At 67.3% G+C, this 57,671-nt stretch carries 48 protein-coding genes, 3 tRNA genes and 2 pseudogenes (1 of these 53 running past the window's edge); 25 read left to right on the top strand and 28 right to left on the bottom strand.

Annotation, left to right across the window (positions count from 1 at the left end; genetic code table 11):
• From D6682_03590 to rpoC, 11 genes are all read left to right on the top strand, one after another.
• Positions 1–13, top strand: part of the annotated coding region (locus tag D6682_03590) for a hypothetical protein (protein ID RMH51812.1) (this coding region is incomplete at its 5' end). 90 nt of the annotated region lie to the left of the window's left edge; 13 of its 103 annotated nt are in view.
• 112 nt (positions 14–125) lie between these two features.
• Positions 126–278, top strand: a complete 153-nt coding sequence (rpmG, locus tag D6682_03585; GenBank protein RMH51803.1) for a 50S ribosomal protein L33 — start codon at positions 126–128, stop codon at positions 276–278.
• Between the two features lie 51 nt (positions 279–329).
• A tRNA-Trp gene (locus D6682_03580) sits at positions 330–405 on the top strand.
• Positions 406–678: 273 nt separating this feature from the next.
• A complete protein-coding gene (gene secE / locus D6682_03575) occupies positions 679–867 on the top strand; it encodes a preprotein translocase subunit SecE (GenBank protein RMH51802.1) in 189 nt (62 codons plus the stop codon).
• Positions 868–890: 23 nt separating this feature from the next.
• The gene (gene nusG, locus D6682_03570) at positions 891–1,415 is read left to right on the top strand and encodes a transcription termination/antitermination protein NusG (GenBank protein RMH51811.1); all 525 of its coding nucleotides are present in this window, start codon (positions 891–893) and stop codon (positions 1,413–1,415) included.
• A 134-nt stretch (positions 1,416–1,549) separates the two neighbouring features.
• Positions 1,550–1,987, top strand: a complete 438-nt coding sequence (gene rplK / locus D6682_03565) for a 50S ribosomal protein L11 (GenBank protein ID RMH51801.1) — start codon at positions 1,550–1,552, stop codon at positions 1,985–1,987.
• Positions 1,988–1,989: 2 nt separating this feature from the next.
• On the top strand, positions 1,990–2,679 hold the full coding sequence (locus tag D6682_03560; protein RMH51800.1) for a 50S ribosomal protein L1: 690 nt from the start codon (positions 1,990–1,992) through the stop codon (positions 2,677–2,679).
• Between the two features lie 412 nt (positions 2,680–3,091).
• Positions 3,092–3,619 carry a 50S ribosomal protein L10 gene (locus D6682_03555; GenBank protein RMH51799.1) on the top strand — a complete coding sequence of 176 codons (528 nt, stop codon included), beginning with the start codon at positions 3,092–3,094 and terminating at the stop codon, positions 3,617–3,619.
• 80 nt (positions 3,620–3,699) lie between these two features.
• Positions 3,700–4,074 carry a 50S ribosomal protein L7/L12 gene (locus D6682_03550; protein RMH51810.1) on the top strand — a complete coding sequence of 125 codons (375 nt, stop codon included), beginning with the start codon at positions 3,700–3,702 and terminating at the stop codon, positions 4,072–4,074.
• A gap of 260 nt (positions 4,075–4,334) precedes the next feature.
• On the top strand, positions 4,335–8,432 hold the full coding sequence (gene rpoB / locus D6682_03545) for a DNA-directed RNA polymerase subunit beta (protein ID RMH51798.1): 4,098 nt from the start codon (positions 4,335–4,337) through the stop codon (positions 8,430–8,432).
• A gap of 3 nt (positions 8,433–8,435) precedes the next feature.
• Complete coding sequence (rpoC, locus tag D6682_03540) at positions 8,436–12,602, top strand: DNA-directed RNA polymerase subunit beta' (GenBank protein ID RMH51797.1); 4,167 nt, start codon at positions 8,436–8,438, stop codon at positions 12,600–12,602.
• On the opposite strand, the gene D6682_03535 is transcribed toward rpoC, so the two are convergent.
• The 7 genes from D6682_03535 to D6682_03505 form a co-directional block, all read right to left on the bottom strand.
• Positions 12,599–14,356 carry a long-chain fatty acid--CoA ligase gene (locus D6682_03535; protein RMH51796.1) on the bottom strand — a complete coding sequence of 586 codons (1,758 nt, stop codon included), beginning with the start codon at positions 14,354–14,356 and terminating at the stop codon, positions 12,599–12,601. The genes rpoC and D6682_03535 overlap by 4 nt on opposite strands.
• 83 nt (positions 14,357–14,439) lie before the next feature.
• On the bottom strand, positions 14,440–15,600 hold the full coding sequence (locus tag D6682_03530; GenBank protein RMH51809.1) for a gfo/Idh/MocA family oxidoreductase: 1,161 nt from the start codon (positions 15,598–15,600) through the stop codon (positions 14,440–14,442).
• Positions 15,483–16,559, bottom strand: coding sequence for an NAD-dependent epimerase/dehydratase family protein (locus tag D6682_03525; GenBank protein ID RMH51795.1), 1,077 nt, complete (start codon positions 16,557–16,559; stop codon positions 15,483–15,485). Before D6682_03525 ends, D6682_03530 begins: the two co-directional genes overlap by 118 nt.
• 2 nt (positions 16,560–16,561) lie before the next feature.
• Positions 16,562–17,800: a class I SAM-dependent methyltransferase gene (locus D6682_03520; protein ID RMH51794.1), complete on the bottom strand. Its 1,239-nt coding sequence runs from the start codon at positions 17,798–17,800 to the stop codon at positions 16,562–16,564.
• A complete protein-coding gene (locus tag D6682_03515) occupies positions 17,797–18,249 on the bottom strand; it encodes a hypothetical protein (GenBank protein RMH51793.1) in 453 nt (150 codons plus the stop codon). The genes D6682_03520 and D6682_03515 overlap by 4 nt, the downstream gene beginning before the upstream one ends.
• Entirely contained in the window at positions 18,224–18,964 is a 741-nt protein-coding gene (locus D6682_03510; protein ID RMH51808.1) for a glycosyltransferase family 2 protein, read from the bottom strand. Before D6682_03510 ends, D6682_03515 begins: the two co-directional genes overlap by 26 nt.
• Positions 18,965–18,977: 13 nt before the next feature.
• Positions 18,978–20,480: a phospholipid carrier-dependent glycosyltransferase gene (locus D6682_03505; GenBank protein RMH51792.1), complete on the bottom strand. Its 1,503-nt coding sequence runs from the start codon at positions 20,478–20,480 to the stop codon at positions 18,978–18,980.
• An 83-nt stretch (positions 20,481–20,563) separates the two neighbouring features.
• On the opposite strand from D6682_03505, the gene D6682_03500 reads away from it, so the two are divergent.
• Genes D6682_03500 through D6682_03490 form a run of 3 tightly spaced genes read left to right on the top strand, consistent with a single transcriptional unit; the run spans position 20,564 to position 24,451 of the window.
• Positions 20,564–21,967 (top strand): glycosyltransferase, encoded by a 1,404-nt coding sequence (locus D6682_03500; protein RMH51791.1) that lies wholly within the window; start codon positions 20,564–20,566, stop codon positions 21,965–21,967.
• A 43-nt stretch (positions 21,968–22,010) separates the two neighbouring features.
• Positions 22,011–22,817: an FkbM family methyltransferase gene (locus D6682_03495; GenBank protein ID RMH51790.1), complete on the top strand. Its 807-nt coding sequence runs from the start codon at positions 22,011–22,013 to the stop codon at positions 22,815–22,817.
• A complete protein-coding gene (locus tag D6682_03490; protein ID RMH51789.1) occupies positions 22,622–24,451 on the top strand; it encodes a hypothetical protein in 1,830 nt (609 codons plus the stop codon). Before D6682_03495 ends, D6682_03490 begins: the two co-directional genes overlap by 196 nt.
• Before the next feature lie 195 nt (positions 24,452–24,646).
• On the opposite strand, the gene D6682_03485 is transcribed toward D6682_03490, so the two are convergent.
• The 18 genes and pseudogenes from D6682_03485 to D6682_03400 form a co-directional block, all read right to left on the bottom strand.
• Positions 24,647–25,642 (bottom strand): hypothetical protein, encoded by a 996-nt coding sequence (locus D6682_03485; GenBank protein ID RMH51788.1) that lies wholly within the window; start codon positions 25,640–25,642, stop codon positions 24,647–24,649.
• Entirely contained in the window at positions 25,639–26,517 is an 879-nt protein-coding gene (locus tag D6682_03480) for a glycosyltransferase family 2 protein (GenBank protein RMH51787.1), read from the bottom strand. The genes D6682_03485 and D6682_03480 overlap by 4 nt, the downstream gene beginning before the upstream one ends.
• Positions 26,514–27,608, bottom strand: a complete 1,095-nt coding sequence (locus D6682_03475; GenBank protein ID RMH51786.1) for a DegT/DnrJ/EryC1/StrS family aminotransferase — start codon at positions 27,606–27,608, stop codon at positions 26,514–26,516. Before D6682_03475 ends, D6682_03480 begins: the two co-directional genes overlap by 4 nt.
• Positions 27,605–28,036, bottom strand: a complete 432-nt coding sequence (locus D6682_03470; protein ID RMH51807.1) for a WxcM-like domain-containing protein — start codon at positions 28,034–28,036, stop codon at positions 27,605–27,607. The genes D6682_03475 and D6682_03470 overlap by 4 nt, the downstream gene beginning before the upstream one ends.
• Before the next feature lie 2 nt (positions 28,037–28,038).
• A complete protein-coding gene (locus D6682_03465) occupies positions 28,039–28,578 on the bottom strand; it encodes a glycosyltransferase family 1 protein (protein RMH51806.1) in 540 nt (179 codons plus the stop codon).
• Positions 28,579–28,674: 96 nt separating this feature from the next.
• A pseudogene (locus D6682_03460) lies at positions 28,675–29,718 on the bottom strand (hypothetical protein).
• Entirely contained in the window at positions 29,268–30,749 is a 1,482-nt protein-coding gene (locus D6682_03455) for a DUF2029 domain-containing protein (protein ID RMH51785.1), read from the bottom strand. Before D6682_03455 ends, D6682_03460 begins: the two are co-directional and overlap by 451 nt.
• Entirely contained in the window at positions 30,736–31,371 is a 636-nt protein-coding gene (locus tag D6682_03450) for a hypothetical protein (GenBank protein RMH51784.1), read from the bottom strand. Before D6682_03450 ends, D6682_03455 begins: the two co-directional genes overlap by 14 nt.
• A 5-nt stretch (positions 31,372–31,376) precedes the next feature.
• Positions 31,377–32,147, bottom strand: coding sequence for a hypothetical protein (locus D6682_03445; protein RMH51783.1), 771 nt, complete (start codon positions 32,145–32,147; stop codon positions 31,377–31,379).
• Complete coding sequence (locus D6682_03440; GenBank protein ID RMH51782.1) at positions 32,137–33,309, bottom strand: ABC transporter ATP-binding protein; 1,173 nt, start codon at positions 33,307–33,309, stop codon at positions 32,137–32,139. The genes D6682_03445 and D6682_03440 overlap by 11 nt, the downstream gene beginning before the upstream one ends.
• A 607-nt stretch (positions 33,310–33,916) precedes the next feature.
• A complete protein-coding gene (locus D6682_03435; GenBank protein ID RMH51781.1) occupies positions 33,917–35,941 on the bottom strand; it encodes a DUF2723 domain-containing protein in 2,025 nt (674 codons plus the stop codon).
• A gap of 229 nt (positions 35,942–36,170) precedes the next feature.
• Complete coding sequence (locus tag D6682_03430; GenBank protein ID RMH51780.1) at positions 36,171–38,324, bottom strand: DUF2723 domain-containing protein; 2,154 nt, start codon at positions 38,322–38,324, stop codon at positions 36,171–36,173.
• Complete coding sequence (locus D6682_03425; GenBank protein RMH51779.1) at positions 38,321–38,710, bottom strand: prepilin-type N-terminal cleavage/methylation domain-containing protein; 390 nt, start codon at positions 38,708–38,710, stop codon at positions 38,321–38,323. Before D6682_03425 ends, D6682_03430 begins: the two co-directional genes overlap by 4 nt.
• A 143-nt stretch (positions 38,711–38,853) precedes the next feature.
• Positions 38,854–39,240, bottom strand: a complete 387-nt coding sequence (locus D6682_03420; GenBank protein RMH51778.1) for a prepilin-type N-terminal cleavage/methylation domain-containing protein — start codon at positions 39,238–39,240, stop codon at positions 38,854–38,856.
• A gap of 570 nt (positions 39,241–39,810) precedes the next feature.
• A complete protein-coding gene (locus D6682_03415) occupies positions 39,811–41,424 on the bottom strand; it encodes a peptide chain release factor 3 (GenBank protein ID RMH51777.1) in 1,614 nt (537 codons plus the stop codon).
• Positions 41,421–42,617, bottom strand: a complete 1,197-nt coding sequence (locus D6682_03410) for a tyrosine--tRNA ligase (GenBank protein ID RMH51776.1) — start codon at positions 42,615–42,617, stop codon at positions 41,421–41,423. Before D6682_03410 ends, D6682_03415 begins: the two co-directional genes overlap by 4 nt.
• Positions 42,618–42,800: 183 nt before the next feature.
• On the bottom strand, positions 42,801–43,151 hold the full coding sequence (locus D6682_03405) for a hypothetical protein (protein ID RMH51805.1): 351 nt from the start codon (positions 43,149–43,151) through the stop codon (positions 42,801–42,803).
• Positions 43,152–43,250: 99 nt separating this feature from the next.
• Positions 43,251–43,544: pseudogene (locus D6682_03400) on the bottom strand (TetR/AcrR family transcriptional regulator).
• On the opposite strand from D6682_03400, the gene ubiE reads away from it, so the two are divergent.
• From ubiE to D6682_03380, 4 genes are all read left to right on the top strand, one after another.
• A complete protein-coding gene (gene ubiE / locus D6682_03395) occupies positions 43,527–44,273 on the top strand; it encodes a bifunctional demethylmenaquinone methyltransferase/2-methoxy-6-polyprenyl-1,4-benzoquinol methylase UbiE (protein RMH51775.1) in 747 nt (248 codons plus the stop codon). The pseudogene D6682_03400 and the gene ubiE sit on opposite strands and share 18 nt — an antisense overlap.
• A 21-nt stretch (positions 44,274–44,294) precedes the next feature.
• Positions 44,295–44,975 (top strand): hypothetical protein, encoded by a 681-nt coding sequence (locus D6682_03390; GenBank protein RMH51774.1) that lies wholly within the window; start codon positions 44,295–44,297, stop codon positions 44,973–44,975.
• Positions 44,972–46,594, top strand: coding sequence for a 2-polyprenylphenol 6-hydroxylase (gene ubiB / locus D6682_03385; protein RMH51773.1), 1,623 nt, complete (start codon positions 44,972–44,974; stop codon positions 46,592–46,594). Before D6682_03390 ends, ubiB begins: the two co-directional genes overlap by 4 nt.
• 63 nt (positions 46,595–46,657) lie before the next feature.
• Positions 46,658–49,444 (top strand): 2-oxoglutarate dehydrogenase E1 component, encoded by a 2,787-nt coding sequence (locus D6682_03380; protein RMH51772.1) that lies wholly within the window; start codon positions 46,658–46,660, stop codon positions 49,442–49,444.
• A gap of 94 nt (positions 49,445–49,538) precedes the next feature.
• On the opposite strand, the gene D6682_03375 is transcribed toward D6682_03380, so the two are convergent.
• The 3 genes from D6682_03375 to D6682_03365 all read right to left on the bottom strand — a co-directional run bounded on the left by D6682_03375 (position 49,539) and on the right by D6682_03365 (position 50,838).
• A complete protein-coding gene (locus D6682_03375; GenBank protein ID RMH51771.1) occupies positions 49,539–50,585 on the bottom strand; it encodes a GDP-L-fucose synthase in 1,047 nt (348 codons plus the stop codon).
• Between the two features lie 29 nt (positions 50,586–50,614).
• Positions 50,615–50,691: transfer RNA gene (locus tag D6682_03370), tRNA-Arg, on the bottom strand.
• A gap of 70 nt (positions 50,692–50,761) precedes the next feature.
• Positions 50,762–50,838 (bottom strand) — tRNA-Pro (locus tag D6682_03365).
• A gap of 92 nt (positions 50,839–50,930) precedes the next feature.
• Here D6682_03365 and D6682_03360 point away from each other — a divergent pair.
• The 7 genes from D6682_03360 to D6682_03330 all read left to right on the top strand — a co-directional run.
• The gene (locus tag D6682_03360; protein RMH51770.1) at positions 50,931–52,478 is read left to right on the top strand and encodes a hypothetical protein; all 1,548 of its coding nucleotides are present in this window, start codon (positions 50,931–50,933) and stop codon (positions 52,476–52,478) included.
• 26 nt (positions 52,479–52,504) lie between these two features.
• Positions 52,505–53,428 carry a glycosyltransferase gene (locus tag D6682_03355; protein RMH51769.1) on the top strand — a complete coding sequence of 308 codons (924 nt, stop codon included), beginning with the start codon at positions 52,505–52,507 and terminating at the stop codon, positions 53,426–53,428.
• A 40-nt stretch (positions 53,429–53,468) separates the two neighbouring features.
• A complete protein-coding gene (locus tag D6682_03350; GenBank protein ID RMH51768.1) occupies positions 53,469–54,032 on the top strand; it encodes a class I SAM-dependent methyltransferase in 564 nt (187 codons plus the stop codon).
• Positions 54,033–54,301: 269 nt separating this feature from the next.
• Positions 54,302–54,700 carry an acyltransferase gene (locus tag D6682_03345; GenBank protein ID RMH51804.1) on the top strand — a complete coding sequence of 133 codons (399 nt, stop codon included), beginning with the start codon at positions 54,302–54,304 and terminating at the stop codon, positions 54,698–54,700.
• Positions 54,700–55,857, top strand: coding sequence for a glycosyltransferase family 1 protein (locus tag D6682_03340; GenBank protein ID RMH51767.1), 1,158 nt, complete (start codon positions 54,700–54,702; stop codon positions 55,855–55,857). Before D6682_03345 ends, D6682_03340 begins: the two co-directional genes overlap by 1 nt.
• A complete protein-coding gene (locus tag D6682_03335; protein RMH51766.1) occupies positions 55,821–56,954 on the top strand; it encodes a lipopolysaccharide heptosyltransferase family protein in 1,134 nt (377 codons plus the stop codon). Before D6682_03340 ends, D6682_03335 begins: the two co-directional genes overlap by 37 nt.
• Positions 56,947–57,671: glycosyltransferase (locus D6682_03330; protein RMH51765.1), on the top strand; the 725-nt coding region annotated here is incomplete at its 3' end. The genes D6682_03335 and D6682_03330, both read left to right, overlap by 8 nt.

Here is a 57,671-nt window from a genome sequence, read left to right as displayed (position 1 = left end):
GATCATCGAGTAGCACCTGGCGCGCGGTTGGGGAGGCCGGCGACGCCTGGCGGGCGCCGGCCTCTTTCGTGCGGCCATGGACGATTCCGCCGCCTCCGGGTCGGGGCGGCAGCGGAGAAGGGAAGATGCGGGATTTGCTGGCATTGGCATGTACGTCGTGCAAACGGCGCAACTACACCACCGACAAGAACAAGCGCACCATGAGCGACAAGCTGGTGTTGCGCAAGTATTGCCCATGGTGCCGGAAGCATACCGAGCACAAAGAGACCAAGGTATGATCGAATCGCAAAAAGTCCGTTCATGGACTTTTTGCGATTCGATCATGGGATAGGCCAGTAGTTCAACTGGTAGAGCACCGGTCTCCAAAACCGGCGGTTGGGGGTTCGAGTCCCTCCTGGCCTGCCACTTTCGGGGGCGGTTTCGCAAGAGGCGGATTTCGTAGGGGAATCGAGGGTACGCACCTCGATTCCCGTCGGGCGAAACGTCCATGGAGGGACGTGTTGCGATTCAATCATCCATGACGGCTTCGCAAGAAGCCGGCAGCCGCGGTCAGGACGGCCGCGCAACTCCGGAGGTTGCGCATGCAACCTACGGATTTGTAAGGGAATCGAAGACCGCGCTCTTCGATTCCCGCCGAGCAAAACGTCCATGGAGGGACTTTTTGCGCTCCGATCACCAATGATGGGAATGGCGGATCTCCGCAAGTACTACCGTGAGGTCCAGGTCGAGGTTCGCAAGGTGGTCTGGCCCGATCGGCGCGAGACGGTGCAGGCCACCGCCATGGTGGTGGTGATGGTACTGTTGGTGGCGCTGTTCCTGTGGGTGGTCGATTCCGTGCTCGGCTGGGCCGTGCGGCAGGTGATCTGAGATTGGCGGAGGCGGCGTCCAGGATGCGATGGTATGCGGTTCAGGCCTATTCCGGCGCCGAGGACAAGGCGGCCGAGGCGATTCGCGAGCGGATCGCCAAGTCGGGGTTGGCCGACAAGTGCGGCGAGGTGCTGGTGCCGCGCGAAGATGTGGTCGAGCTGAAGAATGGCCAGAAGACCACCACGCAGCGGAAGTTCTTCCCCGGCTACGTGCTGGTCGAGATGGAGATGACTGATGAGACCTGGCACGTGGTCAACGGCACGCGCAACGTCATCGGGTTCATCGGCTCCGCCGGCCGTCCGCGGCCGATGGCCCAGAGTGAGATCGATGCGCTCAAGAAGCAGATCGAGGAGGGGATCGAGCGGCCCCGGATGAAGGTGCTCTTCGAGGTGGGTGAGGAGGTGCGGGTGACCGATGGCCCGTTCGCCTCGTTCAATGGTGTGGTCGAGGAGGTGCACGAAGATACCGGCAAGCTGGTGGTCAGCGTCAGCATCTTTGGCCGTCCCACTCCGGTGGAGCTCGATTTCGGCCAGGTCTCCAAGGGGTAGCGCGGGGAGCGCGCGGCATCCATCCGCACGGAGGCGGATGCCACCACCGCAGGGTGGTAGCCTGCTGCGGCGGGCGGACAACGGTGGAGCGCCAGGATGGGCGATCCGCCGGACGAAGCGGGTAACAGAGCGTTATGGCGAAAAAGGTAGAGAAGCTGGTCAAGCTGCAGGTGCCTGCAGGCAAGGCCAATCCCGCCCCGCCGGTCGGCCCGGCCCTGGGTCAGGCGGGGGTGAACATCATGGAGTTCTGCAAGGCGTTCAACGCCCGGACGCAGGATATGGAGCAGGGGATCGCCCTGCCGGTGGTGATCACCGTCTATCAGGACAAATCCTTCGATTTCGTGATCAAGACGCCGCCGGCGGCGGTGTTGCTCAAGAAGGCGGCCGGTATCGACAAGGGGAGCGCCGAGCCCAACAAGAAGAAGGTGGGCAAGGTGACCGCCGACCAGATCCGTGAGATCGCCACCACCAAGATGCCCGATCTCAACTGCTACGATCTGGATGCCGGGATGCGGATCGTCGCCGGGACCGCCCGTTCCATGGGGCTGGAGATCGAGGGGATGGAGGCGTAGCGATGGCCAGGCTGAGCAAGCGGATGCAGGCGGCACGGGCGCAGCTGCCCGCCAAGCCGGTTTCGCTGGCCGAGGCGGTGGCGCTGATCGCCGGGATGCCTCGGGTCGCGTTCGACGAGTCGGTGGATGTCGCCGTGCAGCTCGGCGTCGATCCGCGCCATGCCGATCAGATGGTGCGCGGATCGGTCGCCCTGCCGCACGGTACCGGCAAGGAGGTGCGTGTGGCGGTCTTCGCCCGCGGGGCCAAGGCGGAAGAGGCGGAGTCCGCCGGCGCCGACGTGGTCGGTGCGGAGGAGCTGGTCGAGCGGGTGCAGAAGGAGGGCTTTCTCGAGTTCGACCGGGTGGTGGCCACGCCGGAGATGATGGCGCTGGTCGGCCGGATCGGCCGGATCCTCGGGCCGCGCGGCTTGATGCCCAACCCCAAGCTGGGCACGGTGACCATGGATGTGGCCCGGGTGGTTCGAGAGATCAAGGCCGGGCGCATCGAGGTGCGGGTGGACAAGGCGGGCGTGATCCATGCACCGGTCGGCCGGCGCTCGTTCGAGGCGGAGAAGCTGGTGGAGAATGTCGAGCATCTGGTCGGCGAGCTCAACCGGATGAAGCCGGCGGCGGCCAAGGGGCGCTACATCAAGGGGGTGGTCCTCTCCTCGACCATGGGCCCCGGGGTACGGGTCGATCCCGGCTCGATCTAGGCGCGTTTTATAGATTTCCTTACAAGCCCGGATGTTTCCTCGCGCAACCCTCCGGGTTTGTGCGGCCGCTCGGCCGCGGATGCCGGTTTCGCCAGAGGCCGGCATGATGGTTTCGGCTGAAACCATCGAAACTCCATCGGCCGCTGGTCGCGGTCGATGCGATCCGTCCGAGACTGCGGGAGCGACGCCGGTCGCGTAATCGGCCGTCGGGGGTACGGCGGCCATCCGGCATAGACGGAAGTGGAGCTCACTTGTTGCGATTGCGCAAGGTCCCTGTGAGGGGATGGTGTCGGATCCGCGCGGCGATCGGCGCGGGGTGGATCGGCCCTCTTGCGGAACCCGCCGGCGTCGTGTGCGCTTTCGTCTTCTGCCGCCGTTCGAACGGGTCAGAAACCAGGAGCAAGGGGGATGTATGAATCGCGAGCAGAAGCGAGAGCTTGTCGATGCACTGCATGCCGAGTGGTCCCGAGCCTCCGCGGGTGTCGTCGTGCACTACCGTGGGTTGTCGGTCGCCGAGTCGGGCGCCCTGCGCCGCGCATTGCACGATGCGGGGATCTCGTTCCGGGTGGTGAAGAATACGCTGGCGCGTCGGGCCGCCCGGGAGACCGGGTTTGCCGCCGCCGAGCCGCTCTTCTCCGGGCCGATCGCCGTGGCCTGCGGCGACGATCCGGTGGCGATGGCCAAGGCGATTGCCGATTTCGCCAAGGAACACGAGGCGCTCGTGGTCCGGGGCGGCGTGCTCGACGGCAAGCTGATCGATGCGGCGCAGATCACCGCGCTGGCCTCGCTGCCGTCGCGGGAGGTCTTGCTGGCCAAGCTGTTGGGCAGCATGCAGGCGCCGATCAGCGGATTCGTCCGTGTGCTCGGCGAGGTTCCGGCCTCGTTCGTGCGCGCGCTGGCGGCCATCCGGGATCAGAAACGGGCGGCCGAGCCGGCCTGATTCCACTCTTTCCTTTCACACATCAACGATCGATGCAGAAACCAATCCCACGCAAGAGGAGCTGACAACCAACCATGGCAATCACCAAAGAAGAATTGATCGAAGCAATCGAGAAGATGACCGTGCTCGAGCTCTCCGAGCTGGTCAGCGCGCTGGAGGAGAAGTTCGGCGTCTCCGCCGCTGCACCGGTGGCGGTTGCGGCGGCCCCGGCCGCAGGCGGCGGCGAGGAGGCGGCCGAGGAGCAGACCGAGTTCGACGTGATCCTGGCCTCGGCCGGCGCCAAGAAGATCCAGGTGATCAAGGCGGTGCGCGAGATCACCGGCCTGGGGCTGAAGGAGGCCAAGGCGCTGGTCGACGGTGCGCCGAAGCCGGTCAAGGAGGGGGTCTCCAAGGAGGAGGCCGAGAGCCTCAAGAGCAAGCTGGAGGATGCAGGCGCGACCGTCGAGGTCAAGTAACCCTGCCTCAGCAGTGCATCCGGGGGCGTTGTGCTCCCGGATGCCGCCGCCGGTGTGGTGCTCCTGCACCGCGCGACACCACCTCCCGGCCTGGGCCGGGAGGTGGTGTCGTCGCTTCATCCGCCGCGCTTCGTACGGTGGATGGGGCGCCGGCGCGCGGAGTGATTGATTCCCTTACCAATCCGTTGGTTGCGTGTGCAACCTCCGGATGTACGCGGCCGCTTCGGCCGTGCGGCGACTGACCATTTCTCGGGGGCGACATGGCTTCGACAGTACAACGTATTCGCAAGGATTACGGCACCATCGATCCGGTTATCGAGATGCCGAACATGCTCGGCGTGCAGGTGGACTCCTACCGCGAGTTCCTCGGTGTCGGCGGTGGTGAGGAGGCGATCAACGATTCCCGGTTGGCCCGGGTCTTCCGCAGCGTCTTTCCGATCCGTGATTACGGCGGTCACGCTGAGCTGGAGTTTCTCGGGCTGGAGTATGCCCCGCCCCGCTATGATATCGACGAGTGCTGGCGGCGTGATCTGACCTATGCGCTGCCGGTCAAGGTCAAGCTGCGGCTGAAGATTTTCGACGTCGATTCGGGCAAGCCGGGCAAGCGTAAGGTGCGCGAGGTGCGCGACCAGTCGGTCTACATGGGAGAGATCCCGCTGATGACCGACCACGGCTCATTCATCATCAACGGTACCGAGCGGGTGATCGTCTCCCAGATGCACCGCTCTCCCGGCGCCTTTTTCAGTCATGACTCCGGCAAGTCGCATGCCTCCGGCAAGTATCTCTTCAAGGGGCGGATCATCCCATACCGCGGTTCGTGGATCGATTTCGAGTTCGATGTCCGCGACATCCTCCACTTCCGCCTCGACCTGCGGCGCAAGATGCCGGTGGGCATCCTGCTCAAGGCGCTCGGGCTGACCCTGCCGGAGATCCTGGAGCGCTTCTACGATCGCATCACCTACCGCATCAGCCCCGAGGGGGGGGTGCAGCTGAAGATCGATCCCGATCGGCTGCTCGGCTGCCGGGCCCCGGTCGATATCACGCTCGATGGGCGCCGGTTGGTGGCCGAAGGCAAGAAGATCACGCGCATGGCGCTGCGCAAGCTGGCCGATGCCGGCGTGGAGTGGCTCGATCTTCCCGACGAGCAGCTCGCCGGTGCGGTGATCGCCGAGCCGGTGGTGATCGCCGGCGGTGAACGGCTCTACGACTACAACCAGGAGCTGGACGGCGGTGCCGCCGCCGCCCTGCGCGAGGCCGGGGTGGAGCAGATCTCCTGCCTGTTGATCGATCCGGCGGTGCGCGGTCCGTGGCTGTCGAACACCCTGCGCATGGATATGGTGCAGAGCAAGGAGGAGGCGCAGGTCGAGATCTACCGCATGATGCGCCCCGGCGAGCCGCCGACGGTGGAGACCGCCAAATCGCTGTTCGAGTCGATGTTCTTCGATCCCGGCCGCTACGATCTCTCCCGCGTCGGCCGGATGAAGCTCAACAGCCGCCTGGGCATCTCCGACGAGGAGGTGCCGCTCGACCACGGCGTACTGCGGGTCGAGGACATCCTGAAGACGCTCGACGTGCTGCTCAAGCTGCGCGACGGTATCGGCGAGGTGGACGACATCGACCATCTGGGCAACCGGCGGCTGCGCTCGGTCGGCGAGTTGCTGGAGAACCAGGTGCGTGTGGGTCTGGTGCGGATGGAGCGCGCCTGCCGCGAGCGGCTGGGGTCGACCGATCTGCTCGAGGCGATGCCCTCGGATGTGGTCAACTCCCGCCCGTTGATCGCCGCGGTCAAGGAGTTCTTCGGTTCGTCGCAGCTTTCCCAGTTCATGGATCAGACCAACCCCCTCTCCGAGGTGGCCCACAAGCGGCGGTTGTCGGCGCTCGGTCCCGGCGGCCTCTCGCGCGAGCGGGCCGGTTTCGAGGTGCGCGACGTCCATCCCACCCACTACGGCCGCATGTGTCCGATCGAGACCCCCGAGGGGCCGAACATCGGCCTGATCAACTCGCTCGCCTCCTATGCCAGGGTCGACGAGTTCGGCTTCATCCAGACCCCCTACCGCAAGGTGGAGAAGGGCCGGGTGCTGCGCGAGGTGACCTACCTGTCGGCCATCGACGAGGCGGGGTTGGTGATCGCCCAGGCCAATGCGCCGCTGGACGAGGAGGGGCGGTTCGCCGCCGACTCCATCCAATGCCGCAAGGATGGCGAGTTCATCATGGCCGCGCCCGATCAGATCCACTACATGGATGTCTCTCCCTCGCAGGTGGTCTCCGTCTCCTCCGGGCTGATCCCGTTCCTCGAGCACGACGACGCCAACCGCGCGCTGATGGGGGCCAACATGCAGCGTCAGGGCGTGCCGCTGCTCAGGAGTGAGAAGCCGCTGGTCGGCACCGGCATGGAGTCGGTGGTGGCGCGCGACTCCGGCGTGACCATCGTCTGCCGCCGCAGCGGCGTGGTGGAGTATGTCGACGCCGGCCGCATCGTGGTGCGGGTCGATGCCGCCGAGCAGCGCGATGGGGAGCCGGGTGTGGATATCTACCGGCTGTTCAAGTACCGCCGCTCCAACCAGAATACCTGCTTCAACCAGAAGCCGTTGGTCACCGTCGGCCAGGAGGTCTCCCGCGGCGAGGTGATCGCCGACGGCCCCTGCACCGATGCCGGGGAGCTGGCTCTGGGGCGCAACGTGCTGGTGGCGCTCATGCCGTGGCGCGGCTACAACTTCGAGGACGCCATCGTCATCTCCGAGCGGCTGGTCAAGGACGACGTCTACACCTCGATCCACATCGAGGAGTTCGAGTGCGTCGCCCGTCAGACCAAGCTGGGCGACGAGGAGATCACCCGTGACATCCCCAATGTCAGTGAGGAGGCGCTGCGCCACCTCGACGAGTCGGGGGTGGCCTACGTCGGCGCCGAGGTGAAGCCCGGCGACATCCTGGTGGGGAAGATCACCCCCAAGGGGGAGACCCAGCTCTCACCGGAGGAGAAGCTGCTGCGCGCCATCTTCGGCGAGAAGGCCAGCGACGTGCGTGACACCTCGCTGCGGGTCAAGCCGGGTGAAGAGGGTGTGGTGGTCGATGTGCAGATCTTCAACCGCCGCGGCGACGAGAAGGATGAGCGGACCAAGGCGATCGAGGAGGAGGAGATCGAGGCGCTCTACTCCGACAAGGAGCAGGCGCGTCGGATTCTGGAGTCCAACACCCGCATGCGGTTGATCGGGCTGTTTGCGGGGCGGATGGCGGTGCGCGCCAAGGGGCTGAAGAAGGGCGATCCCCTGACCCGGGAGTACCTCGACGGTCTGTCGCTGCGCGAGCTGGCCGCGGTGTCGGTCGAGGAGGATGCGGTCAACAGCGAGGCGGCGGCGATCCTCGACGCCCTGGACAAGGAGCGGGCCCGGCTGGAGGCCAACTTCGAGGCCAAGGTGGGCAAGGTGCGCGAGGGCTCCGAGCTCAAGCCGGGCGTGATCAAGGTGGTCAAGGTCTTCGTCGCGGTCAAGCGCAAGCTGCAGCCGGGCGACAAGATGGCCGGCCGCCACGGCAACAAGGGGGTGATCTCGATCATCGTGCCGGAGGAGGACATGCCCTACACGGCCGACGGCCGATCGATCGACATCTGCCTCAACCCGCTCGGTGTGCCCTCACGCATGAACATCGGCCAGATCTTCGAGGTCCACATGGGGCTGGCGGCGAGTGAGCTGGGGCGCAAGATCGAGGCGATGCTCGAGGCGCAGCGGCCGGCGGCGGAGCTGCGCGACTTCCTGTGCGAGATCTATGCCGAGGATCGCGCCGCAGTGGAACGGATCCGCGGCCTCACCGACGAGGAGGTGACCGGGATGGCCTCCCGCCTCACCGACGGCGTTCCCGTCGCCTCCCCCGCCTTCGATGGTGCCGGCGAGCGGGAGCTCAAGCGTATGCTGGCCCTGGCCGGTCAGCCGGAGGATGGCCAGATGATCCTCTACGACGGCATGACCGGCGAGCCGTTCGACAGCCCCGTCACCGTCGGCTACATGTACATCCTCAAGCTGCACCATCTGGTGGACGAGAAGATCCACGCCCGTTCCACCGGCCCCTACTCGCTGGTCACCCAGCAGCCGCTGGGCGGCAAGGCGCTCTTCGGCGGGCAGCGCTTCGGCGAGATGGAGGTGTGGGCGCTGGAGGCCTACGGCGCCGCCCATGTGCTGCAGGAGATGCTGACGGTCAAGTCGGACGATGTCGCCGGCCGCACCCGCATGTACGAGTCGATCGTGCGCGGCGACCTCGCCTTCGAGACCGGGATTCCGGAGTCGTTCAACGTGATGCGCAAGGAGTTGAATGCTCTGGGCATCGACATGACGACGATCAAGAAATCGGATGTCGGCGGGGAGTAAGCGATGCAAGAACTGCTGAACATGTTCCGGAAGCCATCCTCCATCGATGACTTCGATGGGTTGCGGGTTTCGCTGGCCAGTCCGGAGAAGATCCGTTCCTGGTCCTACGGGGAGATCAAGAAGCCGGAGACGATCAACTACCGCACCTTCAAGCCGGAGCGGGACGGGCTCTTCTGCGCCAAGATCTTCGGCCCGATCAAGGACTACGAGTGCCTGTGCGGCAAGTACAAGCGGCTCAAGCACCGTGGGGTGGTGTGCGAGAAGTGCGGCGTCGAGGTGATCCAGTCCAAGGTGCGGCGCGAGCGGATGGGCCACATCGAACTGGCCGCGCCGGTGGCCCACATCTGGTTCCTCAAGAGCCTCCCCTCGCGCATCGGCCTGCTGCTCGACAAGACGCTCAAGGAGCTGGAGCGGATCCTCTACTTCGAGTCCTACGTGGTGCTCGATCCCGGTCTGACCAGCCTCGACCAGTATCAGGTGTTGACCGAGGAGGAGTACATCGACGCCTTCGAGGAGTATGGCGAAGAGTTCCGCGTCGGCATGGGGGCGGAGGCGATCCGCGAGATGCTGGCCAGCATCGACCTTGAGGAGGAGCGGCAGTCGCTGCGGGCGCAGATCGCCGCCACCAAGGCGGTGACCAAGCTGACCAAGCTGACCAAGCGGCTGAAGACCATCGAGGCGATGATCGGCTCGGGCAACCGGCCGGAGTGGGTCATCCTCGAGGTGATCCCGGTGCTGCCGCCGGAGATCCGGCCGCTGGTTCCGCTCGACGGCGGTCGCTTCGCCACCTCCGACCTCAACGACCTCTACCGCCGGGTGATCAACCGCAACAACCGTCTGCGCCGCCTGCTCGAGCTCAATGCGCCGGAGATCATCACCCGCAACGAGAAGCGGATGCTGCAGGAGGCGGTCGACGCGCTGCTCGACAACTCCCGCCGCTCCAAGCCGATCACCGGCAACAACCGCCGCCCGCTCAAGTCGCTCTCCGACATCATCAAGGGCAAGCAGGGGCGCTTCCGCCAGAACTTGCTCGGCAAGCGAGTCGACTACTCCGGCCGTTCGGTGATCGTGGTCGGGCCCAACCTCAAGCTCCATCAGTGCGGTCTGCCCAAGAAGATGGCGCTGGAGCTGTTCAAGCCCTTCATCTTCAACAAGCTGGAGGAGCGCGGCCTCTCCAGCACCATCAAACAGTCGAAGAAGCTGGTCGAGCAGGGGATCCCCGAGGTGTGGGACATCCTGGCCGAGGTGATCCGCGAACATCCAGTATTGCTCAACCGTGCGCCGACGCTCCACCGGCTGGGGATCCAGGCGTTTGAACCGCTGCTCATCGAGGGCAAGGCGATCCAGCTCCATCCGCTGGTCTGTACCGCCTTCAACGCCGACTTCGACGGCGACCAGATGGCGGTGCATATTCCGCTCTCCGTCGAGGCACAGATGGAGGCGCGCACCCTGATGATGAGCACCAACAACATCCTCTCGCCGGCCACCGGCAAGCCGGTGATCGTGCCGACGCAGGATATGATCCTCGGCATCTACTACATGACCCGTGAGAAGCCCTTCGCCAGGGGTGAGGGGATGCGGTTCGCCTCGCCGGATGAGGCGGCGCGTGCGCTCGACGCCGGCGCGGTGTCGGTGCACAGCCGGATCACCTGCCGTATCCGCGGCCGGCTGGAGCAGACCACGGTGGGGCGGGCGATCCTCTCGACCATCCTGCCGGAGGAGATCGATTTCTCCCGGATCAACCGCGTCTTGACCAAAAAGGAGGTGGCTGGCCTGATCGAGGAGAGCTATCGCCAGGCCGGCCCCAAGGCGACGGTGCTCTTCGCCGACCGCCTCAAGGAGTTCGGCTACCAGTACGCCACCCTCTCCGGCGCCTCATTCGGCCTGGGCGACGTGATCGTGCCGGAGGAGAAGCAGCAGCTGGTACGCGCCACCGAACAGGAGGTGCGGGCGGTGGAGCAGCAGTATGCCGACGGGCTGATCACCGCCGGCGAGCGCTACAACAAGGTGGTCGACCTCTGGACCAACACCACCGACAAGGTGGCCCGGGTGATGATGGAGACCCTCTCCGCCGCCGAGTGGGTCAGCCCCGACGGTAACAAGCGGGAGAAGGGCAAGTCGTTCAACCCGATCTACATGATGGCCGACTCCGGTGCCCGCGGTTCGGCGCAGCAGATCCGCCAGCTCGCCGGCATGCGCGGCCTGATGGCCAAGCCGGACGGATCGATCATCGAGACGCCGATCACCGCCAACTTCCGTGAGGGATTGACGGTGTTGCAGTACTTCATCTCCACCCACGGCGCCCGCAAGGGGCTGGCCGATACGGCGCTGAAGACCGCCAACTCCGGCTACCTCACCCGCCGCCTGGTCGACGTGGCGCAGGATGCGGTGGTGCGCGAGGAGGATTGCGGCACCAGTCGGGGGATCGAATACTCGGCCCTGGTTGAGGGGGGGGAGGTGATCGAACCCCTCTCCGAGCGGGTGCTCGGCCGGGTGCTGCTGGAGCCGGCGGTCGATCCGGTGAGTGGTGAGGAGATCGTCCCCGGCGGGACGCTGCTCAACGAGGATGTGGCGCGGAAGATCGAGGAGGCGGGGATCGAGACGGTGAAGATCCGCTCGGTGCTCACCTGCGAGTCGCCCGACGGGGTCTGCGCGCAGTGCTACGGGCGCGATCTGGCCACGGGCCGGCTGGTCTCGGTCGGCGAGGCGGTGGGGGTGATCGCCGCCCAGTCGATCGGTGAGCCGGGCACGCAGCTGACCATGCGCACCTTCCACGTCGGCGGCACCGCCTCCCGTGCGGCCGAGCAGGCCTTCGTCGACGCCCGCTTCAGCGGCACGGTGCGCTTCGCCGACATGGTCGACGTGCGCGACCGCAACGGCGAGCGGTTGGTGATCAACCGCCATGCCGAGGTGCGGGTATGCGACGCCCAGGGCAAGGAGATCGAGCGTCATCGCGTTCCCTACGGCTCGCGGCTGCTGGTCGCCGAGGGCGACACCGTTACCCCGGGGCAGCGGTTGGTCGAGTGGGATCCCTACGTGATGCCGCTGATCTCCGAGGTGGACGGCGTGGCGCGTCACGTCGACCTGATCCCCGGCAAGACGGTGCGCGACGAGACCGACGAGGTGACCGGGCTCTCCAACCGGGTGGTGATCCAGCTGCAGGATTCGCGCAGAACCAAGCTGCAGCCGCAGATGCAGATCGTCGATCCGGCGGACCCGGAGGGGGAGCCGGTGTTGATCGAGCGCACCCGCCTGCCGGCACGCTACTTCCTCTCGCCCGGAGCCATCCTGGCGGTGGAGGATGGGCAGGAGGTCCGCGCCGGTGACGTGCTCGCTCGCCTGCCGCGGGAGACCACCAAGACGCGCGACATCACCGGCGGCCTGCCGCGGGTGGTGGAGCTGCTTGAGGCGCGTAAGCCGAAGAACCTCGCCTTTATCGCCAGCTGCGATGGCACCATCGCCTTCGGCAAGGACATCCGAGGCAAACGCCGGGTGTTGATCCAGCCCGACGATCCGGCCCGGGAGTCGGTCGAGTACCAGATCCCCAAGGGGAGCCACATCATCGTGCAGGAGGGGGATCGCGTCCGCCGCGGCGACCTCCTGATGGAGGGGGCGCCCGCGCCGCAGGACATCCTGCAGGTGCTGGGGATCGAGGAGTTGGCCAAGTATCTGACCAACGAGGTGCAGGAGGTCTACCGCCTGCAGGGGGTGAAGATCAACGACAAGCACATCGAGGTGATCGTGCGCCAGATGATGCGCAAGGTGCAGGTGACCGACCCCGGCGCCTCCGATTTCATTGTCGGCGATCTTGTCGAGCGGCGCGATGTGATGCAGATGAACCGCCGCTTCGAGGCGGAGGGGAAGCCGCCGATCCGCTACGAGCACGTCCTGATGGGGATCACAAAGTCGGCGCTCAATACCGACTCCTTCATCTCCGCCGCGTCCTTCCAGGAGACCACCCGGGTGATCACAGAAGCGGCGCTGGCCGGCAAGGAAGATTGGCTGCGGGGGTTGAAGGAGAACGTGATCCTCGGGCGTCTGCTTCCGGCCGGTACCGGATTGGCCAAGCGGCGCATGGCGGCGGTTTCTCGCCGCGCGGAGCCCGAGCCGGAGGAGGAAGCCTCCTCCGCGCCGGCGGAGGGGCAGGAGGCGCCGGAAGCGGAGCTCTAGCCCCCTTCGTCCCCCGTGTGTCCGTCTCCTCCTCCCCGGCGGGGGGGTGGGGTGTGGGCGATCCGGGCGTAGAGGGCGTCGATCTCCCGACGGTGGCGGGCGAGGATGCGCCCGCGCCGGTATTTGCCGGTCGGGGTGCACAGCCCGTTGTCCTGGCTCCACGGAACGTCGCAGATCAGACAGCCGCGGATCCGGGCGTAGTGGGGCAGGTGGGGGGCGGCCGTGCGGTCGATCCGCTCCGTCATCCACGCCGCCGCATCCTTCACCCCCTCGCGCGCCATCCGGCTTCGGCCTTCTGCGCTGCAGACCACAAGGGCGATCAGCCACGGGCGCCCGTCGCCGGCGATGAGCACCTGATCGATGCAGGGATCGCGAGCGATCCGCTGCTCGATGGGCACAGGAGCGATGTTCTCGCCGTTGGAGAGCACGATCAGCTCCTTCTTGCGGCCGCGGATGTGCAGGTGACCCTTCTCGTCGAGGAATCCCAGATCGCCGCTGTGCAGCCACCCCTCCGGATCGCGTACCCGAGCCGTCTCCTCCGGACGCCTCCAGTAGCCGCGCATCACCATCGCTCCGCGGATCATCAGCTCGCCGTCGTCGGCGATACGCAGCTCCACCCCGGGCAGCGGCGGACCGACGCTCTCGGGATCGACCGCGCCAGGTCGGTTGACGCTGACCACCGGTGCGCATTCGCTCAGACCGTAGCCGGGCAGCAGCGGGATGCCGGCAGCGAGTGCGAAACGCCCGATCTCGGGGTCGAGCGGCGCGCCGCCGCAGACCAGCAGCCGCAGCCTGCCACCCATGCGCGCCCGGATCGGTCGGTGGACGACCCGGTCGAGCAGCCACCAGCAGGGGAGCAGCAGGGGCGGGAGCCGATGTCGGCTGCGGCGCAGGCCGAGCCGCTGGGCGGTGTCGAACAGGCGGCGGGCGACCGCCGGCCGGGCGGCCAGCCGCCGGAGTACGGCGGTGTGGATCCGTTCCAGCAGTCGGGGGACGGTCAGCAGGATGGTGGGGCGGACCTCGGTCATGTCGCGTTCGAGGGTGGTGATCGATTCGGCGTAGGCGATTCGGCAGCCTGCGGCGACGGCGAGGAACTGGCCCACGCTCCGCTCGAAGGCGTGGGAGAGCGGCAGAAAGGAGAGCATGCAATCGCGCGGGCCGACCGGTACCGCGGCTCGGGCTGCAGCGATGTCGGCGAGGATGTTGCCGTGGGTGAGCATCACCCCCTTGCTCGCGCCGGTGGTGCCGGAGGTGTAGATCAGCGTGGCCAGGTCGTCGCGCCCGGGCGGCGGGATGGCGGGGCCGGGATCGAGTGTCGCATCGGCGGTGATCCGGGGGATGGCCTCCGTCGACAGGTGCGGCAGGTCGCGCAGCGCGTGCAGCTTCTCCTGCTGGGTGCCGGGGTCGACGATGATCAGCCGGCAGCCGGCGTCGCGAAACTGTTCGGTGACCCGCTCCGCCGGATCGGTGGTGTAGGCGGGAACCGTCACCGCGCCCAGATGGAGGATGGCGAAGTCGGCGATGCACCAGGCGGGGGCGTTGGCGGCCAGCAGGCCGATGCGGTCGCCGGGGCGGATCCCCCGCCGCTCCAGCCAGCAGGCCAGCCGTCGCACCGCCTGCTGTACCGCCTGGATGCTGTGGCTGCGCCAGGCCCCATCCTCCGTCCGGTCGTAGAGGAGCGGTCGGCCGTGCCACGCCTGCGGGAGGGAGAAGAGCAGGTCGCTCAGGCAGCGGTATCGCCGCATCTCCTGCATGACACCGCCATCTCCGCCCTGCGCAGGCGGCCGATCTGCTGCGCAACCATCCTGGTCGCGGATGCCGGCTTCTTGCGAAGCCGTCATTTCCGATCCGACCGCAAAACGTCCGTCCATGGACGTTTTGCTTGACGGCGATCGAAGAGCGCAGGCGAGGGCGGCATCGCGCCGTTCCGCGCATCAACGGCCTGGAGTTGGCAGCGGTGGAGCAACCCGGTCACCGCCCGTGCGAGCTGCAGGTCGCTCCAGTCGCTTTGTCCGGCGCGGATCCGTGCGGCGAAGTGGTCGAGCAGCCTTATCAGCGGTGCTTGCCGTGGATGGGGCAGCGCCCTTCCTCCGGTCGGAGGGGCCTGCGCACCGGCCTGTTCCGAGGCGGGGGGAAGACGCCATAGCTTCTGCGGAAGGGTGTCGTCGAAGCAGAGGGACTGCCGGTCCGTATGGACGGTGAAGCGGCGCATCCGCCGCTGGAGGTTGTTGCCGACGGTGACCGACGCGGAGATCCCCTCCGGGAAGGTCAGAAGGAGCTCTACCAGCTCGCCCGGAGGGTCGGGAGTGATGCGGCAATCGACCCGCTCCGGGGGCCGGCCGAGAAGATCGAGGAGCATGGCCGCGTCGTGCACCCCCCAGTCCCACAGCACCGGCGTGTCGCGGCGGAATGGCCCGCGGCGGCCGGCGATGGCGGTGATGTGGTGGATCGGCGCCGCGTCGGCGGCCAGCGCTTCCTTGAGCGCGTGCCAGGCGGGGTTGTGCAGGTGGATGTGGTCGACCAGGACGGTGGCATGATGTGCGCGGGCCTCCTCCAGCAGCTCCGCTGCCTCTCCCGGATCGAGGGTGAGCGGCTTTTCGACGATCACGGGAAGGCGGCGGCGGATCGCCGCCCGGACGATGTCGGCATGGGTCGAGGTGGGGGTGGCGACGATGACTCCGTCGAGGTCGTCGGCCTCGATCAGCTCCCGCCAGTGGTGGGCGATGTTGTATCCTTGGTCCGCATAGGGGCGGAGCCGTTCCGGTCGGCGCCCGGCGATACGGGTCAGGCGGATGCCCGCCATGGTAGAGATGGTGCGGATGTAGTGGGCGCCCCATGCCCCGGGGCCGATGAGGCCGAGGGCCAGGGGAGGGGGCGGCGTCACTGCACCCCGCGGTAGTGCGCTTCCGTCCAGGAGAAGAAGCGCCGTAATCCTTCGACCAGGTCGATCGCCGGCTCGTAGCCGAGCTGCAGCCGTGCCTTGCGGATCTCGGGGCAGCGGCGGCGGGGTTCGTCGGCCGGGTAGCTGTCCGGGTACTCGATGGTGTGGCAGGGGATCTTCCGTCCCAACGCTTGTTCGATGTAGTCCACCAGCTCGAACATCGACACTTCCGGACCGGGCGTGCCGATGTTGTATGCTTCGCCCGGAACTCCGCGGGCGACGACCCGCAGGAAGCCGTTCAAGGCATCGACGATGTAGCAGAAGGTGCGGGTCTGGTCGCCGCTGCCGTAGATGTTGAGCGGCAGCCCCCCCTTGATGCGGCTGGCGAAGTTGGGTAGTGCCCGGTAGTCCAGCTCCTGCATGCCCGGACCGAAGACGTTGAACGGACGGATGACGTTGGTGTGGGTGCCGAACTTCTCGTGGTAGATGTGGCAGAGGGTCTCCCCCAGCCGTTTGCTCTCGTCGTAGCAGGCGCGCGGCCCCGCCACCGAGACGTTTCCGCGGTAGCTCTCGGGAATGGGGACGTGGCGCGGATCGGGATCGCCGTAGATCTCGCTCGAACTGAAGAAGATCATCCGGGCGCGGTAGCGGGTGGCCAGATCGAGCATGTTGCGGCAACCGGTGGTGGCGACCTCAAGCGTCTCCAGCGGGTAGGCACGGTAGTAATAGGGGCTGGCGATGCCGGCGGCGTGGATGACGTAGTCGACTCCTTCGCCGTCGTCGAAGGGATGGGTGACGTCGTGGTGGAGGAAGGTGATCGTTCCCTCCTTCGTATCGCATGGCTTCCGCTGCCCGGCGGCCCCTGCGGTGATCAGATTGTCCATGAGCAGCAGCCGGCAGGGGTTCGGCTTCAGGACGGTGGCGTTGAGGTGGCGGAAGAGCGCCTCGAAATGGCGGCCGAGGAAGCCCCTTCCTCCGGTGATGAGCAGCCGCTTGCCGGCGAAGGCCTCGACGGTCTCTCCTAGAAGTCGGGTGGTGTCGGTGAGATCTTGTGGCAGATGGTGGTCGTCGGTCATGGTCAGATCAGTCGAGGTTGGGGTAATGGAACGAGAATGCGGCCACCGCCCGCGCGGAAGGCGGCCAGCTTCTCCATGATCGCTTCGGCGAAGTTCCACGCCAGGATCAGGATGCAGTCGGGGGGATCGTGTTCGAGGATGGAGGCGTCGACGATCGGCAGGTGCTTGCCCGGCGAGTAGCGACCCTGCTTGCGCGGATTGTCGTCGATGATCGCCTCGATCGTCGGAGAATCGATGTCGAAGTGGTACATCAGGGTGGTCGCCTTGGCCGGGGCGCCGTAGGCGATGATCCGCCGCCCCTTCTGTGTGAGCCCGGCGAGCAGCTGCTGCAGCCTGGCGCCCGCGGCGTCGATGTGGCGGCCGAAGGCGCGGATCGTCTCCGGCCGATCCAGCCCCAGCGAGCGTTCCCGGGCGATGGCCTGTGCCACCGATGCGTCGATCTCCCCTGCCGACCGGCGGTGGCGGACCAGGCAGCGGATCGATCCCCCGTGGCTCTGCTGTGGCAGGGCGCCGACCAGCTCCATTTCGTGGCGCCGAAGGAAACGGCGCAGGGGGGCGACGGTGTGGTAGTCGAGGTGCTCGTGGTAGATGGTGTCGAACAGGCAGTGGTCGATCACATCGGCGAACCAGGAAACCTCGAAGGCGAAAAGGCCGTCGTCGGCGAGCAGCAAGCGCACCCCATGGAGGATCTCGTCCAGGTCGTCGACATGGGCCAGGACGTTGTTGGCCACGATGCAACGGGCCTTCCCCTCTCGTTCGACGATCCCGGCGGCCACCGAGCGGGTGAAGAAGGCGGTGATGGTCGGGATGCCGGATGCCGTGGCCTCCCGACCGATCTCGATCGCCGGATCGACGCCGACCACCCGGCAGCCGTGCTGCCGGAAACGGCGCAGCATGGTGCCGTCGTTGGAGCCGATCTCGACCACCAGCGCTCCCGCCTCCAGCGCGGCCAGACCCCGCAGCTGGTCGGCATAGCGGGTGAAGTGGCGGACGAAGGCGGGGGATGTGCCGGAGACGTAGAGGTAGTGGCGGAAGAGGGTGGCTGCGTCGAGTACCTCCTGCAGTTGCAGGTGGTGGCAGGTGGGGCAGAACATGAGGGTGAGCGGATAACATGGCTGGGGGTGGTGCCGCTCCGCTTCGGTGACGAAGGCGTTGGCCGGCGGCGTGGGCGTCAGCTCCAGCACCGGGATGAGCCCCTCCCCATGGCAGAGCCGGCAGTCGTGGCGCTGCTTCAGGGTCAATCCCCGCTCCCCCCCTTCGTCGGTGGTTCCACCAGCGGCGGGATGCGGTGGACGTCCGCCTCATAGACCTCCTGACGGCGGGAGTTGCGCCCTAGGGTGAGGAAGCGGGTCTTCTCGGGAAAATACATCGCATGGTCGACCATCGGCGGGGTGAAGAAGAGTTCCCCCGCCCGAATGGTCACCTTCTCGGGTGGGGCGTTGCTGCCGTGCGGGCGGTGGTAGTAGTCGATGGTACCGGAGAGGACCAGGCAGAAATGCCAGTCGGTCCGGTGGTAGTGGTTGGCACGGACGGTGCCTGCCTCCGAGGTGATCAGCACGGCGCTTCGCATCGGAAGATCGACCAGCGGCTGGATGATGCCGCGTGCATCGGTGAAGGGCTCCGGCAGGGGGACGATCACCTGCCCGGGCCACGCGGCCCGCTCCTCATCGGTGGGTGGATCGATCGGCATGGTTGTTCCTCCTTCGGCCTGCGGCCGTCATGCGGTAACGGATGATCGCCCCGACGACGCCGAAGACATGGTGCGGTTTGATTTTCTTTCCCTCTTCGTAGCTGCGGCCGTGGTAGCTGATCGGCACCTCATAGAGCCGCTCCGCCCGGCGCGCCAGCAGGCTGAGGATTTCGGCCTGTTGTTCCCAGCCGCGGCTGCGCAGTTCGTCCGGGTCGATCAGTGGTCGGCGGAAGGCGAGATAGCAGGAGTAGATATCGGTGAAGGTGGTGTTGTTGAGCAGGTTGAACAGCAGGGTGATGCAGCGGTTGCCCACCTTGTGCCAGAAGTAGAACACCCGGGTGCAGGGCGGGGCGGAGAGCCTGCTGCCCAGGACCACATCGGCGCCGAAGGCGCGGAAGGGGGCGAGAAGGCGGGGGTAGTCTGCGGGGTCGTACTCGAGGTCCGCGTCCTGAAACAGGATGATGTCACCGCTTGCCGCCCTGAGGCCGGCGATGACGGCCCCGCCCTTGCCCTGATTGCGCTCCAGCCGGATGTAGCGGTGGTAGAGTTCCGGCCGTTCCCGCAACAGCTGCTCCGTCCGGTCGGTGGAGCAGTCGTCGACCACGATCACCTCCAGCGTGGTCTCCTCGGGCCGGGTTCGGGCAACCCGCTCCAGCAGCCGGAGGATGGTCGCCTCTTCGTTGAAGGTGGGAATGATGACCGAGCAGGTCTGCATCATCGGGTCGCAATCATCCTGCACGGTTCACGGGGTGCGCGTCGATCGCCTTGTCCATGACGATGGTGTCTGTATGGCCATCGTGCAGAGCGGCGGGATGGGGAGGGTTGCGGTGCTGTCCATCGGCTGGTGACGTGGGGCAGCTGTGTCGTCGAAGGATGATCGTGACGAGTGCCTCCAGCCCCCACATGCTCCAGAGGTAGAGCTCGGGGCGCAACGGGACGGCGTAACGGGGCCAGGTGGCGAAGCAGTTGTATAGCAGGGTGTAGTAGATCAGCAGGAGCATCATCACCCCTGCCCCGACCGGGGCGGTGGCGGGCGTTGCGTCCGCCTCCTGTTTGCGACGGCGCAGCCAGAGAGGGAGTGCGGCCAGCGCCAGCAGCAGGATGACGGGGTGGAGCAACTTCATCGCCCGGCGGGTGACATCCCACAGGGGATCATTCTGGTAGAGGGAGCGGGTCACCGGGTAGACGTAGACATCTCCCTGGCCCTGCAGGATATTCCAGGTCCAGAGTGTGCGCGGCTTGTCGAACAGGTACCAGCGCAGGTAGCGCAGCGGCTCCTCGGATGCACGATGGGCGAGGATGCGGATGAAGTTGGAGAATGATGCGCTGTATTCCTGAAAGTGTGGATCGTCACGGTAGGGATAGTAGCGCAGTTCCGGGTTCTTGTAGAGGTAGTCCGGATAACTGCCGTGGGCCATGGTGGCGAGTGCCCGCGCCTGCCCGCGCAGTTGGGGCGGGATCTGTTCCAGCAGATTGCGCAGGTTCCAGGTGAGTGGGAAGAGCGTGAAGAGGACGAGCATGACGGCGATGGTGCGGCGGGGAAGCGGGGTGGTCGTCGTGCTTTGCCGCTCCCGCCTTCGCAGGAAGAGGATGAGGAGGTAGGGGATGAAGAGGGCCGTCTCGTTGGTCAGCCAGGCGCATCCGAAGGCGATGGCACACGCGATGGCGAGCAACAGGGTGGAGGGAGCTTCCGCCATCTGCGTGCCGCTTCGCCCGGCCAGCAGCAGGAAGAGCCACAGAGAGAGCAGCAGCAGGAAGGAGAAGAGGGTTTCGGTCAGGATATATCCCCCCATGGCCACCAGGTGGGGGGAGATGGCGGTGAGGGTGGCGGCGCCCAATGCCGCTGTGCGGGAGAGGAAGCGGCGTCCCGTCAGGTAGGTGAGTGCCACCACCAGTGTGCCGAGGATCGCCTGCCACTGCAAAAGCGTGTCGTACCAGTAGCGTTCTCCCCCGGCGGCGATGGCCGCGGCGATGAGCAGCGGAAGGCCGGGAGAGCGGAAGGAGTCGGGACGGATCGGCTGCTCTCCCGTGGCCAGGGAGAAGGTGTGGTGTCGGTAGAGGTTGTATCCGTAGGTGACATAGTGGAGGGCGTCCGCTCGGATCGGATGGTCTACCTCGGTTTGTTCGATGTAGGAGAGACGGATCAGCAGCCCCAGGGTGATCAGGAACAACAGGAGCAGCGAGGAGGTACGGTGGTCTGGATCGGAACGGGGAACAGTGGGGGAAGACATGATTGGGGCGATGCTGTCGGTCGTATCCGGGGGCGGCAAGCCGAAAGCGCGGATGTGTTTCCTGTCAGGCGATGGGATCCGTGATGAGCTTGCGTGCCCGATTCGACGCCATGGCAGAGGAGCGTCCGCGCTGGGTGCGCAGGAACCGGTACTACTACTCGGAGCTGATCCGATGGCTCAAGGCCAATATTCCGGAGGATGGCACGGTGTTGGAGATCGGTTGCGGCACCGGCGATCTTCTGGCGGCCCTGCCCAACCGTCTCAGGTATGGCATCGACTTCAGCCCGCGTATGGTGGAGCTCGCCAGAGCGCGCTATCCCGACCTGCACCTTGCAGTGATGGATGCGCAGGCGCTTGGTTTTTCCGCCCCCTTCGACTACATCGTGCTTTCCGATCTGGTGGGCCATCTGGTCGATGTCCAAGGCGTGCTCGAAGGGTTGGCACGGATCTGCCATCCGCGCACCCGCATCCTGATCAACAGCTACAACCATCTGTGGCGTCCCCTGTTGGCCATGGCCGAGCGTTGTGGATGGAAAATGCCGGAAGGGATACACAACTGGATCAATCTCGGAGATTTGCGGATCTTCCTTCAGATTTCGGGATTCGAGGCGGTACGCACCCGGATGCGCCTTCTGCTCCCCTTGCCCCTGCCCCTGCTCGCGTCTCTGTGCAACCGCTGGCTGGTCCATCTTCCGGGGGTGCGTCTGTTCGGGTTGGTCCAGTGTGTGATCGCCCGTCCGCTGACCTGTCGGTTGCCGCAGCAGCCGTCGATTTCGGTCATCGTCCCTGCACGGAACGAAGCGGGTACGATCGATGCCGCGGTACGGCGTCTGCCTCGCATGGGGGCGTTCACCGAGTTGATCTTCGTTGAGGGAGGGTCGACGGATGGGACGGCGGAGGAGATCGCACGGGTGGTGGAACAGTATGGCTCAGGGGAACTGCGCATCCGGTCGGTGACCCAGCCGGGCAGGGGCAAGGGGGATGCCGTTCGTGCCGGCTTTGCACTGGCCAAGGGGGAGATCCTTGCCATCCTGGATGCCGATCTGACCGTTCCGCCGGAAGATCTGGCGCGAGGTTATCGTCTCCTCGTTTCCAACCGTGCCGAGTTCGTCAATGGCTGTCGCCTGATCTACCCCATGGAGGAGGAGGCGATGCAGACCCTGAATCGGGTGGGGAACAAGTTTTTCAGTCTGCTATTCACCTGGCTGCTCGATCAGCCGTTGCGCGATACCCTGTGCGGGACCAAACTGCTCTATCGGCGTGATTATCTGCGGATCGAGCGGTTGCGTCGTCAGTCGGGCAGCGTCGATCCGTTCGGTGATTTCGACCTGCTTTTCGGTGCGACGATGCTCAATCTCAAGATTCTCGATCTTCCGGTGCGGTATCGTCGTCGCAGCTACGGTTCGACCAACATCGACCGTTGGCGTCACGGCTGGCTGCTGTTGCGCATGAGTTGGAAGGCATTCCGTCGGATCAAACAGTCGTGAGGAGTCCGGCGCCGGGAGTCGGGATGTACGTCGGGCGGCCGGCGTGTGGAACGCTCTGGTGACGGGCGACGGCGATCTCCCTCGGGTGCAGCGGCTGTTGCTCCGGGGATATGCCGCCGCCTGCGGTATCGGTCTGCTCGATCGGCCGTGGGTGGCCCGGGGGGTGGAGTGGGGCTATCTCTGCTACAAACGTTTCTATGAGGCTCCGGCCGCCCGCCATCTTCGGGCGCTGATTCCTCCAGGGGCATACGTCATGGATGTCGGGGCGAATATAGGATTCTACACCGACTATTTCGCCCGTTGGGTACACTGTGGCGGGCGTGTGTTGGCACTGGAGCCCGAAGCACGGAATCTTCGACGGTTGCGCAGCCGCCTGCGGGAAGCGATCGCCGATGGAAGGGTGGAGGTGTTGCCTGTCGCCGTTTCCGACCATGTCGGCAGTGGGTCGTTGCGCATCAATCCCTTCCATCCCGGTGATCATGTGTTGACGGTTGCATCGGGCAAGGGAGCCGTCGAGGTGGAGACGCAGACGATCGACGCGCTGATGGAGGCACGCTCATGGCCTTCGTTGGCTCTGGTCAAGCTCGATATCCAGGGGGCGGAACTGCATGCGCTTCGTGGGGCCCGTGAGACGATCCGGCGTTGTCGTCCGGCATGGTTGATCGAGCTCGATCCCCGGTTGATGGAGGAGCGCTTCGGGGTGCGCGTGGATGCGCTGCTGCGGATGATGGGTGGTTGCGGATACCGGATCTTCCGGCTGACTCGGAAGGGGATCGCCGGTCCGATCGAGGTTGGGCAGGTGCTGCGCGTGCTCTCCCGACGTCGGTACGAGGATCTGCTCTTTCGGTGACGCGGGGAGGTGGTGCGACGGTCGTCTCCGTAGCCGGTGCGCATGCGCGGAACCGTCCACCCTGTGGGCGGCGGGATGGGATTCTGCTCTGGCTCGCTCTGGTCGTGGTCGTGGCGTTGGTGTTGCGCTCGGTGGCGTTGTTCTGGGGATTGCCCAACGGGCTGCATCCCGGCTTTTCCCTCCACCCGGATGAGGCGGCGCTGCTTGCCTGGGCCGAGTGGCTCTTCGACGGACGGCTGATCGCCAAACATTTCATCTATGGGGGGACGCTGTTCTACAGCTTCCTCCACGGCTGCAACCTGTTGGCGGATCAACTGGGGATGGCGACGATGCGCGGTCACATCGTGGTGGCGCGTCTGGTGATGCTCTGTTGCAGCATCGCCTCCTTGTTGGTCACCTTCGTCGCGGCGTCCGTGTTGTACGGTCGTCGGACGGCCCTGCTGGCAGTGGCGATGGTGGCGGTGATGCCCGGTCATCTCTTCTGGGCCCAACGGGTGCGGCCCGATACCCTGTTTGCACTGGAGTTTGCGCTCAATCTCTGGTTGATGGCCCGTATCGGCTGCGGGATCGGGGCGTTGCACAAGAACCTTGTGTTTGCCGGCCTGCTGCTCGGTGCGACCGTTGCCACCCGTTTCCCCGGAGCGGTGTTGGCCGTCGGTTATCTGGTCATGCTGCGTCGTCAGAGCAGTACCGGTTTGTGGAGCAGGGACGGCAGGGCGATGGTGTGGCGGGCGATGGGTTGGAGTGTGGCGGGCTATCTGATCGCATCCCCGCATACGCTGCTCCATTTCAGCGATTTCCTCGCTGGGCTCAGGGTACAGTGGGGCTACCAGTCCGAGCCGATCGTGCAGGCGCTCGGCCGTGGTCCGGTATGGTGGCAATATGCGACATGGATTCTTCCCCAGGCGGTAGGATATCCGCTGCTGTTGCTCGTGCTGCCAGGGCTCTGTTGCGCTCTCTTGTTCCGCAGGAGGGAGGATTTGGCGTTGTGGGGGGTGATCGTTGCCTACGGTGTCCTGCTGGCGGGGGCGGGATGGGTGATGGTACGTTACACCGTACCGTTGCTTCCTCTTCTGGCTGTGTTGGCTGCCGCCGGTCTGCGGCGTTGTTGGCGGAGGTGGGGCGGTGGAGTCCGCACCAGGGGATGGGCCTTGCTGTTGCTGGTGCTGTCGATCGGGGGAAGTCTGGTGCCGGATGTGGCCTACAGCAGAGCGCTGCTCTTGCCGGCCCCGCAGGATCGGGCGGCCCTCTGGCTGGTGGAACATCTGCCGCGCGGCAGTGAGATCGCGGGCAAACGGGAGTATCGCGGGGATCTCTACACCTTGCCGGTGCCGGCATCGATCCATCGGTGGCATCTGGTCTTCCGCTGGTCCGATCTGTTGGGCGACGAAGGGTGGCGATTTCTGGTGGTGAATCGCGAGCAGTATGCCGAAATCGAGCGCCTGGGTGCCTCCTACCCCGATCGGCGGGAGGCGCGCGCTTGGCACAGGCTGGCTTCGGAGCTGTCGCCGCAGCCTTTGGCCCGATTTGCTTCCCCGATGATCGGTCTTGGCTTTCTGCCACCGTTCACCGCCTATGATTTGCGGCAGTTTACCCCGACGATCGAGGTGTGGATGCGGCAAACCGATCCGTGATCAGACCGCAAGGCGCCGTCCATGGACTTGTTGCTTGACGCGATCGAAGAGCGCGGCCTTCGATCGCCCTACAAAACCGTCGCTTGCCTGTGCAAGCCCCCGTTTTGCGCGGTCGTCCATGGCCACGATGACACGATGATCTGTCTGTGGAGGGAATTTGGGCGGATGGCGCAGAGGCCGGCGTTCGATCCGCCATCAGGTGGCGGGCGGCGATGGTCGGTGCTCTTGCGCGGAGATGGCAGGGCGCTCCGACAAGCTCCGTTCGTGCGGAACGGGGGTAGGGCTTGTCGCGGGTATGATCCTGGCTGCGGCGAGCGCGAGCAGTGCGGCGGCGATGTCTGCGGCCATGAAGAGGGCGCGGGCGAGGGCCGCATAGAAGAGCAGCTGGTCGCGCGGCGCGCCGAAGAGGGTGCCGACGGCGACGAAGCCCGCCTCCCGCACGAAGGCGCCGTTGGGCACGATGAAGACGAGGACACCGGCGCTCCACGCCAGTAGATAGGCCGATGCCATCGTCCAGGCCTCGCCGAGGTCGCTTCCGGCAGGGAGCATGTTTCGCCAGGCTGTGATGTAGAGCACTGTATCGAGCAGCAGCAGGATCAACAGGCACATCGACCCCTTGCCGGTCGGGGTGCCTGCCCGGCCGGTGATGCCGGGAAAGAGACGGCCGGTGATGCCGGTGATGGTACGGGCCACCCATCCACGGCGTATGGCGGGAACCAACAGAGCGCAGAGGGTGCCGATGCCGGCGAGCAGGCCGATGCCGCCCCCCCATTGCCAGGAGATCAGCCAGACGGTGACCATCACGGCCTGGGCCATCGACCAGAAGATGGCCTCGACATTGGCCTGCCAGGTGTGGAGGGGATGTACGGAGGCGGCCATCCGTTCCGCCGGATAGATGATGCCCCACACCTTGCCCGGTAGATATTTGGCGATCTGTGAGGGGAAGTAGATCCGCAGGACCCGGGAGAAGGGGATGCGCACACCTGAGGCATGGCGCAGGATCAACGCATAGATGAGGCCGTTGGTCAGCAGGGAGAGCAGGATCAGCACCGTTGCGGTCGCCAGCCGTTCCGGACGGATGGTCCGGAAGAGATCGGTGATTGTCTCCGCCGATTCCCACAACATCCCGCCGAGCCAGAGGGCTGCGGCCAGCATGATGAAGGGGGCGAGGCGGGAGGAAGCGCGTCTCATCGTCGGCCCTGGGTGTGGATTGCGGCCAGTTGCTCCGCGATCAATCCCATCAGGAAGACCAGCACCGCCACGATCAGCAGCAGGGCGGCCATGTTGGTGAAGCGGCCGTGCGAGAGGGTGTAGATGGAGTAGGTCGCCCCCATGCTGCCGAAGAGGGCGGAGACCGGCAGGAAGATGCGCATCGGCGAGAAGAGGGTGACCAGTTTCATCAGGATCAGAAAGAAGCGGGAGCCGTCGTGCAGCAGCCGGATCTTGCTGTTGCCGATGCGGGGGGCGGTCCGGATCGGGATGTATTTCAGGTTGGCGCCCGCCTTGAGCATGGCCATGGTCGAGGTGGTCGGGTAGGAGAAGCCGTTGGGGAAGAGGTGGAGGTAGGGGAGGATCATCTCCCGCTTGAAGGCGCGGAAGCCGCTGGTCAGATCCTCGATGGGAAAGTCGGTCATGTAGCTGGCCAGCCCGTTGTAGATCCGGTTGGCCAACGCGCGATGCCAGCCGGCCTGACCTTCCCGCCCCCTCGCCCCGACCACCATGTCGTATTCGGGGAAGTGTTCGATCATGCGGGCGATGTCCGCCGGATCGTGCTGGCCGTCGCCGTCCATCAACACCACGATCGCGCCGCGCGCTTCGTGAATGCCCCGCTTGATCGCTGCGCCGTTGCCCTTGTTGTAGGGGTGGCGGATGACTCGCGTGGCCCCGGCCTGCTCTGCGATGGTGCCGCTGGCGTCGTCGGATCCGTCGTCGATCACCAGGAGTTCTGCTTCCGGGTGGAGTGTGCGTACCTTGCGGACTACCTGGCCGATCGCCCCGGCCTCGTTGAAGACGGGGATGACGATGGTCAGCTCGGGTGGGGTCTCGGACGATGGGTGGGAGGTCATGGTATGGCCGCGGCCGCAGCCTCGATGATGGTTTCGACCGTCTCGTCCTTCAGCAGAGGGTGGAGGGGCAGGCTGACCACCTCATCGGCGAGTTGCTCGGCATGGGGCAGCCGTGGCGGGAGGGGATGGTGCCTGGCCATCGCCGGTTGGCGGTGGGCGGGCACCGGGTAGTGGATCAGTGTTGCGATCCCTTGCTGCGCCATCCGTTCCATGAACTGCTCCCTCCGTCGGGTACGGACGACGAAGAGGTGATGGACGTGGCCGTGGTCGGTTGGCGCAGCCAGAGGGATGATGGATGGGGGAAGCCTTCGCATATAGGTGGCGGCGATCTCCCGTCTGCGTCTGTTCCACTCATCGAGCCACGGTAGTTTGGCGTGCAGGATCGCCGCCTGCAGCTCGTCGAGCCGGCTGTTGAGGCCGGGGATCCGGTGGTGGTAGCGGTCGCTCTGTCCATAGTTGCGCAGCATACGCAACCGCTCCGCCAGCTTCTCCGAGTCGGTGACGACCGCGCCGCCGTCGCCGATGGCACCGAGGTTCTTGGTCGGGTAGAAGGAGAAGCAGCCGATCTCCCCCATGGTGCCGGCTTTGTGCCGATCGAGGGTCGCTCCGACGGCCTGGGCGCAATCCTCGATTAGGGCGAGGCCGTGGCGTCGGGCGATGGCCTGCAACGGCTCCATGGCGCAACATTTGCCGTAGAGGTGGACGGCGACGATCGCCTCGGTACGTGGCGTGATCGCATCGGCGACGGCCTGCGGGTCGATCAGCCCGTCGTGGGGGTCGACATCCACCACCACCGGTCGAGCCCCGGCGCGTTCGATGCCGGTGATGGTAGGGTATGCGGTCAACGCGGTGGTGATCACCTCCGCGCCGTCACCGATCTGCAGTGCCATCAGGGCCAGGGTGATGGCGTCGGTTCCCGATGCGACACCAATGCAGAAACGGGATCCGAGATATCGGGCGAAGGCCTGCTCGAACGTAGCCACCTCCTCCCCCAGGATGTAACGGCCGCGCTCCAGCACGCGTGCGATCGCGGCGTCGATCTGCCGGCGCAGCGCTTCCGGATGGCAGCGACAATCGGTGAACGGGATCATGCCCTCTCCGTCCCGACGAAGCGCAGGAACTCCTCGTAGTCCCGTATGTAGTCCGCTTCGTCGTAATAGTCGGATGCGACGACGAGCAGGATGCATCCGGGGGAGAATCCGGTCATGGTGTGCCACAGCCCCGGGCCGAGAAGGACTCCGAGGTCGTCGCGGTTCATCAGGATCTCTTGCCGTCTGGTGCCGTCGTCGAGGCGCAGGAGGAAGCTTCCTTGCAGGCAGAAGATGGCCTGCTGCAACTGCTTGTGGGCGTGCTCCCCCCGGATGCTGACCCGGTTCTCGAGATGGTTGATGTAGTAGACCCGCTTGACGGCGAAGGGGATGTCACGCAGGGCCTCCATGATGCAGAGGCGGCCGTCCCGGCCGTCGGTGATCTGCTTCAGCCGGATGTATCCGCTGTTGCGTACCACGATCGCATCCATCTTCATCTCCGGCGGGCGGCGGTGCGGAAGAGCCGTTCGTACTGTTCCACGATCCGGTCCCATGAGGCGATCTGGCGGAAGATGCGCCGGCCTGCCGCCCCCATCCTCGTGCGCCGCTCCGGATCCTCGATCAGCTCGGCCAGACAGCGTGCCAGTCCGTCGGGATCCCGCTCCGGACAGAGGCGCCCGTTTTCTCCGTCACGGACCACCAGCTCGTTGCCGCCGACATCGGTGGCCGCAACGGGAAGGGCATACTTCATCGCCTCGACCACCACGACATTGAGGCCGTCGGCCGGTTCCCGCACCGCCGGCATGGCGAGGATGTCGGCCAGCCAATACCACTGCGGAAGTTGGCGATATGCAACCTTGCCGGCGAAGATGACCCGTTCCCGCACGCCCAGTCGTTCGGCCAGCCGCTGCAGCTCCTCCCGCAGAGGTCCCTCCCCGACCAGGAGCAGGGTGCAGGGTGCGGTTCTTCCCAGCAGGCGGTCGATTCTGGGGAGCGCTTCGATCAGGTAGCGGAATCCTTTCTTGGGCACCATCCTGCCGACTGCAAGGACCAACGTGGTGGAGCGGTCGATGCCGAATCGGGTGCAGATGCGGGCGATGCAGTCGTCGTCGCGTGGAACGATCTCTTCGTCCGATCCGTAGAGGACGAAATGGAATCGCGCGGCCGGTACACCGCAGGCGGCCACCGCATCGCGCAGATCGTGGCTGTTGGTGGTCAGGGCGCAGGCGCGGGCGCAGCACCAGCGCCCGATCGCCGTCAACAGCGGATGGGCGCGTATTACGGTGACATCCGACCCGGGAAAGGAGAGGATGTAGGGAACCCCCGTTCCGATGGTGGCCAGTGCGGCCATCGGGCCGTTGGGCAGCGCCCAGTGTACGTGGATGAGATCCGGCCGCATGGAGCCTATTTTTCGTCGGAGGGCTGCCGTTCCGGCGAGGAAGAGCAGCGGGGCCAGAAGTGGTGCGGCACGGTCCAGCCGTCGGTCCTCACGCAACGATTCGCCGTAGCCCAGCCGTTCCAGTCGCTTCGGGGCGTAGCGGTAGAGCGTCACCCGCAGGCGTGGATCGAGCCGCTGCCGGTCGATCGAGTGGTGCGAGGCGGTGAGGATCTCCACCTCGTGCCCCGCCCGCTGCCAGGCCAACGCCAGCTCGTTGATGAACTGAGGATGGTCGTCGGCGTGGCGGGCGATGGCGTGGGTGAAGAGCAGGATGCGGAGTCTGCTCATGCTTCCGGCCGCTCCTTGTCGGAGCAAGGCCGGTTGCGCCACAATGTGAACCTGCCGCTTCGGGCCACCGGGCAGAGGCGTTGACGCAACCGCCGCCAGTTTGGGTTGCCGTCGTAGAGTCGATCGGCGCTCTTCTGCCGGATGAGCAGGTAGTCGAAGGAGCGGATCTCCGCTGCCGTCGGTGGGGATCCCTCGTCTCCCATGCGGAAGCGGAAGTCGCGTTGCAGGTAATAGCCTCGGCCCCCGGTCAGGATGAGCAGCAGGCGGGCGTTTCGCGGCAGGTGTCTGGCCGCCCATCTCTGCAGCGGGTAGTCGGGCAGGTGGCGGGCGAGGAAGGTGTCGCGGCCGTGCAGCCAGTAATCCCATGGTGCCAGCCACATCAGGTAGCGCCCATCGACGGCCAGCGACCATGCCAGCGAAGCGGCGGGCAGCAACACCCGCATCCATCTCTTGGGTGACTCCTCGAGCAGCTGCATCGCCGGCGGCAGCATGAATAGGGTCGCCGGCAGCAGGTAGCGGGCGCGGATGGCGGTGGTGACGGCGAAGGCGAGGTAGCAGAGGGCCGCCAGCGCGAGGGCCTGCATGCGTCGGTCGCGCAGCCTCCAGCCGAAGAGGGCGACTAGCGGCAGCGGGGTGAGCATGCCGTCGAACAGCCGGGGGTTGTTGGTCTCCCCGTAGAAGAAGGCGCGCAGCGGGGCGAGCAGCGCCCACCAATGGGGTTCGTGGTAGGCCAGCTCCCGGAACGCCACCGGGCCGATCGCAGGTGGATTTGCCACCCCCAACGGATAGAACGGGCCGCCCAATTGCAGCAGGTTGACGGCATACCACCAGCCGGCCAGCAGCATCGGGGTGAGCAAGGCGCGCCAGACGACGGCCCAAAGCAGTCGGGGATCGGGGGCCAGCCGCCAGCCGATGCCGAGCCATGCCGCGATGGCGACGGCGGCTGCGTTGTACTTGATCAGCAGTGCGGCGCCGAGCGCCAGCCCCAGCCACCAGCCATCCATTGCGCGGATGGTTGGTCTGGTGATCACGGCGACGGCCGCTGCGGTGGCGGCGCAGAGCCAGAGGTCGACGTAGGCCCAACCGCAGAGTGCGACGACGGTCGGCATGGTCGACCAGAGCAGCGCGGTCCAGCGGCGTGCGCCGTCGGAGGCGCCGGTGTTGCGCATCGACCGATCCAGCAGCAGCAGGGTGGCCAGGGCGCCTGTGGCATGCCAGCAGGAGGCCAAGATGTCCCAGGGGCGGTGCGCGAAGAGGAGGTAGGGGAGGTCGGCCAGCGGCGGATAGGCGGTGAAGGCGAGCCAGGGGTCTCGCCACAACAGGCCGTGCTGCCGCCACAGTCCGGGCAGGACCAGATGGCTGTTGAGCGCATCGCGTGAAAAAGGCGGCACCACTCCGGCGATGGTGGCACCGCCCCAGAACAGCAGCGCCGGGGCGAGGGGGTGGCGCGGCAGGGCGCGGCGCTTATCCGGCGAGATAGAGCGCCCCCAGCCAGCCGATCCAGCAGCCGACGGCTGCGGCGAGCAGCCGCATCCGCCGGTGGAGCGCTTGCCGCGGCCAGAGCCAGATCAGCCGGCAGCCCAGGCCGACCCAGGCCAGCAGCAACAGGAACTGCACCACTCCCCAGAACCGGTTTACATCCCTGGGCTCTCTGGCCAGCAGGCCTGTCAGCTCCCGTTCGATCGCCTGCGGCGTCATGCGATGCTCCTTGTCGGTACGCGCCGCCAGGCGGGCGATGTGCCGGTTGGCCTCGGCGAGCAGCGTGCGGTTGGGTTGGCCGAAGATGTTGCGGGTCGATTTGATGGCGCCGCGCAGCCTGCGCCACCCCTCCAGGGCCAGCTCCGGCCGCTCCCGCTCGATCCGGTGGAGCAGGCGCGGCAGTTCGGTGCATGCGGGGTTGGAGAGGAACGGCAGCCAGGCGTGGATCGACCGCTCGAAGTGGATGATCGCCCGGCGGGTGTCGTGCCGTAGCAGCGCATCGTGGGCCAGCCGGTTCTGCTGGTGGGCGATCCATGCGATGCGCGCGGCCGAGGAGACGAAGAAGAGGGTGAGAAGCAGCAGGATGGCGGGCAGCGGCCGGCGCAGCGGGTCGTTCCTCATGCCGCCTACGACTCCACCGGTCGGCGGGCGTGCAGCAGTGCGCCCGCCGTCAGCAGCAGCGCCGCCTCCGTGGCTCCATAGAGCAGGATGAGCGCCACCGTTCCGCCCGCGATGGGGTCGGCCTGCCATACCCGGTCGCGCAGGGCGGTGGCGGAGAGGTTGGGCAGCAGATACCAGATCGCCTCGACCAGCAGGCGGCCGGCGCCGTCGCTCTGCGTCCCCAGCCGGAGGATGACGTCGGAGAAGTGGCCGGCGACATCGATGGCGATGGCGCCGAAGATCGACAGGAACTGGCTGGTGGCGTTGGAGAAGAGCAGGGTGAGGGCGACGGCGATCCAGATCTCGACCGCCGTCGCCAGGCAGGCGGCCGACAGGTTCCACCATTCGTGCCAGCCCAGCAGCCCTGCGCAGCAGAGGATCGTGGCGCTCATCACCCCGAGCAGACCGGTGAGCGGCAGGGCGATCCCGAGGAACTTGCCTGGCAGGTAGCTCTCCGGGCGGCGCAGGCGGGGCAGCAGGATGTGGAGCGTGCGCCGCTCGCGCTCCTGATGGATCGACTGGGCGGTGAGCAGGATCGCCAGCAGATTGAGGATGATCGACATCGCCGCCAGGCCGAGGTCGACCACCGTATCGACGGTCGATCCCATGGTCACCGCGGCGAAGGGGAGCGAGGCGGCGAGCAGCAGCGCCATGGCGGCGGCCATGGCCGGCAGGATCCGTTGCCGGCGGGTCTCCAGCGCGGTCAACGCCCCGATGACGGCGATCTCACGCAGCATGGTGCGCCTCGTCGCCTCTGATCAGGTGGAGGAATGCCTCCTCCAGCGTCTGGCGCTGCGGCTCCGCCCGTAGGAGGGTGCCGTCGCCACCGGCCAGCAGCTGTTGCAGCGCCTTCTCCAGCGGGCAGCGCTCCTCGCTGCCGCGGACCATCCAGCGGTTGCCGGGGTGGGCCTCGACGGAGGCGCCGGGCGGGGCGACGGGGGTGGCCTCCGCCCGCAGCAGGATCTCCCAGCGACCGCTCGGTTGCAGCGTCTGCTCGAGGTCGCCCTGGTGGATGACGCGGCCGCCGTCGATGGCCACCACCCGGTCGCACAGCTCCTCGGCGTCGGAGAGGATGTGGCTGGAGAAGAGGACGGCGCATCCCTCCTGACGCATCGTGCGGATCGTCCGTCGCACCAGGCTGCGCGCCACCGGGTCGAGCCCGCTCATCGGCTCGTCGAGGATGATCAGTTCCGGCTGATGCACGATCGCCTGGATCAGGCCGATACGCTGGATCTCGCCCTTCGAACAGGTGCGCAACGGCTGGTCGAGCACGGCGGCGATCCCCAATGCCTCGGCCCGGCGGTCGATGGCGACGTGCGCCCGCTCCGGGGCGATGCCGGAGAGGGCGGCCAGCCTGTCGAGCAGCTCGCGGCCGGTGAGATCGCGGTAGAAGTAGGGCAGCTCGGGCAGGAAGCCGATGTGGCGACGCAGTTGCAACGGGGCGATGGGGGCGCCGTTCCATGCGATGGTTCCCGCCGCCATCGGGGTCAGCCCGCAGAGCGCGCGGAAGGTGGTGGTCTTGCCGGCGCCGTTGGCGCCGAGGAAGGCGGTGATCGTGCCCGCCGGCACCGAGAAGGTGGCCTCGTGCAGCGGTTCGACCCATCTCCTGCGCCAGAGATCTCCACTGCGCAGCCGTACGCGGAGCCCTTCGACGGCGAGCAGCGGGCGGGTCATGCCGTCGCCCCCGCATGCGCCGGTCGGTGGAGCCGGTAGCGGTTGGGCCGCCTGCTGCTGTGGATGGTCCCGTCGGAGTCGACCACCACCCGGCCGCCGTCGGGCAGCATCCTTCGCCCGATCAACCGGCGCACCTCGGCCGCCGTCGCGCCCGGCGGCAGGGTGCGTTCGATCCGGCGCAGCGCCATCTCCGTCTCGATCGCGGTCAACTCCTGTTCGATCCATTCCCGCATCTTCGGATCGGTGCTGTGTGCGCGCAGGCGCAGCAGGTAGTCGCGCGAGACGGCCAGCGAGTCGCTGTGGGCGCGGAACTTGGCTGCCAGGGAGAGGACGTGCGGGCGGACGTATCCGCGTTGCAGCGCCAGTTGCATGAAGTGGCCGGCCGTGGCGGCGTCGTCGCGGAACAGGTAGCGGTTGACGGCCAGGTAGTAGGGCCAGATCCCCTGATCGGGGTTGTTGGCCATGGCCCGCAGCAGGAGCCGCTCCGCCGCGGATTGGGCATGCAGCACCCAGGGGAGGACACCTGCGGCCATGCGGTAGGCGGGGGCGTGGTGGGGGTTGATCCGGGTGATCGCATCGAGCATCGCGATCAGGTGGTCGTATTGCCGGTCGCCGGTGATGTGGCGGCCGAAGTAGGCCAGGGTCTTCATCCACATCAGGTCGGCGACGGCCCGGCCGTAGCCGCTGCCGGCGAACCAGTGTGCTTCGCGCTGCAGGGGGAAGTAGTGCATCCGCTCCCCGGGGGGCGGTTCCGTGGCGGCCAGCCGCCCCTGCAGCAGCAGGGTGGCGGCAAGCAGCAGAAGCAGCAGCGGTTGCAGGATGCGGCCGCCGCTCACTGCACCCGGCTCCGGTGGAGGCGCTTCAGGTTCCGGATCGCCGCCGGGAGGCCCGAGGCCGCCGCTCGACGGAAGAGGAGCTCCGCCTGCGCCCGTGCCCCCCGGGCGAGGGCGGCGATGCCCAGCGTGTTGTCGAGCGATGGAGCCCAACGGCTGTCCGGATCGGGGATGTGGCGCAGCCACCAACGGCTCATCGATGTCGCTTCCTCCAGGCAGGCGGGGGTATGGGTGACGGCCATGGCGATACGGTTATGGTATCCGTATTGCAGCGCCTGGGCAAACTCGGGATCGCGCAGGGCGTTCCGTTCGCGGGTGAGGTGGTGGACGGTGCGCATGGTGCGGCGGTAGAGGAGGGAACAGCGGTTGTGCGTGGTCGTTCGTTGCAGGCGGTTCCAGAGCAGATCGGCGTCGTCGACGTCCAGGTAGGGGCCGAAGGTGGCGAAGGTGGCGCTGTCGCCGTCGACGTAGATCGGGCTTTGGTCGATGTTGGCGGTGACGAATCGGGAGATCCGCTCGCTGGCGGATCGTCGCGCCGGGGGGGCGGCCCGGGGGAGGATGATGCGCGGCATCCGTTCGGGGGAGAGCGGTTCGATCGCCCCGGGGTAGTAGATGGCGTTGATATTGATCACCGACAGGTCGGGGCGGAGTCCTTCGACGTCGATGAGGAAGCGGGCGGGGAACCAGTCGGGCACGGTGAGCAGGATCGATCGGTAGGGCAGGGCGAGCAACTGGCTCCTGGTGAACTCCCCGGCCGCATAGTCGCTGCGTTGCGCGAAGAAGCTTCGCGTCTGCGGCAGGATGTGGATCAGCGGGGCAAGCAGCAGCAGGAGGATCGCGATCGCGCGCGCCCGGCCGTTGCGCCACGGCCGCACCAGTCGCCAGGCGGTGATCGCCAGCCCGAAGGGGAGCACGCCAAGCGGTGCGGTGAGCACCGTGCCGCCGGGCCAGTCGTGGAAAAAGAACAGCAGGAACAGCAGCCAGGAGAGAGTGACGGCGGTGATGCGCGGTCGGGTGATGGCGGCTTCCAGCCAGCCGTAGAGCATGAGGATGGCGGCAACCGGCCCGTACCATCCCAGCAGGTTGTCACCGATCTGGTGCAAGGGTTGGAGCCAGGCGCCGGCGTTCCACGGAGCGAGATCGGCGACGGACGGGTGGAGCGCGCTGTCCTTGCGGTCGGTGACGTGGTGCCAGAAGTTGCTCCACCGTTCGGTGTCGCCCCAGTCGATGGTCGGATCGTTGCGCGAGCGGACGGGGAGGTAGAGATAGATGGTGAGCCCGGCGATGCCGGCGAGGATGCCGGCGGCTGCGGTGGCGAGCCGGGCGGGGAGTGCGTTTCTCCGGGAAGGGATGAGGGCGAGGATCAGCGGGAAGAGGAAGGCGCCGAGCATAGCGTGATCGCCGGCCCCGATGCCGGCGAGGAAGGCGGCGAGCAGGTAACGGTGGCGCTCCCCGCTCCGCAGATGGTCGAGCAGGAGGCGGAGCAGGAGGAAGGCGAAGCAGGCGAAGAGGGGATAGGCCTCCGACTGGATGGCGTTCTCCATCTGGGCGGGCATGAGCAGCCAGACCAGGGCGATGGCCGCGGCCGACCATGAATGGATGGCCTCCCCGCCCCGATGGATGGAGTGGAGAAAGGTGGCGGCGGCCTGGTGGAGTAGCAGGAACGCGAGCAGCGAGGTGATGGCGTTGAAGAGGTGGTTGCGCAGGGCGATGTCGCCGAGGGGCAGCATGTCGAAGGGCCAGGCCAGGGCCTGATAGAGCGGGAATCCGGCCGGGTGGGCGATTCCCAGCCCCCAGGATGTGTCGACGAACTCCGGTCCGTCGCGCCATCCGATCGCCGGCTGGACGAGCCAGGGGGCGATCAGTGCGGCGGCGGCGCCTGCCAGCAGCGCTGTGTGTGCCGGTCTCATTGCGCCCTCATCTTCTCGCAGGGGCGGCATCGGAGCGGAGCAATAGCGTGCAATACCATCCTCCATGGACTGCTTGCCTGACGGGAATGGATGAGCGAGGTCTTTGATTCCCATGCAAAACGGTCAGTTGCATGCGCGTGCTCCGGTTTTGCGAGGTCATCCTGGCCGCGGATGCCGGTTCGCCATCGATGATCAGATCGCAAAAAGTCCGTCCGTGGACTTTTTGCTTGACGGGGATCGAAGAGCGCGGTCTTCGATCCCATTACAAATCCGTCGGTTGCATGCGCAACCTCCGGATTTGCGCGGCACGCCAACGCCGCGATGCCGGTTTCTTGCGAAACCATCATCGATCAGGATGGGTGCGGCGGGTCAGGCGGCGGAGCAGGTACAGCGCCTTGGGATCTCCTCCTCGGCGGAAGATGGCACCGGCAAGCCGGATCGCTGCTTTGCGCCGCCCGTGGTGTGCGTACCAGCGCGCCAGGTTGAGTCCGGCGCCGAGGTCGCCGTGGGCATAGCCTTGGGAGAAGTGGCGGAAGGCCGCCTTCTCGTGGCCCAGCCGTGCCTCGATCACCCCCAGGGTGTTGTTCCAGTAGTCGTGCCCCTGTCGCTGTAAGGTGTGGGTGGCCTCCGCCTTGCCCATCCAGCGGCGCCACCAGGAGATGAGCCTGCTTGCCTCGACCAGACAGGGGGCGGATCGTTGGACGGCGACCCGGATCCAGCCGAAGTAACCCCGCTCCAGGGCGAGGCCGAACTGGGGATTCTCGATCAGCTGCGGTTCGATGGCGAGCATCTCCGCCAGGGTCGTGCGCACCCCTTCATCCAGCGCGGGGCAGAAGCGGCCCGACGGCGGGGTGTTGAGCGCGCCCCACCAGACCCCGGTGCGGTAGGGGAAGATTTGTTCGATGAAGGGGTCGATGTACTCCTCGTCGAGGTCGAGGAAGAAGGTGGTGCGGCGTCGGTTCTCTGCGATGAGCCGTTCGATGAAGTGCTGTGCCCGTTGCGCCGTGGGTGGGGCCGCCCTGTCCGGGATCCGATCGCGGGGGAGCCGGAGCAGGGGGAGCTGCGCTGGATGGAGGGCGCCGAAGAAGTGGGGGCTGATCACGCTGCCCAGGCCGATGATGGAGATGTCGGGACGCAGTCCCTCGATGTCGTGCAGGGCACGCAGGTGGAACCAGGAGGGGCCGCCCAGGATCGTGGCGCGGTAGGGGAGGCGCAGCAGCTGCATGCGCGCCATCTCGGCTGCGGCGTAGCCGCCGCGTGCGGCGGCGAAGGGGATGGCCTGGGCGGCGATGTGGTAGAGCAGGAGCATGGTGGCCGCTGCGGCGGAGAGGAGGCGGAGCCCCCCCCTCGCCGTATGGTGGGCTCCGGACGGTGTGCGGTGGCATCGATCCGATGGGAGGGAGCGGAGGGCGAGGCCGGCAAGCCCGGCCAGCTCCAGGGCCAGCGCGCCGGTGAGCACCGTGCCGCTTCGCCAGTCGGGGAAGAAGAGGAGCAGGAAGAGCGGCGCGGAGAGGAGCATCGTTCCCCTTCGCGGCATGCGCCGCAGCAGCAGGACCCAGCCGGCGGCGATGCAGAGCAGGCCGGGGAGGCCGAACCAGTCGATCTGCGCGGTGAGGAGCTGGTGGAGCAGAACCCCATCGCCTGCCGGATCGGGGCTGAGGATGGGCATGTGGGCGGCGCTGTCCTTCCGGTCGCTGACCAGCCGCCAGAAGGAGGGCCAGTCGACGGCGTCGCCCCAGTTCATCAACGGCAGCCTCGACGCCCGCGGCGGGATGTAGCCATAGACGGCAAGGCCGGCCGCGCCCGCCGCCACACCGGCCAGGGCGAGTGCGGTGGCGGCGGGCAGGGTGGTGCAGGCGGAGAGGGCGAGGATCAGCGGGAAGAGCATCGCTCCCAGCATGACGTGGTTGCCGGCGCCGACACCTGCGAGGAAGGCGGCCGTCAGGTAGGCGGCAGGGTGGCGGCGGTGCATGAAACGGAGCAGCAGCAGCAGGATGAGGAAGGTGAAGGCGGCGAAGGGGGCGTAGGCCTCGGACTGCACGGCGTTCTCGATCTGGGGGGGCATGAGGAGCCAGCAGCCGACGATGGCGGCCGGCAGCCAGGGAGGGAGGCGCACAACGCCTGCCTCGCGGCCGAGTTCCTGGAGGAGGAGGGCGAGCAGCCCCGCGGCGATCAGGGTGGAGAGGGCGCTCAACAGGTGGCTGCGCAGGAAGATGTCGCCCAGAGGGAGCTGTTGCGCCATCCAGCCGACTGCCTGATAGAGCGGATATCCCGAGGGGTGGGCGACACCGAGCAGCCATGCGGCGTCGGTCAGCTCCGGGCCGTCGCGCCAGCCCGCCGCCGGCTCGACGATCCAGGGCAGCAGCAGGGCGGCGGCGGTGAGCAGCAGGATGGTGGGGCGGTGGGCGATCCCATCGTGGAGGGCGCCTCCGTTCCCTTTTGCGGACGGCCCTGCCGCCACGGGATGGAGGGGGAAGGGGAGGCGGAGCGGGGTCAGAGAGTGCGGCTTGTTCCGTTCCTGGTTGCGGTGATGCTGCCCGTATTGCTGGTGTAGTGGTAGGTGGTGTCACCGCTGCTGTGGCGTGCGGTCAGCGCATAGTCGTTGGCATCGGCGCTGTCCACGCTCAGCGTCACCCCTTTGCTGACCCGGATGTCCGGCATGGAGGAGGTGGTCGATGCGTAGGTGGCGTAGTCGACGAAGTAGGCGTCTTCGGTGGTGATGGCCGTCTTCAGGTCGGAGAGCGCCGCCGAGTTGTAGGCCCGGACACGGAACGCCTGGAACTGCGGGACGGCGATGGCGGCGAGGATGCCGATGATCGCCACCACGATCATCAGCTCGATCAGGGTGAAGCCCTCTTCCGGTCTGTACGGTGTCGGCCTCATGGGCGCCTCCGGCGGCGTTGGTGGTGGGCAGCGAAGCAACCTGATGGGCCTCCCGCGATCCGGGAGGCCCCATGGTTGATGGTTTCTTGCGAAACCATCATGGTTGATGTGCGTTGCCGTGCATTGCGGCGCACGGCAACGGATTACATCGTGGTCGTCACCCCGTCCTTGGTGGCATTGATCCGGCCGACGCTGCCGGTCACCTGATAGGTGGTGTCGCCGCTGCTGTGGCGCGTGTTCATGGAATAGTCGCTCGACGAGGCGGAGGTGATGGTGAGCGTGACGTTGTTGCTGCTCTGGGCGTTCAGCACCGTCGGGCTGGAGGCGTAGGTCTGGTAGTCGCTGAAGTAGGCCTCCTGCTGGGTGATGGCCCCCTTGAGGTCGGAGAGCGCGGCGGAGTTGTAGGCCTTCTTGCGGAACGAGCTGAACTGCGGGATGGCGATGGCGGCGAGGATGCCGATGATCGCCACCACGATCATCAGCTCGATCAGGGTGAAGCCCTTTTCCGTGCGATGGAGTCTGTGCATCATGGTTGGTTCTCCTTGTGGTTGTCGAGATTGCAACAGGTCCCTCCGTGGACCTCCTGCGTGGCGTGGGGCGAAGAAAAGCTTTTCTCGGCCCCACTGCCAAAACAGCGGCTTGCATGCGCAGGCCGCTGTGCCTGCGCGACCATAGCAATAACGGTGCCGCATGGATGACCGCTTTGCAAGAAGCCGGCAGCCGCGGCCACGGACGGCCGCGCAAATCCGGAGGTTGCAGACGCAACCGATGGATTTGTAAGGGGATCGAAGACCGCGCTCTTCGATCCCCGTCAAGCAAAAAGTCCACGGACGGACTTTTTGCGATTCCATCATGGATATCGCATGGATGTGGCGGGCGTGATCACGGCGAGATCACCCTCTTCCGTGCGCCCGCATCCCAAGCGGCGGGCGATGGATGCGGTGGTGTGATCTCCTTGTGTATCCGTAGGTTGCATCGCACGGTATGGTGCGGCCCGGCCCTTCGCTGCGGTGGGGGGCACCGCCCGGAGCCGCGGTCGTTCCCCACCGTCGTCGCCCGGCTTGGGTGACAAAATGTGTCACCCAAAGTGACCGGGATTGTCAGTGGCGCCCTGCTTCGGCGATGATCTCCCGCGTTGCGGCGAACTCGATCGCAGGCCACTGCTCGATGGTGTAGTGCATCTTCCAGGCCGATGGTGCCAGGTAGGCCAACTGGCCGTCGTGGTCCCGGGCGAGGCTGGTGGCGAACTCCCGGCGGAAGCGGTTCATCTCCGCCTCCGGCCCGGAGATCCAGCGGGCGGCGGCGAAGTCGGTGGGCGCGTAGTCGGCCTCGACGCGATATTCGTTTTTCAACCGCTCGACGGTGATATCGAACTGCAGCGCGCCGACCGCGCCCAGGATGTAGTCGCCGGTGGCCTCCATCTGAAACAGCTGTATCGCCCCCTCCTCGGCCAGCTGGATCAGCCCCTTGTGCAGCTGCTTGCGCCGCATGGGGTCGCGCAGGCGCACCCGCCGGAACAGCTCCGGCGCGAAGTGGGGGATGCCGGTGAAGGCGATCTCCCCGCGCTCGCCGAGGCTGTCGCCGACGCGGATGGTGCCGTGGTTGGGGATGCCGATGATGTCGCCGGGCCAGGCCTCTTCGGTCCGGCTGCGCTCCCGGGCCATGAAGATGATGGCGTTGTTGAGTGCGATCTGTTTGCCGGTGCGGTGGTGGCGCACCTTCATCCCCCTGCGGAAGCGGCCGGAGCAAACGCGGAAGAAGGCGATGCGGTCGCGGTGGGCCGGGTCCATGTTGGCCTGGATCTTGAAGGCGAAGGCGGAGAAGTGCGGCTCGTCCGGCGCCACCGTGCGGCCGAGTGCGGCGCGCGGCTGGGGCGGCGGGGCGAGTTCGACGAAGGCCTCCAGCAGCTCGCGCACTCCGAAGTTGTTGATCGCACTGCCGAAGAAGAGCGGCGTCTGGCTGCCCCGCAGATAGTCGTCGCGGTCGAACGGGTTGGCCGCGCCTTCGAGCAGCGCGACCTCCTCGCGCAGGGGATCGGCCTGATCGCCGAGCAGCGCATCCAGCCGAGCGTCTTCAAGATCCTCGATCACGCAGTCATCGGCGCAGGCCCCCTCCGTGCCGGGGGTGAAGAGCCGCAGGCTGTGGTCGTAGAGGTTGTACACCCCGCGAAATGCCTTGCCCATGCCGATCGGCCAGGTCATCGGCGCGCATTCGATCTGCAGCTTTTCCTCGATATCGGCGATCAGATCGAGCGGAGGCAGCCCTTCGCGGTCGAGCTTGTTGATGAAGGTGATGATCGGCGTGTTGCGCATGCGGCAGACGGTCATCAACTTCTCGGTCTGCTCTTCCACTCCCTTGCCCGAGTCGATCACCATCATCGCCGAATCGACCGCGGTGAGCACGCGGTAGGTATCCTCGGAGAAGTCCTGGTGGCCGGGGGTGTCGAGCAGATTGATCTCGTAGTCGGTCCCCTTGTGCGGATAGCGGAACCTCATCACCGAGCTGGTCACCGAGATGCCGCGCTGCTGTTCGATCTTCATCCAGTCGCTGGTGGCGTGGCGCGCCGCCTTGCGCGCCTTGACCGCACCGGCCATCTGGATGGCGCCGCCGAAGAGCAGCAGCTTCTCGGTCAGCGTGGTCTTGCCGGCGTCGGGGTGGCTGATGATGCCGAAGGTGCGCCGGCGGGCGATCTCGCGCTCCAGTTCCGTGCTCACGGTGTACGCTGTTGCGCGACGGTCAGTCGCAGGAAACGGCGTTTGCCCAGCCTGATCAGGTAGCTCCCGGCGGTCAGTTTCAGCTCCTTGTCGCGCACCTTCTCCCCGTCGATGGAGAGCGCCCCCTGTCCGATCAGCCGGATCGCCTCGCTGTTGCTGCGGGTCAATCCGCTGCGGCTGAGCGCATGGGCGATCCAGAGACCGCCGCTGCCTGCCTCCATTCGCTGCTCGGGGATCTCATCGGGCAGCCCGCCACGGGCGAAGACCCGCTCGAAGGCGGCGCGGGCCCGCGCGCCGGCGCCCGGGCCGTGGAAGCGGTCGACCAGTCGCTCGGCCAGCGCCTTCTTCGCCTCCATCGGGTGCATCGCCTGCACGCCGCCGAGGTCGGCATCGGTCAACAGCTCGTAATAGCGCAGCATGAGCGTGTCGGAGATCGACATGATCTTGCCGAACTGCTCATCGGCTGGCTCGGTGATGGCGATGTAGTTGCCCAGCGACTTGGACATCTTCTGCACCCCGTCCAGCCCTTCGAGCAGCGGCATGGTCAGGATGACCTGCGGCGGCTGGCCCATCGCCTCCTGCAGCTGGCGTCCCATCAGCAGGTTGAACTTCTGGTCGTTGCCGCCCAGCTCGACATCGGCGCGGAGCGCCACCGAGTCGTAGCCCTGGATCAGCGGGTAGAGGAACTCGTGGATGGCGATCGGCCGGCCGGAGCGGTAGCGCTTGTCGAAATCGTCGCGCTCGAGCATGCGGGCGACGGTGGCGCGGGCGGCCAGGCGGATCAGGTCGGCGGCGGAGAGCGGTTGCAGCCACTCGGAGTTGAAGCGGACTTCGGTGCGCTCCGGGTCGAGCAGGCGGAAGACCTGCTCCTTGTAGGTTTCGGCGTTGGCCGCCACCTCCTCCGGGGTGAGCGGCGGTCGGGTTTCGTTCTTGCCGGTGGGGTCGCCGATCATGCCGGTGAAGTCGCCGATCAGGAAGAGTACGGTGTGGCCGCAGGCCTGAAACTGACGCAGCTTCTCCAGCAGCACGGTGTGGCCGAGGTGGAGGTCGGGCGCGGTCGGGTCGAAACCGGCCTTGACGCGCAACGGCCGCCCCTCCCTGGCGGCGAGACGCAGCTTCTGTTCCAGCCCCCCGGCCGGCAGGATCTCCACCGCGCCGCGGCGGAGCAGTTTCAGTTGTTGGTCGATGTTCAATGTTGGTGGAATCGCAAAACATCCGTCCGTGGATGTTTTGCTTGACGGGGATCGAAGAGCGCGGTTTTCGATCGCCTTACAAAACCGTCGCTTGTCTACGCAAGCTCCGGTTTTGCGCGGCCGTCCATGGCCACGCCGATGGTTTCTCGCGCAACCACTTCAATGGTAAGTCGTCCTGTGTTGCTAATAGCGCAGCCACTCCAGATGCTGCACCAGGTGTTCGCTGCACTGGCGCAGGATGGCCCGGGCGCGGTCGATGTCGGCGGCCTGGCGGGCCATGGCGATGCTCCCCTCGACGGCGGCGATGATGAAGCGGGCGACGGCGTCGGTGTCAACGTCGTCACGCACCTGCCGCTGCTGTTGGCCCAGCGTCAGCACGCCGGCCAACCCCTCGCGCCACATGGTGAAGACCTGTTCGCAACCGTCGCGGAAGTCGGCGTCGAGCGGGGCCATCTCCTGGGCCAGCTGCCCCAGCGGGCAGCCGAGCAGCAGGCCGCGCGCGCCGACCCCGCCCATGGTCATGCGGTCGTCCATGTGGCGAAACAGCTCCTGCAGGATGTCGACCGGATCGCCCCGCTGCTCCAGCGGCTCCAGCCAGCGCTCGTAGATCAGCGGGGCGACGATCTGCTCGATCACCGCCAGCGCCAGCGCCTTCTTCGACGGGTAGTGGTGGAATAGTGCCCCTTTGGTCAGCCCCGACCGCTGCAGTACGGCGCTGATACTGGTGCCGTGGAAGCCGTGCAGGTAGAGCTGCTCGAAGGCGGCCTCCAGCAGCTGCCTCTGCGTCGCCTTGGGCTGTTTGGGTCGTCCCATACCGAGCGGTATGTTATGGTGGGGGCGGCGCGGGTCAACCGCCTCCGGCTGCCGCCGCTTTGCTACCGGGCTGCGGGGGCGGCTAGCCTCCCGCCCATGACCGGGCAGACCCATTTCGGCTTTCGGCAGGTCGCACCGGAGGAGAAGCGGCGGCGGGTGATGGCGCTCTTCTCCTCGGTGGCGGAGCGCTACGATCTGATGAACGACCTGATGAGCCTGGGGTTGCATCGCTGGTGGAAACGGTGCATGGTGGCCTCGGCCGCCGTCCGCCGCGGCGGACGCGTGCTCGATGTCGCCGCAGGCTCGGGGGATATCGCCTTGGCGCTGGCCGACAGGGTCGGGCCCGAGGGGCGGGTGGTGTTGCTCGATCCCAATCGGCCGATGCTCGCGGAGGGGGCGGCGCGGTTGATCGACGCCGGGCTGCTGCCCGGCCGTGCCGACTGCATCCAGGGCGACGGGGCGGCGTTGCCCTTCGCCGATCGCAGCTTCGATCAGGTGACCATCGCCTTCGGGCTGCGCAACTTCGTCGATCCCGAGCGGGGGCTGGCGGAGTTCCAGCGCGTGTTGCGGCCGGGCGGGCAGCTGCTGGTGCTGGAGTTCTCCCGGCCGGTGTTGCCGTTGCTTGAGCCGCTCTACGACGCCTGGTCGTTTCATCTGATTCCGCTGCTCGGAGAGAAGGTGGCCGGCGACCGCGCCGCCTACCAGTATCTGGTGGAGTCGATCCGTCGTTTCCCCGATCAGCGGCGGTTGTGCCGGTGGATGGAGCAGGCCGGTTTCGCCCTGGTGCGCTACCGCAATCTGAGCGGCGGGATCGTGGCCATCCATCGTGGATACCGGTTGTAGGCTCAACGGGGGGATGTCGGGATGAGTGTGATGTTTTTGCCGTTGCGGCTGATTCCGGTGCCGGTGCAGTGCGTGGTGTTGAGTACGGTCTTCGACCTCTACCTGACCGGCCACCCGTCGCTGCGCGACCATCTCGACGGGCTCGACGGTACATGCTGCCGCCTGCAGGTGCGCGATACCGGTGTGGTGCTGTTCCTGCTCTTCTCGCGGGACGGCATCAAGGCCAGGCCGGAGTACCACGGCGCGGTCGACGTCGTGGTGGAGGCGACCACCGCCGGCTTCGCCCGCCTCTGTTTCGGTGGGGAGGATCCCGACGATCTGGTCTTCCGCCAGGTGGTCCGGCTTTCCGGGGATTCGGCCGCCATGCTGCGCTTCAAGAAGCTGCTGGCGGCCAGCGAGCTCGATTGGGAGCAGGAGTTGCGCCGCGCCTTCGGCGATTTCTTCGGCGGCAGGGTGGTACGCTTCGCCCGCGGTCTGATCGCCATGGAGCAGAAGGGGGAGGAGCGGGCGCGCGCGCTGGTCGACGCAGGGCTGCGCCGCATGGGTACTCCCGGTGCGGTGCGGGTACAGCGCTGGCAGGCGCAGGTCGAGCTGGTGGCGCGTAAGCTGCCGCCGCTCAAGGGGCGGGTGACACGGCTGGAGCATCGGTTGGAGGCGCTGGAGCGGAGCGGATCCGGACGGGAGAGGCCCGGCGGCGGATGAGCCGGCCTTCGGCGGTACAGGGGGGGCTGTTGTCGTTGCCCACCTGGTTGCGACGCAACTTGCGCATGCTCTACATCGGCTATGTCTTCGCCACCCACGGTATGGCCGCGCTGGCCGTGCGGCTCCATCTCTTCGCCCCCTACGCCTGGCTGGTCTACCTCTTCCAGCGCGAACGGATGTCCGAGGAGCTCGGCGTGCAGCTGCGCCGGGCGCTGGAGCGGTTGGGGCCGACCTTCATCAAGTTCGGCCAGATGCTCTCCACCCGGGTCGACCTGCTGCCGCTCGACGTGATCCGGGAGCTGAAGAAGCTGCAGGATGCGGTGCCGCCGGAGCCGATCGAGGTGGTCCACGGGGTGCTGGAGCGGGCCTTCAAACGGCCGGTGGGAGAGCTCTTCGCCAGCTTCGATCCCCGGCCGGTGGCGGCCGCATCCATCGCCCAGGTCCACTTCGCCGTGCTGCACGACGGGCGCGAGGTGGCGGTCAAGGTGCGCCGTCCGCAGATCGAGCGCACCATCAAGGCCGATCTGGAGATTCTGCGTCTGCTCGCCCGCCTCTTCGACCGCCATGTGCCGGAGTACCGTCGGCTGCGGGCGCCGCGGGTGGTGGAGGAGTTCGCCAACACCATCCGCGGCGAACTCAACCTGCGCGCCGAGGGGGCGCACGCCAGCCGCTTTGCCGCCAACTTCGCCCGGGTGGAGGGGGTGCGGGTGCCGGAGGTGTTGTGGGACTACACCCACGCCGAGGTGCTGACCACCGAGCGGATCCACGGCATGCCGGTGGACGAGAAGGAGCGGCTGGAGGCTGCCGGCTTCTCCCCCTTGACCATCTGCGAACGGGCGGCGGTGCTCTTCTTCCACATGGTCTTCGTCGACGGCTACTTCCACGCCGACATGCACCCGGGCAACATCTTCATCGACGAGCAGGGCGAGATCGTCCTGGTCGACTTCGGCATCGTCGGTCGGCTCGATGCCGCCACCCGGCGCTATCTGGCCGAGATGTTGATCGCCTTTCTGCGCGAGGACTACCGCCGTGCCGCCGAGGTCCACCTCGAGGCGGGCTACGTGCCGCCGGAGACCGATATCTCCGCCTTCGAGGATGCGCTGCGCGAGGTGGCCATCCCGATCTTCAACCGGCCGTTGGCCGAGATCTCCATCGCCGAGCTGCTGCTGGTGATGTTTTCGGTCACCGAGCGGTTCCATATGGAGACGCAGCCGCAACTGCTGCTGCTGCAAAAGACGATGGTGGTGATCGAGGGGGTGGCGCGCGAGCTGGCCGACGATGTCAACATCTGGATGCTGGCCCGCCCGCTGGTCACCCGCTGGGCGGCGGAGCATCTTGGCCCCAGGGCGCGGTTGGAGCAGGCCGCGCGCGACGGGCGCAAGGCGCTTGAGGGCTGGATGCGGCTGCCGGAGCGGTTGGCGGCGGTGCAGGAGCGCGGCGGCGCGGCCTGGCGGAGCGGGGAGGGGGCGGCCGGCCATCCGCTGGCCGGCGGACTGGTGCTCTTCGGCGGCGGGATCTGCGGCGGCCTCTTTCTCGCTGGCGGTGCGCCGTGGCTGCTGGCGATCGCCCTCATCGCCGCCGGCGGCGGGTTGTGGCTGGGCGCCCGCACGGTGGAGTAGGCGGCACCGTGGCCACGGAGGGCCGCGTCATGCGCATGGAGCGGCGCGATCGAAGGGAGCAGCATGGTCGATGATGATCTGCTCGGGGCCGGCGCCGACTATCTGGAGCGGCTCTACAGCGACTGGCGGCACGATGCCGCTGCGGTGGCGCCTCCGTGGCGCCGTCTCTTCGCCGGGCTCGGTGCGGCCGACGCGGATGCGGCGGAGCACGCCCGTACGTTGGCCCGGATGCAGGAGGCCTTCCGCCGCAGCATCTGTCCGCCGGTCACCGCCGGCGCCGGGACGTTCGATATCGAGTATCCCTCGCGCGCCATCTACCTCATCCACGCCTGGCGGGTGCACGGCCATCTGCAGGCCGACCTCGATCCGCTGCGGCTCAATCCCCCCAAGCCCAGCCCGGAGCTGGAGCTGGGCTACTACGGGCTGAGCGAGGCCGACCTCGACGTCGAGTTCCCCACCGGCGATCTTCCCGGCCCGGCGCGCCAGCCGCTCTCGGCCATCATCGCCACGCTGGAGCGCACCTATTGCGGCCACATCGGGCCGGAGTTCATGCACATCACCGACTCGGCGCGCAAGCACTGGCTGCAGCAGCGGCTGGAGTCGGTGCAGTCGACCCCCCGCTTCAGCGACGAGGTGCGGATGCGGATCTACTCCATGGTGATGCGCGCCGAAGGGTTCGAGCAGTTTCTTCACACCCGCTACGTCGGGCAGAAGCGCTTCTCGCTCGAGGGGGGGGAGTCGCTGATCGCCATGCTCGACCATCTGATCACCCATGCGGCGGGCTGCGGTGTGCGCGAGCTGATCCTCGGGATGGCCCATCGCGGACGGCTCAACGTGCTGGCCAACATCCTCGGCAAGTCGCTCTCCGAGATCTTCGCCGAGTTCGAGGGGGTGGTCACCGCCGATGCCGCCCACGGCGCCGGCGACGTCAAATACCACCTCGGTTTCTCCTCCGATCTCGAGACGTCGCGCGGGCGGGTCCATCTCTCGCTCGCCTTCAACCCGTCGCATCTGGAGATCATCACGCCGGTGGTGCTGGGCAGCGTGCGCGCCCGCCAGTGCCGCCGGCGGGACAAGGAGCGGCGGCAGGTGATGAGCGTGCTGGTGCATGGGGATGCCGCCTTCGCCGGCCAGGGGGTGGTGGCCGAGTCGCTCAACCTCTCCAAGCTGCGCGGCTTCCGCACCGGCGGCACCATCCACATCGTGGTCAACAACCAGATCGGCTTCACCGTCAATCCGTTCGACGCCCGCTCCACCACCTACTGCACCGACATCGCCAAGATGGTGCAGGCGCCGATCCTGCACGTGAACGGCGACGATCCCGAGGCCTGCTGTCTGGCGGTGGAGATCGCCATGGACTACCGCCACCGTTTCCGCGAGGACATCGTCATCGATCTGGTCTGCTACCGCCGCCACGGCCACAACGAGTCGGATGCGCCCGATGTGACCCAGCCGCTGATGTACCGGCGCATCGCCGAGCATCCCACCACCCACGAGCTCTACCGCCGCCGGTTGATCGCCGACGGCCTGCTCGACGAGGCGGGGGCGAAGGCGATGTGGCAGCACTACCGCGAGCGGCTCGAACGCATCCGCCGGGAGAAGGACCGGTTGCCCGTTCCGCGCCACGACACGCTCAGCGGCCGCTGGTCGGGCTTCGTCTCCAGCGGGGCGACGGAGCCGGAGACGGCGGTGCCGGAGGAGCGGTTGCGTGCGCTGGTCCGGCGTGCCCACCAGCTCCCCGAGGGGTTCGCGCTCCATCCGCGGGTGCGCAGGATCTTCGACCAGCGGCTGGCGATGGCCGAGGGGAGGATGCCGGTCGATTGGGGGGCGGCCGAGAACATGGCCTACGCCACGTTGATCGACGACGGCGGCTGGATCCGGCTCACCGGCCAGGACTCCGGCCGCGGCACCTTCTTCCATCGCCACGCCATCGTCTACGACCAGAAGAGCGGCAAGGGGTTCATCCCGTTGCGCCAGCTGGAGCGCGGGGAGCTCTCCCACTTCATCGTGGTCGACTCGATGCTCTCGGAGCTGGCGGTGATGGCCTACGAGTACGGCTATTCGCTGGCCGAACCGCGGGCGCTGGTCATCTGGGAGGCGCAGTACGGTGATTTTGCCAACAACGGGCAGGTGGTGATCGACCAGTTCATCGCCGCCGGCGAGTCGAAGTGGGAGCGGATGAGCGGGCTGGTGCTGTGGCTGCCCCACGGCTACGAGGGGCAGGGGGCGGAGCACTCATCGGCCCGGCTGGAGCGCTACCTGCAGCTTTGCGCCGAGGAGAACATGCAGGTGGTGGCGCCGACCACGCCGGCGCAGCTCTTCCACCTGCTGCGTCGGCAGTTCCACATCAATACGCGCAAGCCGCTGGTGCTGATGGGGCCGAAGAGCCTGCTGCGCAACCGCGCCTCCTTCTCCGACCTGAGTGCCTTCAGCCATGGGAGGTTCCAGCCGGTGATCCCCGAGCAGGACCCCGCCCACGACCCCGCCGTCTGCCGCCGCCTGCTGCTCTGTTCGGGCAAGGTCTACTACGATCTGGTCGCCGCGCGCGAGGATGCGTCGGTCGGGATCGTACGGCTGGAGCGGCTCTACCCCTTCCCGGCGGAGGAGCTGCGCGCCATCCTTGCCGGCTATCCCCGCGCCGAGCAGGTGGTCTGGGTGCAGGAGGAGCCGTTCAATCAGGGGGCGTGGTTCGAGATCAACAGCAGCATCCGTCAGGTGCTCGATCCCCATCAGCGGCTTGGCTGTGTCGCCCGCCCGGCGCTGGCCGCGCCGGCGGTCGGCTCGGCCGTGCGCCACAAGGAGGAGCAGGAGACGGTGGTGCGTCGGGCGCTGTATGGGGATCGGGAGTGATGGTTTCCACGAAACCATCGTTCGCGGTCAGGACGACCGCGCTCTTCGATCGCCGTCGAGCAACAAGACCACGGACGTACTTTTTGCGATTCGATCAGTACTCCCGGTAGACCGCGGCGATTCCTTCCCGCAGCGGGATGGAGGGGCGCCAGCCCATGGCGGTGATGCGGGTGACGTCGAGCAGCTTCCTCGGTGTTCCGTCGGGGCGGGAGCGGTCCCACTCCACTGCGCCGTCGAAGCCGACGACCGCACGGACGATCTCGGCCATCTCGCGGATGGTGCAATCCTCGCCGCAGCCGACGTTGACGATCTCCTCGCCGCTGTAGTGTTCGACGAGGAAGAGCAGCGCCCGGGCCAGGTCGTCGACATGGAGCAGCTCGCGGCGGACGCCTCCCGTCCCCCACAGCCGCACGCGCGGCGCGCCGGTGCCGCGCAGCCCGCCGTCGGGCAACCGTTGCAGGCCTAAGGCCGCCAGAATATCGTTGGGGATGGGGCCGTATTTGCGCTCGTCGGCCACGATGGCATCGACCGCCCCCTCTGCCGCCAGCCGGGCCAGATGGAACTTGCGGATCATCGCCGGCAGCACGTGGGATCGCTCGAGATCGAAGTTGTCGTTCGGCCCGTAGAGGTTGGTCGGCATGGCCGAGATGGCGTCGAAGCCGTACTGGCGGCGGTAGGCCTGGCACATCTTGATACCGGCGATCTTGGCGATGGCGTACCACTGGTTGGTCGGCTCCAGAGGGCCGGAGAGCAGCGCCTCCTCGCGGATCGGCTGCTCGGCCATGCGCGGGTAGATGCAGGAGGAGCCGAGAAATAGCAGCTTGCGGCAGCCGAAGCGCCGGGCGGCGTCGATGACGTTGGTCTGGATCTGCAGGTTGTCGCGGATGAAGTCGGCGGGATAGCTGTCGTTGGCCAGGATGCCGCCGACCCGGGCGGCGGCGAGCAGCACCAGTTGCGGCTGGGTCTCGGCGAAGAAGGCGTCGACCGCCGCGGTATCGCGCAGGTCGAGCTCGGCGGAGGTGCGCAGCAGCAGGTTGGTGCAGCCGCGCCGCGCAAGCGCGCGTACCAGGGCGGAGCCGACCAGGCCGCGGTGGCCGGCGACGAAGATCGGGGTGGAGGGATCGATGGTGAAGCAGGGCATGGATGCTCCGGAGCGGTGTGGCGTTGGGGTGGTGCGCCTGGCAGGAATCGAACCTGCAGCCTACGGATTAGAAGTCCGTTGCTCTATCCGATTGAGCTACAGGCGCCCGTCGGAGGTGTGCGCGGCCTCGCGTGAGGCGGCGCCGGCGCGCACGTCGGCCGGATGCGGCGAAGAGTTGGTCGGGGCGGGGTGATTCGAACACCCGACCCTCTGCTCCCAAAGCAGATGCGCTACCAGGCTGCGCCACGCCCCGACCCGCCCCCCGCACGCGGGGGAGCGCAGGTTAGAAGCCGCCGCAGGTGGCGTCAACCGGCCGGAAGAAGGGGTGGGAGGCGTCGCTTCTAGATGCTGGCGCGCAGGATTCTTGCCAATACGGCCTTCAACACGGCGGGGCGCCTCTGGCTGCTGCTGGTCAATCTCTTCCTCACCCCATTGGTGCTCTCCTACCTCGGCGACCGGCGCTTCGCCCTCTGGGCGCTCTTCTGGACCCTGCAGAGCTGGGTCGCCTTCACCGACCTCGGCATCGGCGTGGCGGTGGTACGGTCGGTCTCCTCCCTGGCCGGCCGGGGAGGGAGTATCGGCATGAACACGATCCTCTGCACCGCGCTGGCCTTCAACGGCGGCGTGGCGCTGCTGCTGCTGTTCTGCTCCTGGCTCTTCGCCGAGCCGCTGGTCGTGCGGCTCCATGTGGGGGCGGCGTTGCAGGGGGATGCGCTGGCCATCGCCCTGCTGGGTCCGGTGGTGTTCCTCCTGCTGGCGCTGATTTCGGTCTTCGACAACTTTCTGCGCGGCCGCCAGCGCTACGACCTGATCAATCTGGTGGCGGTGCTGGTCTCGCTGGTCAATGCGACAGGGATCTGGATCGTGCTCCATTTCGGCTACGGGATCACGGGGTTGCTGCTCTCCTGCATCGTGGTCTATCTGCTCCAGTTGCTCGCCCTGGGCTGGTCGGCGCGGGCGATCTTCCCCGCCATGCGACTGCGTTGGCGCTATGTGCGCGTCGGCAGGCTGTTGCGGATGCTCCCCTTCGGCATCCACCTGCAGGCGGCGCGGCTGGCGGAGCTGGCCAGCTACCAGGCGGACAAGTTCATCCTGGCGCTCTTTACCCCGCTCTACTTCGTCACCGCCTACGATGTCGGCTCCAAGGTGGCCGCGCTGTTGCGGCAGGTGCCCTATCTCTTGACCTCGGCCATCTTTCCGGTGGTGGCGCAACTCCATGCCGAAGGGGATCGCGACCGGCTGTGGAAGATCTACCGCTGCGGCTCCAAGTATCTGTGGATGGTCTCGACACCGCTCTTTGCCGGGCTCTGCGTGACGGCGCCGTTCGTGTTGAAGCTGTGGCTCAACCATGTCTCGCCCGATGTCCTCCGGGCCGTACTCGTGCTCGCCTTCGGTTTCTGGGTCACCGTCAACACCTCGGTGGCCTACAATGTCGGTACCGGCATGGGGTGGAGCAGGCCGGTGATGCAGCTCTCGCTCGTGCAGGCGGTGGCCAATGTCGCCTTGTCGTGGTGGCTTGCCGCCACCGTCGGCTTCGTGGGGGTGCTCTGCGCCACCGCAGGCACGCTTGCGGTGACCAATCTGTGGATGCATTGGTGGTTTTGTCGCGATTTCGGCCATCGGTACCGGAAGGATGTGGTGTTGTTTGCCCGTGTTTGTGCGGCCAATCTCCCGCCGGTGGCGGTGGTGGTCGGTTATGTGTGGTTGGAGGGGGTGGCAGGCGGCGGCGCGACGCGTGCCACGGCCGGGTTGGCCCTGCTGTGGTGCGTTGGGCTCTATGGCATCACCTATCTGCTCGCGATTCGTCTCTTCCGCCTGCTCGATGAGGCGGATCGGGGATGGCTGGGGCGCTTTGTTCCAGCGCTGTTGGCACAGCATCTCTTTGCCGGGTGATGGTGTGCGCGGTGTAGGATCCGTGTGTGGCTGACAGCGTTCCCGATCCCGCGCTGGTCAGCGTCATCGTGCCGGTCTACAACTACGGCGCGTACATCGCGCGGGCGCTGGAGAGCCTGTTTCGCCAGAGCCACCGCAACCTGGAGATCATCGTCGTCGACGACGGCTCCACCGACGATACTCCGCAGATCCTCGCCCGCTACGGCGATCGGATCCGATGGGTCCGGCAGGAGAACCGGGGGGCGGCGGCGGCGCGCAACCGCGGCATCGGCATGGCGCGGGGGGAATACATCGCCTTCCTCGACGCCGACGACGCCTACCGCCCCGACAACATCGCGCGGAAGCTCCGTTTTCTGCGCGAGCATCCGCGCTACCGCTGGTGCTACTCCGACTGGGCCTGGGTCGATGCGCAGGGGGTGCCGCGGCGTTTCGGGCATGAGCCGGAGCGGTCGCTGGCGCGGCTGAAGGCGGAGGGCGATGTGCTGCCGCTGGCGCTTCAGGGGTATCGGTTGGGAACGAACCTCTTCCTCTTCGCGCGGGAGGTGATCGAGGAGGTCGGGGGGTTCGACGAGTCGCTCACCGTGCTGGAGGATTACGATCTCTATGTGCGTGCCGCGGCACGCTATCCGCTCGGCTATGTCGACCGCGTGTTGGTGGAGGTTCATGAACATGCCGGATCGCTCTGCACCGGGACCGATCCGGCGATCGCCTGGCGCTGCCGACGGCGGATGCATCGCAAGTTTGTCCGGCTCTTCGGCTCGGTGTTGCAGCGGGAGGATGTCCGGCCGGCCTGGCGCCGTCAGCAGGCCGATCTCTATCGCCATCTGGCGGAGGCGGAGCTGATCCGGCGCCACGGAAGGCGCGCCCGGACGCTGGCCTGCGCCTCGCTGCGCTATCGCTGGTGGCAGCCGGGTCTGTTGCGGATCGCCCATCGACTGCTTTGGGGGTGACGAAGAGCGTGCTCTTCGATCCCCGTCAAGCAAAACGTCCATGGACGGACCTTTTGCGATTCCATCGGATATGACCGTTCTGGATATCGGTTGTGGCTTCAGCAAGCAGCCCGGCGCGATCGGCATCGACCGGATCGAGGGGTGCCGCGCCGACGTGTTGGGGGATGTCGCCTGCGGCGGGCTCCCTTTTCGCGACGACACGTTCGATGCGATCTACTGCAACGACGTGCTCGAGCACGTGCCCGACGTGATCGAGGTGGTGGAGGAGATCTGGCGGGTGGGCAGGCCTGGGGCGGATCTCTTCATCGTCTCCCCGTCGATGAGCAGCGTCCATCTGCATACCGATCCCACCCATCGGCGCGCCTTCACCTCGCGCAGCTTCGACTACTTCGTCGAGGGTGAGAAGTTGTTCAAGTACGGCTATTCCCACGCCCGGTTCCGCAAGGTCGCCGTGGTCTACGACCGGGCGTCGCGTCGGGAGCGCCGCTTTTACGACCGCTGGATGGCTGATTTTGCTACCCGGCACCCCTTGCTTTATGAAAGCCGGCTGGCCTACATCTTCCCCTTGCAGGACATCAGCTTCCATCTGCAGGTGGTCAAGTAGGCGTGTTTGGTCGTTGGACCATCCTTCGTCTGCGGCTGCATGCCGTCAGACACGGCTCCCGGCTGGAGGTGGCGCGGGGGGCGCGGATCGCACCGCCGCTGGATGCGTCGCTTGCCGCCGCGCAGGTGGCGATCGGCTCGGGCGGTCGGTTGGAGCGGGGTGGGCCTCTGGTGGTCGAACGGGGGCGGTTGGCGATCGGCCGGGATGTGCGTGCGGGGCGCGACTGGTCGATCGAGGTGTTGCAGGGGGAAGGAGACGGTTCCATCGTGATGGGGGATCGTTGCCGGATCGAGGATCGGGTGATGTTGATCACCTTCGGTGCCGGGTCGATCTCCATCGGTTGCGATGTCTTCGTCGGTTGGGGGACGATCCTTGCGGCGCATGCGCGGCTGTCGGTCGGTGACGGGTCGGCGATCGCCGAGTATGTCTCGATTCGGGCTCACGACCATGCACCGACCGAAGAGGACCCGGTCCACCACTCTCCGATGCGGGTGGCGCCGGTCACCATCGGCCGGCGGGTGTGGGTCGGCGCCAAGGTGACGATCACCGCCGGGGTCACCATCGGGGACGACGCCGTGGTCGGGGCGAACGCTGTGGTGACGCATGATGTACCGCCGGGAGCGGTGGTGGGCGGCGTTCCGGCGCGGCCGTTGCCGACGGGGAGGTGATGCCCCCGGCGGGCGGCGATCGTGGCGGCATGTACGCGGAGCGGCATGGCGCCGATCGAAGAGGAGGGACATCGCTTCTCTACCTTGCCTCGCACATCCGCCCGGCCCGCACCGGGGGGGAGCGCTACAACCTCCATCTGCTGGCCGCCGCAGCCGCCGCCGGCGTGCGGGTGTGCGAATGCGCCTACAGCGACCATCCCCTCTACCGCTGGCTGGCGCAGCGGTGCGGCCTCTGGCGCCTCTGCCGCCCGTTTGCCTTTCTCTGGATGCAGTTCCAGATCGTGCGCCATCGTCGGCGCGTGCTGCTGTTCGATGCCTGGACGGCGCCGCTGGTCTGGCCGGGGGTGCGGCTGGTGCGCGGGCGCTACCTGGTGATCGCCCACCATCTGATCGGCGACATGGCGGAGGGGGCGCTGCGCAGGGCCTGGGGGATGGCCGCCGAGCGAGGGCTCTTGCGCGGCGCGGCCGCCGTGCTGACCGTGAGCCGGGCCAGTCGGGCGCAGATCCTGCAACGGACGGGGGGGCGGGGGTGTGTGGATGTGATCCATCCCGCCTTCACCCCGGTGGAGGGGCGGACGCGCGGCGGCGGGGGTTGTGTGCGGCTGCTCTTCGTCGGCCACTTCACCCGCGCCAAGGGGGTGGAGGAGCTGTTGCAGGCGGCATCCGGGCTGCCGCGCGACCGGCCGTGGGTGGTGGAGCTGGCCGGGCGGGACGATGTCGAGCCCGCCACCACCGCCCGGCTGCGGCAGATGCGCCGCGCATCCGGGCTGGAGGAGCGGGTGGTGCTGCACGGCCGGCTCGACGATGCGGCGCTGAGGGAGCGCTATCTCTGTTCGGACATCTTCGTCCTCCCCTCCCACCGGGAGGGCTACGGCATCGTGCTGCTGGAGGCGATGGCCTGCGGGCTGGCGGTGGTCGCCACCACCGCCGGGGCGATTCCCGAGGTGGTGGAGGATGGGGTGCGCGGGCTGCTGGTCCCTCCCGGCGATGTGGCGGCCCTGCGCGATGCGATGGCGCGGTTGATCGAGGACGAACGGCTGCGCGCGGCGCTGGCCCGGGCCGGGGAGGCGTTTGCCCGTGCCCATCCCGACTGGGCGGGGATGGAGCGGCAGTGTGTGGCGTGGTGGCGCAGCCGTCTGCCGCTGCCTGCGGGATGAAGCGGGCGCTGAAGGAGCGGCTCCTCGCCGCATGGATGCGGCGCATGGCGCGGGTGCGTCCGCCCGGCCGGAGGGCGGATCGGCCGGCGCGCATCGCCCTGTGGCAGTTCGGCGGGGTGGGCGACATGGTGCTGGCCACACCGGTGATTGCCGCGCTGGAGCGGGCGTATCCCGAAGCGAAGATTCATCTGTGGTGCTCCGATCCGGCGTTTGCCGCCCTTCTTTCCCGATTTCCCAATGTTGCATCCATCAGCGCCTTCCGCGTGTATGACTACGACGCGCGGACTCTGCTGCGAAAGGATGTGCGGCGCAGTCTGCGGGATGTGCAGGCGCGGATGCAGGCGCAGCGGATCGATCTGCTGATCAATCTCCATGTGCCGGCGATGCGCGACTGGTGGGCGGTGGAGTGGTGGTTGATCCGCCGGTTGCAGCCGCCGTTTTCCATGGGGTTCGATCCCCCCTTTCTGCGCGGTCGGTCGCTGTTCGATGTCGGCTGCGGCGCCGCCGAATGGGAGGAGGTGCACTACACCGAGCGCTATCGCCGGCTGCTGGCCCGGGCCGGGATCGACTGCGACAGGGCCACCAGCGTTCCGCTGACGGCGGAGGAGCGGGCGCGGGCCCGCGATCTGCTGGGGGCGGAGGGAGCGGCGCGCACCGTCTGCCTCCATGTCGGCGCGCGCAGGCTGCGTATGAATGGCGCGATGTGGCCGTTGGAGCGCTTCATCCGGCTGGCGGAGCGGCTGGTGGCGCAGGGGTGGCGGCCGGTGGTGCTGGGGGTGGCGCAGGAGCGGGCGCAGGCGGCGCGGCTGTGCGACCGGGTCGCCGGCTGCCGCAACCTGGCGGGAGCGACCGACCTCGGCGTGATGGCGGCGGTGATTGACGCGGCGGAGGGGTTCATCGGTCACGACTCCGGGCCGTTCCACATCGCCGCGGCGGTGGGCACCCCCGCGGTCGCCATCTGCGGGCGGCCCGATCCGGAGCCGGAGTATCTCGACTACCGGCGCGACGATCTCGCGGTGGTCACCGGCGCCACGCCGGAGGCGATCGATGTCGGGGCGGTGGTGCGCGCCTTCGAGGGGGTGGCCGGCCGTGGCTGATCCGGCTCTGCGCATCATGCTGATCGTCAACGAGTTTCCGCCGCAGAAGGTCGCCGGTACGGCGATGGCCACCCGGGCGCTGGCCCGGGCGCTCACCGCCCGCGGCCACCGGGTGTTGGTGGTGGTGACCACCGACCCTCCGCCGGGAGGGGCGCCGGAGGAGGGATACCGCCTCTGCTGGATGGGTGAGCGGCCGTGGCGCGGGGTGGGGACATCGTGGCGCATCTGGCACGCCTGGCGCGCGGCGCGGGCGTTCGCCCCCCACCTGATCCAGGGGCAGGCGGTCTCCTGCGGGCTGGTCGCGGCGCTGGTCGGTCGGATGGTGGGGGTGCCCTCCATCACCTACGCCCAGGGCTACGATGTCTTCGAGGCGGGGCGGCTGCAGGCGCGCAGCGAGATCCGCCTGGGCTGCGCCCTGGCCGACCGGCTGCTGGCGGTGACGCGCCAACTGGCCGATGCGATCGAGGAGAAGTGCGGGGTGGCCGGCGCCGAAGTGGTGCCGCACGGCTTCGAGCTGCCGCAGCCCCTGCCCGATCGGGAGGCCGCCCGCCGGCGGCTCGGGCTGGATGATACGGAGCGGCTGGTGCTCGCCGTCGGGCGGCTGGAGCGGTTCAAGGGGCACGACCTGCTGCTCGATGGCTGGCCGGAGGTGGTGCGGCGCCATCCGCGCGCCCTGCTGCAGATCGCCGGCGGCGGCGGCCGGTTGCAGGCGCTCCG

The sequence above is a fragment of the Zetaproteobacteria bacterium genome (genome assembly GCA_003696765.1).
In the GTDB taxonomy this organism is placed as follows: Bacteria; Pseudomonadota; Zetaproteobacteria; order Mariprofundales; family J009; genus RFFX01.
This window is presented reverse-complemented; position numbering and strand designations above follow the sequence as displayed.

What these genes read in the sequence shown, in the direction of transcription:
- D6682_03560 (RMH51800.1), top strand. Translation starts at nt 1,990, where the DNA reads ATGGCCAGGCTGAGCAAGCGGATGCAGGCGGCACGGGCGCAGCTGCCC.
- D6682_03505 (RMH51792.1), bottom strand. Translation starts at nt 20,480, where the DNA reads ATGTCTTCCCCCACTGTTCCCCGTTCCGATCCAGACCACCGTACCTCC.
- D6682_03510 (RMH51808.1), bottom strand. Translation starts at nt 18,964, where the DNA reads ATGCAGACCTGCTCGGTCATCATTCCCACCTTCAACGAAGAGGCGACC.
- D6682_03390 (RMH51774.1), top strand. Translation starts at nt 44,295, where the DNA reads ATGAGTGTGATGTTTTTGCCGTTGCGGCTGATTCCGGTGCCGGTGCAG.
- nusG (RMH51811.1), top strand. Translation starts at nt 891, where the DNA reads ATGCGATGGTATGCGGTTCAGGCCTATTCCGGCGCCGAGGACAAGGCG.
- ubiB (RMH51773.1), top strand. Translation starts at nt 44,972, where the DNA reads ATGAGCCGGCCTTCGGCGGTACAGGGGGGGCTGTTGTCGTTGCCCACC.
- D6682_03350 (RMH51768.1), top strand. Translation starts at nt 53,469, where the DNA reads ATGGACGGACCTTTTGCGATTCCATCGGATATGACCGTTCTGGATATC.
- D6682_03555 (RMH51799.1), top strand. Translation starts at nt 3,092, where the DNA reads ATGAATCGCGAGCAGAAGCGAGAGCTTGTCGATGCACTGCATGCCGAG.
- D6682_03340 (RMH51767.1), top strand. Translation starts at nt 54,700, where the DNA reads ATGCCCCCGGCGGGCGGCGATCGTGGCGGCATGTACGCGGAGCGGCAT.
- D6682_03380 (RMH51772.1), top strand. Translation starts at nt 46,658, where the DNA reads ATGGTCGATGATGATCTGCTCGGGGCCGGCGCCGACTATCTGGAGCGG.
- D6682_03475 (RMH51786.1), bottom strand. Translation starts at nt 27,608, where the DNA reads ATGATCCCGTTCACCGATTGTCGCTGCCATCCGGAAGCGCTGCGCCGG.
- rpoC (RMH51797.1), top strand. Translation starts at nt 8,436, where the DNA reads ATGCAAGAACTGCTGAACATGTTCCGGAAGCCATCCTCCATCGATGAC.
- D6682_03435 (RMH51781.1), bottom strand. Translation starts at nt 35,941, where the DNA reads ATGGGAATCAAAGACCTCGCTCATCCATTCCCGTCAGGCAAGCAGTCC.
- D6682_03535 (RMH51796.1), bottom strand. Translation starts at nt 14,356, where the DNA reads ATGCAGGAGATGCGGCGATACCGCTGCCTGAGCGACCTGCTCTTCTCC.
- D6682_03450 (RMH51784.1), bottom strand. Translation starts at nt 31,371, where the DNA reads ATGAGGAACGACCCGCTGCGCCGGCCGCTGCCCGCCATCCTGCTGCTT.
- D6682_03420 (RMH51778.1), bottom strand. Translation starts at nt 39,240, where the DNA reads ATGATGCACAGACTCCATCGCACGGAAAAGGGCTTCACCCTGATCGAG.
- secE (RMH51802.1), top strand. Translation starts at nt 679, where the DNA reads ATGATGGGAATGGCGGATCTCCGCAAGTACTACCGTGAGGTCCAGGTC.
- ubiE (RMH51775.1), top strand. Translation starts at nt 43,527, where the DNA reads ATGACCGGGCAGACCCATTTCGGCTTTCGGCAGGTCGCACCGGAGGAG.
- D6682_03405 (RMH51805.1), bottom strand. Translation starts at nt 43,151, where the DNA reads ATGGACGACCGCATGACCATGGGCGGGGTCGGCGCGCGCGGCCTGCTG.
- D6682_03515 (RMH51793.1), bottom strand. Translation starts at nt 18,249, where the DNA reads ATGCCGATCGATCCACCCACCGATGAGGAGCGGGCCGCGTGGCCCGGG.
- D6682_03445 (RMH51783.1), bottom strand. Translation starts at nt 32,147, where the DNA reads ATGCTGCGTGAGATCGCCGTCATCGGGGCGTTGACCGCGCTGGAGACC.
- D6682_03525 (RMH51795.1), bottom strand. Translation starts at nt 16,559, where the DNA reads ATGACCGACGACCACCATCTGCCACAAGATCTCACCGACACCACCCGA.
- D6682_03465 (RMH51806.1), bottom strand. Translation starts at nt 28,578, where the DNA reads ATGGTGCCCAAGAAAGGATTCCGCTACCTGATCGAAGCGCTCCCCAGA.
- D6682_03470 (RMH51807.1), bottom strand. Translation starts at nt 28,036, where the DNA reads ATGGATGCGATCGTGGTACGCAACAGCGGATACATCCGGCTGAAGCAG.
- D6682_03500 (RMH51791.1), top strand. Translation starts at nt 20,564, where the DNA reads ATGAGCTTGCGTGCCCGATTCGACGCCATGGCAGAGGAGCGTCCGCGC.
- D6682_03375 (RMH51771.1), bottom strand. Translation starts at nt 50,585, where the DNA reads ATGCCCTGCTTCACCATCGATCCCTCCACCCCGATCTTCGTCGCCGGC.
- D6682_03425 (RMH51779.1), bottom strand. Translation starts at nt 38,710, where the DNA reads ATGAGGCCGACACCGTACAGACCGGAAGAGGGCTTCACCCTGATCGAG.
- D6682_03360 (RMH51770.1), top strand. Translation starts at nt 50,931, where the DNA reads ATGCTGGCGCGCAGGATTCTTGCCAATACGGCCTTCAACACGGCGGGG.
- D6682_03485 (RMH51788.1), bottom strand. Translation starts at nt 25,642, where the DNA reads ATGAGACGCGCTTCCTCCCGCCTCGCCCCCTTCATCATGCTGGCCGCA.
- rplK (RMH51801.1), top strand. Translation starts at nt 1,550, where the DNA reads ATGGCGAAAAAGGTAGAGAAGCTGGTCAAGCTGCAGGTGCCTGCAGGC.
- D6682_03345 (RMH51804.1), top strand. Translation starts at nt 54,302, where the DNA reads ATGGGGGATCGTTGCCGGATCGAGGATCGGGTGATGTTGATCACCTTC.
- rpmG (RMH51803.1), top strand. Translation starts at nt 126, where the DNA reads ATGCGGGATTTGCTGGCATTGGCATGTACGTCGTGCAAACGGCGCAAC.
- D6682_03480 (RMH51787.1), bottom strand. Translation starts at nt 26,517, where the DNA reads ATGACCTCCCACCCATCGTCCGAGACCCCACCCGAGCTGACCATCGTC.
- D6682_03440 (RMH51782.1), bottom strand. Translation starts at nt 33,309, where the DNA reads ATGGATCGAACAGGAGTTGACCGCGATCGAGACGGAGATGGCGCTGCG.
- D6682_03490 (RMH51789.1), top strand. Translation starts at nt 22,622, where the DNA reads ATGGTTGATCGAGCTCGATCCCCGGTTGATGGAGGAGCGCTTCGGGGT.
- rpoB (RMH51798.1), top strand. Translation starts at nt 4,335, where the DNA reads ATGGCTTCGACAGTACAACGTATTCGCAAGGATTACGGCACCATCGAT.